Below are 57671 nucleotides of genomic sequence, written 5' to 3' on the forward strand. Positions count from 1 at the left end.
CAGGTGGCGGTGGCCGCGTGGTCGATGTCGGTCGAACTGAACTGGCCACTGACGCTGAGCGTGGTGTCTTCCTGCACCGCGCCGGCATCGTTGCCGGTGGCGAAACTGAGCACCGGCGCATCGTTGCTGCCGGTAATGGTGATGGTCACGGTCTGCATCGCCGAAGCAGCGTTAGCTGTACCGCTGTTGTCGGTGGCGATCACCTTGTACGAGAAGGTGATGGTTTCACCCGCGCCGAGGAAGTCGAGGTTCTGGTTGGTGCTGTAGTCCCAGCTGTTCTGATCGACCGAGAAACCGGCCACCAGTGCCGAAGCCACGCCCGCATTGAGTGTGCCGCCGCTCCAGGCGATGTTGCCGTTGGAGGTGTGGGACACAGTCACCACGTCGATGTTGTCCACATCGGCAAAGCTCAGTGCGCCGCTGTCGCTCAGTGTGGCCGCACCGTTGCCTTCGCTCATTGCGCCGGAGGTGTCGGCAATCGTCAGTGTTGGCCGGTCGTTGGTGCCGGTGATAGTAATGGTCACGGTCTGTACCGTGCCGTCGCCGATCGCCACGTTATAGGTCTGGGTGAGGGTCTGGCCTTCGCCCAGGAACTGCACGGCGGCGTTGTCTACCGCGAAGTGCCAGCCCAGCGAACCGCTGCCCGTGCCGGTGCTGTCGTGCAGTGGATCTGTGGTGAAGCTGCCCAGGTAGCCGGAAGCGCCCGGTGTGACGGTGACGCTGTGAGTGTCGATCAGGTCGGCGTCGGTGAAGGTGATGCTGCCGTTGGCAGCGTAGTCGCCGCTGTCTTCCTTGGCATCGCCGGTCTGCACGCCGCTGGTGATATGCACCTGGTCGTTGGTGCCGGTGATGGTGATCGTTACATTCTTCGTTGTCGACGAACCATGCCCATCATTGACGGTGACCATATAAGTTTCGGTAGCCGTCTGACCCTGGGCCAGGCACTGGGCTGCCGCATTATTCACGGTGTATGTCCAGTTAACGGTGCCGTTGGCCGCATTGGCCGCTTCAATGACAGAGGCAAGGGCGAAGTTGCCCATCGCTGTGGTATTGCCTCCCGCCGCCACGAATGAGGCGGTATGTGTGTCGCTCAGGTCGACATCGCTAAACGCAATCGTGCCCGTCGTGCTCAGCGAGTCGGTTGTGCTCGGCGTCGTGGTCGCATCTTCGGTTACGGTGCCGGCCTGTGCGCCGAGGCTCATCGTCACGCTGTCATTCACACCTGCGAATTGCACCTGCGCAGTGGCCCAGCTGAGGGTGCCATTGCCGAGACGAATCGCATACGTAAAGCTGTCTGCCAGGGACGCTCCGGCAGCAAGCGCCTGAAGTTGCGCCTTGAATTCAGTCGACAACGTAGCGGCGTCGTAACCGACTTTTCCATCCGACGTAATCCAGATTTTTGCCCCATAGAGGCTGGTGTCGGCACTCGTCGCCTCGATTCTGCTGGTGTCCTGGACCAGCAGATCGGCCGGAGCATAAACCTTGGTGGCAGTAGAAAGACTGGTCGCATTATCGAGTGACCAGAGTGTCTTTGCGTTGCCACCGAGGTCATTGGACATGACGTCCAGGTAGACGATTCCCTGCAGGTCTTCAGTGATGGTCACGCTGCTCGTGCCAACGACACCTGTAGTGAAAATATCGTCCTGCGCCTGCGGCGTATTGGAAAACGAAGTAACGGTGCCGCCGCTGGTCGTGGTGGTGGTAGCCATGTCTTTCTCCCGAGAATGCTTTTTTTTATTGGAATCGCCAGGGACTGCAAACAGGACGAAGTCCCGTGCTTGTGCCGCTCAGAGTGTTCAGGAGCGGTGCGAGGCGGCCGCCGGACATCGTCGGCCGTCCGGGCCCGACGCAACAGGCGCTGCGGGCAGAGGGACGCGGGTGTCGCGGAGGTGAAAAAGTTCGCCGCACTTGAGGAGCGAATCGCAGGAGCGGTCGGGCGAATGTGGGCCCAAGCCTGGGGCTGCGCTGCGCTTGGCGCGCAGTAATCTGAGAGCACCCATATGGCAGGGACTCCTGAAGTGATGGCTAGGTGAGGCCGTATTTTGGTACAGCACTGACTCAGGGAGACGGCCTTTCCTGATATCAGTTTGATAGGTGTTTAGTTGTGGGGTCAGGCTTTGTAAAGGTGTTAAACGAAGGTAACAGTACGATGTGCCAATATTCCGACAAGTGGATGTTTTGGTGTCAATATTACGTCGATCTGTTTTTGGCGAAGTGTCCGCAGGCGCTCAACAGTGGTGCGCCTCAAATGAGCTGAAACCCTTATGCGGCAAGGGCTGGCTGCGAAATTCCAGTGCAGGGGCACTCTAAAATTGCAGCGTCAGCGGTTAAAAAAGCCCGTCAGGGCATTCCTCTGGCGTTTTTTTTCATGCTCGAACCACCTGACGACTTACGTGGAAAGTCCGTTATTGCTGTGCCTTACTTCTGACTCCACTCAAGGAGCCAAGTAATGCGACACAGAGGTGCGCAGTTCTGGTCATCACCGATGAGTCGGTACTGGCGCTGCGGCGGATGGAAATGAGCGAACGTGAGCGTTTCAAGCTCAGCTGTGAAGACGCGTGGTCGGAATACCTGGCCGCCAAAGCGGCCATGCTTAACCTCATGCGCGCGCCCAAAGTCGATCCCTGGGTCTGGGCTGACCACAAGGAGCGACTGAAGCAGGCGATTGACCGGCGCGTCTGCGTACAACGCGCCTATTTACGCTGAGCTATTCAGAACCTGATGCCCGGGACTGTCGCAGGTTCTCGATGGTCGCGATCAGGTCATCGTAGGACACCGGTTTTCCAATGTACTGGTCAAAGCCCGATTGACAGGCTTTTTTAATATCGCTGCTGGCGCCATAACCGGTCAGGGCAATGGCCGGCACATCCTTGACGTGCGGCAACTGACGTAATGCTCGCATCAGTTCATGGCCATTCATGACCGGCATGCCCAAATCCGAAATGATCAGGTCGAAGTGGCTGCTGGTCGCCGCGTCCAGAGCATCCCCCGGACGATCGAAGGCAACGACTTCGGCGTCTTCCATTTCCAGCAGCATTTTCAGGGTTTCCAGTACCTCGGCAGAGTCGTCGACCAGCAGAATCGTCAAGCCGCTCAGCCTTCCCGATGCGTCGTCGATTTGAGTCGCTGGTTGAGTTTCACTTTTGGTCTTGGCCAGCGGCAAGTAGACACTGAAGGTACAGCCTTCCCCAACGCCCGGTGAACTCACCTCAACCGTACCATGTTGTGCCTCGGTCAATTGGCGCACCAGTGACAAACCGATGCCCAGCCCCTCGCGCTGGTGGTTGGCGTGCTGTGTTTCAGCCTGGCCAAACAGGTCGAATACGTGTTCGAGGTTCTCGGCCGCGATGCCGGTACCATTGTCCTTGACGTCCAGCCGCGCCATGTTCCCGGCCAGGCTGGCGATCAATTGCACGCGGCCGTCGGGCGGGGTGAATTTCAGTGCGTTGTTCACCAGGTTCCAGATGATCTGCTCCAGGCGCGTCGGATCGGCGCACACTATCAACGGTTCCAAAGGCACATGCAGCTCGACGGTGGTGCTGTGCTGGTCATTGAGGACGACGGTGTAAATGTCGCGCAGCACACTGGCCAGATCCACGGCGATCGGTTTGAGCTTGAGCTTGCCGGTGCGGACACGGGCGACGTCCAGCAAGTCGTCGATGATCCGTGCCTGGCTACTGACGGCATCGCAGATGGTGCTGACGGCTTTGGCGGCCGGCGCCACCGACTTGGTCACCGGCAAACGCCGCAACAGTTCGGCGTTGAGCTGGATCAGGTTCAGGGGATGCTTGAGTTCGTGGGACATGACCGCGAAGAACTCATCCTTGAGGTAATTGGTGTTCAGCGTCTCGGCCAGTTGTTGGCTCTGCTCTTCATGCTGGCGTTTGTGACCGGTCAGGTCCCGGGCGATTTTCACGTAGCCGCGAAGGTTGTCACCGTTGAGCTGGGTCACCTCGCCGCTGCAATAGAAACGGCTGCCATCCTTGCGTAGATGCCAGCGTTCATCTTCGGAACGGCCATGGGTGCGAGCCCCCAGCAGTTCGGTTTCAGGCACGCCGGTGGCGCGGTCTTCGGCGGAAAAAATGAAGTCGTAGTAAGCGCCTTCGGCCTCGGTCTTGCTGTAGCCGAAGATCAGTTCGGCGCCTTTGTTCCAGCTGGTGATCACACCCTGTTCATCGAGGGTGATGATTGCGTAGTCGCGGGTGCTTTCGGCCACCAGACGCATGCGTTCTTCGCCCAGGCGTAGTTCTTCTTCGGCCGCGCGGCGTTTGGTGATGTCGATGAACGTCAGCACGGTGCCGTCGATATGGTCTTCGCTGGAGCGGTAGGGCAGCAGGCGGGCGATGTACCAGTGCTTGTCGGTGCTGCTGACTTCACGTTCGATCATGTTCAGTGATTCGAATACCAGTGCGGCGTCACTCGCCAGGTCGTCGTAGTGCAGGCGGTGCGTGATGTCGAGCAGGGAGCGGCCGGTATCCACCGGCAACATGCTGAAAATATCGGTGGCACGCGGGGTGAACCATTTGATCCGCATGCTGCGGTCGACAAACACCGTGGCAATGTCGGTGGAGGCGATCAGGTTGGTCAGGTAGTCGTTGATCTTGTCGGTTTCTTCGACTTTGGTTTTCAGCTCGTAGTTGACCGTCAGCAGCTCTTCGTTGATCGATTGCAGCTCTTCCTTGCTGGTTTCCAGCTCTTCGGTGGCCGAGCGCAGTTCTTCATTGATCGCCTGCATTTCTTCGTTGGACGCTTTCAGTTCTTCACTGGAAATTTCCGATTGTTCGATGGTGTCCTGCAAGTGCAGCTTGGTGCGTTGCAGTTCACGCTCCAGGTTGGACAGCACCTGGCTTTCGGTTTGCAGCAGGGTCGTGGCCGTCGCTTGTGAAGGATCGACTTCGACTTCCTCGAAAATCACCAGGACGAACTCGCCGTCCGACTCGTCATCCTTGTAAGGCTGCGCCTCCAGGCTGACCTTGTAACGCCGCTCTTCGCGCTTGATCGGCACCTCGCGTGATTTCACGGCCAGGCCGCTCTGCTGGACCTGGAACAGCGTGGTGCGGATTTCCAGGCGCAGTTCCGGAAGGATCAGCGTCAGCAGGTTGCGTGACAGCTCACCGCCCACATGCCGCAGGAAACGCCCGGCACCTTCGCTCATGTGCAGGATGTCGGCGTTGGTATCGACGATCATGCTCGGCGGAGCGTAGCGTTCGAGGGCGCGCTGGTGGATGTCGGCGAACGACAGTTTGCGCTGCACGACGTTTTGCGGCGCCTGCCGGGAAATATTGGAGCGCACATAACCACCGCGCGGCACGGTCGGCGTACGTCGGCTACTGGCGGTGCCGGTTTTAGCACGGAAGATCCGGTTGCGTTTGTCCACCGGCGTGAACAGCTCATGGCAAGCGTCTGCGCTTTCGGAAGACCCCAGGAACAGGAAGCCACCGGGCCGTAATGCAAAGTGGAACATCTGCAGGATTTCGCGTTGTACTTCGCGATCCAGATAGATCAACAGGTTCCGGCACACGATCAGATCGATTTGCGAGAAGGGTGGGTCGGACAGCAGGCTGTGCTTGGCGAACAGCACCTTCTCGCGGATTTCCTTGCGAATCCGATAGTGCTCATCTTCCTTGATGAAGTAATGCCGCAGCCGCGTCGGCGGTACATCCGTCACTATGGCTTGCGGGTACAGACCGGCCCGGCCGAAGCTGATGGCGCGCTCGTCGATGTCGGTGGCGAAAATTTGCAGCGAGGCCTTGCTGTCCTCCAGCTGCAGCTGATCGTTGACCAACATCGCCAGGCTGTAGGCTTCTTCGCCGGTGGAGCAGCCAGCCGACCAGATCCGGATTTCTTCTTTCTCAGGCTGGGCCGACACCGCGGCGCCAACCAGTTGCGGCACGATATCGCGCTCCAGCGCTTCGAAGGCTTCGCGATCACGGAAGAAGTTGGTCACGCCTATCAGCATGTCTGCCAGCAACGCCTTGGTTTCTTCGGGATTGTTTTGCAGGTAGCGGTAATAAGCTACCAACTCTGGCTGGGCGGTGACTTGCATCCGGCGCTCGATCCGTCGCAATACCGTCGCGCGTTTATAGTGCTTGAAGTCATGGCCGGTGCCGGTGCGCAACAGAATCAGGATGTCGTGCAGCATTTGCTCGGCGAGTGCTGCTTCGCGCTCGGATACCGAGGCAATGGTTTGCAGATGCGGATCGTTGGCGGCGGGCAAGCTGATTTCCCGGGAGTTGTGCCACAGGTCCAGCAGCTTTTGCGGCATTTCCACCACAGGCAACACCAGATCGACCATGCCGGTCTCGATGGCCGCCCGAGGCATACCGTCGAACTCGGCGTCTTCCGGCATCTGGGCCATGGTGATACCGCCCTGTTCCTTGATGCGTGACAAACCGACCGCGCCATCGGAGCCGCTGCCGGAAAGCACCAGGCAAAAGGCGCGTTCCTGATGGACATCGGCCAAGTCACGAAAGAACAGATCGATCGAGGCGTGGCGCCCCAGGTGTGGATCGTTGTCACTGACCTCCAGGTTGCCGTCATTCATCGTCAGCCGCTGCGCCGGTGAGATGACGTACACCCGGTTTTTCTCGATCGGCACAGTTTCGGTGACCTGCAGGACCGGCATCCGGGTCGATTCCTGGATGATCTGGTCTGCGATGCTTTGGTGGTCGGGCGACAGGTGAAGAATGATCACAAATGCCATGCCGTTGTCGTGAGGCATGTTCTCGAAGAACAATTTAATGGCTTGCAGCCCGCCCGCCGAAGCGCCAATGCCCACCACGGGAAAGTCCAGGGTGCTGGGGCTCAATACCTTTCGCTCGGGCGCCGTGGCCGAGTGCTTGGGGGCTGTGGTCATTTCTTTCTGCCTGTGCTGGCGATGTAAAACGTATTGAGGGCGAGCGGATATAAAACGCGGGTTTCTTAAAACAGGATAATCCCGTTTCTCAATAACGCCTTCAATTATTTAGCGCGCATTTGTGCGGCTATATAAGTTTTTGACAAGCAAATGCGCGATTGCACTCCCGCCGCTTCAAGGGATCGCGACTACTGGCCGATAACCTTGACGGTCGTTGTGATTTTCGTTTCTGGCGGCCGGCAATCACCGGCTGATGCGAAATGACTTGATAGCCTATGGCCTCTCGCTATCATCTGCGCGCCAAAAAGGGCGCGAAGCTGAGTTTGCCCGTGTGGTTGCCTTTGGGTTGTTCTTCCTTAAATTGCCTGGAAATCTTCGATGCTGTCGTATCACCAAAAAAGCTTTTTGATCGTCGATGATTTCTCGGATTTCCGCAGTTCCGTCAGGTCCATGCTGCGGGAGTTGGGCGTCAAGGACGTCGACACCGCTGATACCGGTGAGCAGGCGCTGCGCATGTGCTCGCAGAAGTCCTACGACTTCATCCTGCAGGATTTCCACCTGGGCGATGGCAAGAAGAACGGTCAGCAGGTGCTCGAAGACCTGATGATCGAGAAGCTGATCAGCCATGAAAGTGTGTTTGTCATGGTCACCGCCGAAACCAGCCAGGCCATGGTGCTCAGCGCGCTGGAGCATGAGCCCGACGCTTACCTTACCAAACCGTTCAACCGCTCCGGTCTGGCCCAGCGCCTGGAGCGACTGGAACAGCGCAAGACCTTGCTCAAACCGATCCTGCAAGCGCTTGACCGGGGCAAACCGGTTGAAGTGCTCAATGCCTGCATCGCCCTGTGCAAACAGGACATTCGATATTCGCCGCTGTGCCTGCGTTACCGCGCCGATGCATTGCGCGACTTGAACCAGAACGAAGCGCTGGAGCGTCTGTACGACAGCATTCTGGCGGACCGTCCTTTGCCTTGGGCGTTTGCCGGGTTGGGTCAGTTGCTGTTCAAGCGCGGGCAGGTCAGCCAGGCCAAGGGCATTTACGAAAAAGCCTTGAAAGTCTTCCCGATGATGCCGGCCCTCTACGATGGCATGGCCGATGTGCTGGTCGCCGAAGGCGACACCAAAGGAGCGCAGAAAGTCTTGGAAGAGGCTATTCGCCTGTCGCCGCTGGCGGTGCGCCGACAAGCGTTGCTGGGCAAGCTGGCAATGGCCAACGAAGATTTCGACACCGCCTCCAAAGCCTATCGCCAGGCCGTGAACCAAGGGGCGCAGTCACGTTTCAAGGATGCGGAAAGCAACCTCGGCCTGGCCCATGCCTTGATCAGCAAAGGTGCGGAAAAGGGCCTGGACACTCGGACCCGCCTTGAAATCAACACGACGCTGAGTGCGGTGGCGAAGGAAAATCCTTCCGACCCGGGCTTGCAGATTCGTGCGCGTCTGATGAAGGCCACCAGCCTGCTGCTCAACGATGCCGAAACCGCCGAGAAGCTCACCGAGCAAGCGATGATGCGCCTCGATGGCATGGAACAGTTCATGAGCGCCGAAGCGGCGCTGCTGGTGGCCAAGCAGTTGCAAATGCTGGGGCAGGCGAGTGCCGGTGCTTCGATGTTGAAAAACTGTGCGGAAATCTACGGCGACGATCCGACCGTGATGAAGGGCATCGCCAAGCTGACCGACGATCCGACCATCCTCAACTCGGGCAACGCGGCCGCCGACCTCAACCGTCAGGGCGTGCGGGTGTACAAGACCGGCAACCTGGTGGAAGCCCGGGATGTATTCCGCAAAGCCCTGGCGCTGCAACCGAAGAACATCAGTATTGCCCTGAACATGGCGCAGTCGCTGCTGCATGGCACCGACACCAGCGTGCCGTCGGCCGAGCTGGAAGAGTGCCGGGCCTGCCTGAAAACGGTCGGCCTGATGCCCGATACCGACGCGCGTTATCCGCGCTACCAGAAACTGAAAATCAAGGCGTTCGGCGAATGATCGACAGCGAACCGTCACTCGACTTTTCCACGGTGATTGCCTCCACCGTGCACGACATGAAGAACTCTCTGGCCATGCTGATGCAGGCGCACAGTCAATGGCTGGCACGCTTACCCGATCCTGAGCAGCACACCCCGGAGCAGGGCGTCATCGACTTCGAGTTCGCCCACCTCAACGGCATGCTGGTGCAGTTGCTGGGGCTGTACAAGCTGGGCGTCAACCAGATGCCGTTGCAGCCGGCCTACCATGAGCTGGATGACTTCATTGAGGCGCAACTGGCGGCTCATCAAGAAGTGTTCGCCAGCCGCGGGATTATCGCGACCTATGAAGTGGACCCGTTGAGCCCGCTGGGTTTCTTCGATCGTGAGCTGATTGCCTCGGTGCTCGCCAACAGCATCAACAACGCCATCCGTTATGCCCGGCATGCCTTGTTGATCAGCGTCAGCGATGAGGCCGGGCAATTGGTGCTGACCATCAACGACGATGGCGAGGGGTATCCACCGGAGATGATCGAGCGTCAGGCCGACTATGTGCAGGGCATCAATCACAGCAGCGGCAGTACTGGCCTGGGCTTGTACTTTGCCGGGCGGATTGCCGCCTTGCATCAGCGTAATGGTGTGGGCGGACGCACCGAAATCAGTAATGGCGGCCCGTTGGGCGGTGGCGTGTTCAGCCTCTACCTCCCGTAGAACGCCGTTTTTAACCTGGAATACTCCCCCCCTACGGGACCGTGTTGTCTGGCTATTGCGCCTTTTTGTTTGACGCTGCTTGATATTCCGAACAGCTGGAGCCTATTTTGTACGGGTCGCCGTTCGCGGCTCGTACAACAACAAGGATTGCGTCATGACAACCGATGGCCATCGCTCACTCGCGCAGCGATTGACGGGCATTGATGAGATTGAATGTGTCACGCCGGACCTGAACGGCGTACCACGCGGCAAGGTAATGACCGCCGAAGGATTTCTTGAGGGGCGGCGTTTGCAGATGGCGCGGGGAGTGCTGCTGCAATGCATCATGGGTGGCTATCCACCCGCGCACTTTTACGGCAGCGATGATGGCGACCTGGCGCTGGTGCCTGATCCGGCGCAGATCCACCGCTTGCCCTGGAGTTCGCACCCTCGGGCATTGGCCATATGCGATGCGCAGGAATTGACTGGCGAGAGCTCGCATCTGTCGACTCGTGGCCAACTCAAGGCGGTGATCGCTCGCTACGCCGCCCTCGGCCTGGCGCCAGTCGTGGCGACCGAGCTGGAATTTTTCGTATTCGCGCCCAACCCTGACCCGACGCAACCCTTCCAGCCGCCAGTGGGCCTGGACGGTCGTCGCGAGGACGGTCATTCGGCATTCAGCATCAGCTCCAATAACGGCTTGCGGCCGTTCTTCACTGACGTCTACGCAGGCATGGCGGCGCTGGGCTTGCCCCGCGATACCTTCATGCACGAGATGGGCGTCAGCCAGTTCGAGATCAATCTGCTGCACGGCGATCCGCTGCTGCTGGCCGACCAGACCTTGCTGTTCAAGCATCTGCTCAAGGAAGTGGCGCTCAAGCATGGCCTGACCGTGGTCTGCATGGCCAAGCCATTGGCCCACACGCCGGGCAGTTCGATGCATATTCACCAGAGCATCGTCGAGATCGACACCGGGCGTAATGTGTTCAGTGACAAGGCCGGCGAGCCGACCGCGACCTTCCGTCATTTCATCGGTGGCCAACAGGCCGGCCTGGCGGATTTCACCGCGCTGTTTGCGCCGAACGTGAACTCCTATCAACGCCTGTGCCATCCTTTTGCATCGCCGAATAATGCCTGCTGGTCCCATGACAACCGCGCGGCCGGTCTGCGCATTCCAGCCAGTTCACCGGTCGCTCGTCGGGTCGAAAACCGCTTGCCGGGGGCCGATGCCAACCCGTATCTGGCGATCGCCGCGAGCCTGGCGTCGGGGCTGTATGGCATCGAAAACAAACTGGAACCGAGCGAAGCGGCCCGGGGCGAATTCGTGGTGCCGGATAATCTTGCGTTGCCGTGTACCTTGCATGCCGCTCTCGAACGTCTGAAACGTAGCCATTTGGCGAAGGAACTGTTCGGCAAGGAGTTCATCGAAGGCTACATCGCTTCGAAGACCATGGAGTTGACCAGCTTCCTCGATGAAATTACTCCCTGGGAACGGCGTGTTCTAGCAGCCCAGGCCTGACGACCCGTCGCCATCGGGCTATCGTTGTCGATAGCCCGATACTCACTGCAAGGAGCCGCTCGGAACGCCGATGCGCCAAATCCTGAAATCCTTTCGAGGACTTTATTTCGCCTCGCTGATGATGTTGATCGGCTCGGGCCTGTTGAGTACTTACCTTGCCCTGCGCCTGGCGGCCGATAAGGTCGACAGCCTGTGGGTCGGCGCGTTGATGGCGGCCAACTATTTCGGCCTGGTGCTGGGCGGCAAGATCGGCCATCGGCTGATTGCCCGGGTCGGGCATATTCGAGCTTATTCAGCCTGCGCCGGGATCGTCGGTGCGGCGGTGCTGGGCCATGGCCTGGTCGACTGGCTGCCCGCGTGGCTGTTCCTGCGGGTGATCGTTGGCCTGGGCATGATGTGCCAGTACATGGTGATCGAAAGCTGGCTCAATGAGCAGGCAGAAGCCAAGCAGCGTGGCGTGGTGTTCAGCGGCTACATGATCGCTTCGTACCTGGGGCTGGTGTTGGGTCAGCTGATTCTGGTCATGCACCCGGGCCTGGGCCTGGAGCTGCTGATGCTGGTCGCGTTGTGTTTCGCCCTGTGTCTGGTGCCGGTGGCCCTGACCCGGCGGATTCACCCGGCGCCATTGCACCCGGCGCCGATGGAGCCGCGCTTCTTCATCAAACGCGTGCCGCAGTCACTCAGCACAGTGTTGGGGGCGGGGCTGATCGTCGGTTCGTTCTACGGCCTGGCGCCGCTGTATGCCTCCCAGCAAGGATTGTCCACCGAGCAGGTCGGTCTGTTCATGGGTAGCTGCATTTTTGCAGGCCTGGTGGTGCAGTGGCCGTTGGGGTGGCTGTCGGACCGCTACGATCGGGCGCTGTTGATCCGCAGTTTTGCGTTTAGCCTGGCACTGGCCGCGTTGCCGCTGGCGATCATGCAGCAAGTGCCAATAGAGGTGCTGTTCATCGCCGGGTTCCTCTGCTCGTTGGTGCAGTTCTGCCTGTACCCGTTGGCGGTGGCGTTTTCCAACGACCACGTCGAGGGTGATCGCCGGGTGTCGCTGACGGCCATGTTGCTGGTGACCTACGGTGTCGGCGCGAGTGTCGGACCGCTGGTGGCCGGGGTGCTGATGAAGTTGTTCGGCAGTCACATGCTCTATGCCTTTTTCAGCTTCTTTGCGCTGGTGCTGGTGTGGCGAATCCGTCCGAAAGCGGTGACCAATCTGCATCAGGTGGACGATGCCCCGCTGCATCACGTGGCCATGCCCGACAGCATGTCGAGTTCGCCACTGGTGGCGTGCCTTGACCCACGTGTCGATGAGCAGGTGGTGCAGGATCAGATGCAGAATCCGGTCAATCCGGAGCCTGACCAGGAGCCGGATGCCGAGCCCGAATCGGAAGCTGAAATCGCTACGGAATCTGAAGACCCTGACACCGGACGCGAGCAAAGTTTTACCGAAGCGAGGCCTTGATGGCCGGACACTGATCTCCCTGTAGGAGCTGCCGCAGGCTGCGATCTTTTAAGATCAAAAGATCGCAGGCTTCGCCAGCTCCTACAAAAGCATCCAAAAAAAACGGGCAGTCACCGCTAGGGACTGCCCGTTTTTTTATTGGCGGGGTGTATCAGAAGTCGTCTTTGTCAAAGCGTCGCGCTTCACGCTGAAGCTGATAGACGAACCGCTCGACCTGCCGTTGCACCAGGCCGCTCATGTTGTGAAAACGCACGCCGGCGAAGGTGGTGTTGATCTTTTCTTCAAAGTGCAGGTAACGCAGCTCCACCGGTGCAGTCATGCTGCCGAAGGGCAGGGCGGCGATGAAGCGGTCGTAGACCTGGCCCAATTGCAGCCTGGCGGTGATGTCGCCTTCGAAGCGCAATTTGCAGCCGGTGGCGGAGATGTCCAACAGTTTGCCGCTGATGGGCGATTTGAGTTTCTCACCCCCCAGCTCGACATTGACCAGTTGTGCCAGCTTCAACGCAGCGCGGAAAGCATTGCGGCGCTGGTGGTAAACCACCTCATCGGGCAGCGTGCCACGGTAGCAGCGGCCATCGCCGGACTCGTCAATGGTCAGCGGGCCATTGCTTTCCCAGGCGATGCGCACGCCGTCGTGGAAGCCTTCGACCTTGAACGGTTCGCCGGCCAGCAGAAAGCGTTCGCCGTCGCGCGGGATCATTTCGTCCAGGGCGATCATGTTGCTGTCACGGTCGACGTCCACCAGATAACTCTGGAAGCGCTGGCTGCGCTCGTGGAACGTGATGATCAGCGGGTCATGGCTGTCTTGCAGCTGACGCAGGTTGCTGGAGATTTCCAGGGGCGTGGTGAGCACCTTGGGTGGCTGCGGAGCATCTTCCGCGCTTAAGGCATTGAACACGGGGTATCAATCTCCAGACAAATATGACTACTAGCCGGCATTCTGCCAGCATGTTGCGTGTCTTGATAGGGCGTGCTCATCGAAAGGCTCAAGCCTGACTGAGCGGGCGTGGCTTGGCGAGCTTGGAGGTTGATCCGCGGGCGTCGTAGAGCGCTGGCGGCTCGCCGCCGGTGAGGATTTTCAGCTGGTTGGCCGTGGCGGCCTGCTGCACCAGAATCGACTGGCCATTGTTGACATTGGCGGCCTGGCACTGGGCCAGGAGGTCGGTCAGCACGTCGCTCTGTTCCAGCAACCGTTCGCCAATGCTCGACTGGCTAGCGAGTTGCTCCAAGCCCTGGCGATTGGTCGGCAGGTTGAGGCTGACGAGGATTTCACTGCGCTTGCGGCCATGCTGTTCGAGCAGAATGATCAATGCCTGTTTATGCGCCAGAATTTCTTCGAGCAGTGGCATGTCGCGACCGTGCAAGGCGAGGGACTCGGTTTGCAGCAGCTCCAGCAGTTGTTGCGCCGGGGCAAAGTCGTCGATGATCAGTTGCAGTAAATGAGTGTCGTGCATGGCTGGCCTTGGGTTTTAAGCGTCCAAAAGCCTGGCGCGGGCCGTGGCCTAGCGCTGGGCTTCGAAATTTAGCAGTTTGCTGGCTACACGGTTGCTGTCGACTTTATAGCTGCCATCGGCAATCGCTGCTTTCAACTCGGCCACGCGGGCGTTGTCGACGGCAGGCTGATCGCGCAGCTTGTCAGTGACCTTCTGCAACTGTTGAGCCTCATTGCTGAGGTGTACCGATTCCCCGCTTTTGGTGGTACTGGCCTGTTCGGCCGGGGTATTCAGCGGCGCGGATTGGCCGGCTTCGGCGGTTTCCTTCGCAACGCTGGTACGTGTACTGCCCGTAAGTGACGAGGAGCTGTTTAAACGACTGAAATCGATGACCATGACAAAAAACCTCTGGATATTTGGACGCTTGCCATGTTTTCGGCGATTTCCCGAAAAACTTTAGGCCCATTTATCAAATGAGCTCGCATGCGCCAGCGCATGCCCTGCATGCGGCACAGTTTAGGCAACCGCCAGGCGGTGCGCCATCACTTCACACACCCAGAGCCCTTACATGGCCACTTCCACCTGGCCCGGCGCTGTGACTTGCGCCTTGATGACCCGCTGGGAGTTAAGGTTTTTGACGCGAATCTGTTCGCTCAGGCCGCCGTTGGACAGCGCTTCACCCGGCATGCGCACACTGAGCGTACCACTGCGGGCGGTAATCACCACCTGGTCGCCCTTGCGAACCACTTCCGCCTGTTCGAGATGTACCAGGGTGATGATCTGGTCGGCGACCATTGGTCGGGTAAGTTTTTGCCCGATCGCCTGATCGACGGAAGTCAGAAACCCCTGATTTATCAGGCTGATATCACGCTCGCGCAGGGTTACGTCCTGAGGTTCGATAATCCCTGTGCGCTTGAGCGGACGAGTGGTCGTCACGATGTCGCGAAACAGCTTCACTTGAGCGGGCACGAAGACGGTCCAGGGCGAGGCGCCATCGCAGCGAACCTTGACCGTGACCCGTCCCAGAGGCCTTGCCGGGCTCTCGAGGGTGGCTGTCAATTCCTTGTCGCACATTGGCATGCGCAGGCGCGGATCGAGCTGGTTGACCTGGATTTCGTAGCGACCTTGCGTTTGACTGGTGGCCAGATAGTCCTCTACGGTGAATTCAAGAAAGCCCTGGGTGACGCCGATAAGCATGTCAGGCAAGGTAACCGTATCAGCAAGGGCAGGGCTGCCAGCGTTGAACAGGCAAGCGGCCGACATCGCGCAGAGCAATCTGCGGCAGGTTGATGTCAGGTGTCGGAAAAATGTCGGTTCTGTGTTCATAAGAGTTAAAAAGCAAGCGCCGTGCCGTTTCGTGATGAATGTGCGTCGCAACACACTTAGCGTTGGTGTAGGAGTCTGGGCATGGCTGGTGTAATGGATTCGGTGAACCAGCGCACACAACTGGTAGGGCAGAATCGCCTTGAGCTGTTGTTGTTCCGTCTCGACGGCCAGCAGCTGTATGGGATCAACGTGTTCAAGGTTCGCGAGGTGCTGCAATGCCCCAAGCTGACCCTGATGCCCAAGTCCAGTCCTGTCGTGTGCGGTGTGGCGAATATTCGGGGGGCAACCATTCCGATTCTGGATCTGGCGATGGCGACCGGTGCCGGTCGGTTGCTGGACCAGAGCAATCCCTTCGTGATCATCACGGAGTACAACACCAAGACCCAGGGTTTCCTGGTTCGGTCGGTGGAACGCATCGTCAACATGAACTGGGAGGAGATTCATCCGCCACCCAAGGGTACGGGGCGCGATCACTACCTGACGGCTGTGACTCGGGTCGACAATCAGTTAGTCGAAATCATCGACGTCGAGAAGGTGCTGGCGGAAGTGGCGCCGACACCGGAAGCGATTTCGGTGGGCGTGGTCGATGTTGAAACCCAACACAAGGCGCTCTCTTTGCGCGTATTGACGGTCGATGACTCGTCGGTGGCGCGCAAGCAGGTGACCCGTTGCCTGCAAACGATCGGTGTCGACGTGGTGGCGTTGAACGACGGCCGGCAAGCGCTGGATTACCTGCGCAAGCTGGTCGACGAGGGCAAGAAGCCGGAAGAAGAGTTCCTGATGATGATCTCCGACATCGAGATGCCGGAGATGGACGGGTACACCCTGACGGCCGAGATCCGCGCCGACCCGCGCATGCAAAAGCTCCATATCATCCTGCATACTTCGTTGTCGGGTGTGTTCAATCAGGCGATGGTCAAGAAGGTCGGTGCCGATGACTTCCTGGCCAAGTTCCGTCCTGATGACCTGGCATCCCGGGTAGTCGACCGGATCAAAGCAGCAGATAACAGCTAGGGGCCTTTTGCCCCTGGCGGTCAACACGATTTAAGAGGCGGCATCTTTGTCTACGGGTAATTTGGATTTCGAACAGTTCCGGGTATTCCTGGAAAAAGCCTGTGGCATTTTGCTCGGTGAAAACAAGCAATATCTGGTCTCGAGCCGTCTCAACAAACTGATGGAACAGCAGGGCATCAAATCGCTGGGTGAGCTGGTTCAGCGCATCCAGACCCAGCCGCGCAGCGGTTTGCGCGAGATGGTGGTGGATGCCATGACCACCAACGAAACCCTGTGGTTTCGTGACACCTATCCGTTTGAAGTCTTGAAGAACAAGGTATTGCCTGAAGCGATCAAGGCCAGCCCCGGTCAGCGCCTGCGGATCTGGTCAGCGGCGTGTTCGTCGGGTCAGGAACCGTATTCGCTGTCGATGTCCATCGATGAGTTCGAACGGGTCAACATGGGCCAGTTGAAGATGGGCGTGCAGATCGTTGCCACCGACCTGTCCGGCACCATGCTGACCAACTGCAAGACCGGCGAGTACGACAGCCTGGCCATCGGTCGCGGTCTGTCGCCCGAGCGCCTTCAGCGTTACTTCGACCCCAAAGGGCCGGGGCGCTGGGCCGTCAAGGCACCGATCAAGAGTCGGGTGGAGTTTCGCTCGTTCAACTTGCTGGACAGCTACGCGAGCCTGGGCAAGTTCGATATCGTGTTCTGCCGCAACGTGCTGATCTACTTCTCCGCCGAGGTGAAGAAAGACATCCTGTTGCGCATTCACAGCACGCTCAAGCCGGGCGGTTATCTGTTCCTTGGCGCGTCCGAAGCGCTGAACGGTTTGCCGGACCATTACCAGATGGTCCAGTGCAGCCCGGGGATCATTTACCAGGCGAAGTGATGCAAAAAGCGCCAGGCATAAAAACGGGAGCCCCTCGGGGCTCCTTTTTTATGCCTGGCGCTTTTTGCATCACGTAGGGGGAAGGTATTGCCCATAGGAAAGCGGCAGAAAAGCGGCAGGCGGCGGAAATCGGTTGCCGCTTTTCTGGCATTGCCGCCTTGCCACTGCCGGCAAAGCCCCGGTTTACGGGCTTTTTTGAATTGGCACGCCGCTTGCTATGTTCATGTTACGAAAAATCAGGTCACCCGAAGGTTTCCCGACATGAGCATCAGCTTCGATAAAGCGCTCGGTATCCACGAACAAGCCCTGGGCTTCCGCGCTCAGCGTGCCGAAGTCCTGGCCAACAACATCGCCAACGCCGACACCCCGAACTACAAGGCTCGGGATCTGGACTTCTCGAAAGTGCTCGCCGAGCAAAACGAGAAAACCAAAAACGGCAAGTTCGCCTTGAGCATGACCAACAGCCGTCACATCGAAGCTGAAGGCCTGGGCAATGGCGATGAGTCGCTGATGTATCGCACGCCGATGCAACCGTCGATCGACCAGAACACCGTGGACGCCCAACTGGAACAGTCGAACTACGCGGAGAACGCGGTCAACTTCCAGGCCAGCTTCACCCTGCTCAACAGTAAATTCAAAGGGCTGGTGTCAGCCCTGCGCGGAGAGTAATTCATGTCCCTGTCCAGTGTTTTCAACATTGCCGGTAGCGGCATGAGTGCCCAGACCACTCGCTTGAACACCGTCGCCAGTAACATCGCCAACGCCGAGACCGTTTCGTCGAGCATCGACCAGACCTACCGCGCCCGTCACCCGGTGTTCGCCACCATGTTCCAGGGCGGTCAGAGTGGCGGCAGCGATTCGCTGTTCCAGAACCAGGACGCGGCCGGTCAAGGCGTGCAAGTGCTGGGTGTGGTCGAAGACCAGAGCAACCTTGAAGCGCGCTACGAGCCGAACCATCCGGCCGCCGATGCCAAGGGCTACGTCTACTACCCGAACGTCAACGTCGTCGAAGAAATGGCCGACATGATTTCCGCAAGCCGTTCGTTCCAGACCAACGCCGAAATGATGAACACCGCCAAAACCATGATGCAGAAGGTCCTGACCCTCGGTCAGTGATAAGGGGCGACTTTCGATGAGTGTTACCGATACCACCAGCGGCGTAAGCATCAAGGATGTCCTGGCCAACTCTTCGGTCAAAACCACGACCACCAGTGATGGTCTTTCCGCGGCGACCAGCAGTGCCACCGGCAGCAAGGCGCTGGGCAAGGATGCGTTCCTGCAACTGCTGGTTACTCAGCTGAAAAACCAGAACCCGCTCGATCCTCAGGACAACAGCGCGTTCGTAGCCCAGTTGGCGCAGTTCAGTAGTCTGGAAGGCATCACCACGCTGAACGACACGGTCAGCGGCATTGCCGGCAACTACAACTCGTCGCAAGCCTTGCAGGCTTCTTCGCTGGTGGGGCGTTCGGTCATCGCGCAGACCGACAAAGCCGTGGTCGACACCTCCAAGAGCCTCAACGGTACCGTCGTGGTGCCGACATCGGTTTCCGCGGCCACCGTCAAGATCACCAACTCGGCAGGCACGGTCATCCGCACCCTCGACCTGGGCAGCCAAAGCGCCGGCAACGCCAGCTTCATTTGGGACGGTAAGGACAGTTCGGGCGCGGTGGCACCGGCGGGTACTTACACCTTCGGCGCAACGAGCACCATCGACGGCACGAACACCTCACTGATTACTTACCTGCCGGCAACGGTCAACAGCGTGACCATCAGCCAGACCGGCGGTGAGTTGATGCTGAACCTGGCAGGCCTGGGCAGCGTTGCCCTGTCCAAAGTGCAAACCATTGGTCTATAGAGCCGACTAACACGGCACAAAGGAGTGGAATATGTCTTTCAATATCGGCCTTAGCGGTCTCTATGCAGCCAACAAACAACTGGACGTGACCGGCAACAACATCGCCAACGTCGCGACCACCGGTTTCAAATCGTCCCGTGCAGAATTCGAAGACGTGTACTCGGCCACTCGCCTGGGTACCGGCAGCAAGACCATTGGTAACGGCGTGCGCCTGGCCAACGTTTCCCAGCAGTTCAGCCAGGGCGATGTGAACAACACCGGCAACGTGCTGGACATGGGCATTCAGGGCAACGGCTTCTTCATCCTCAGCGACAACGGTTCCCTGAGCTACACCCGTGCCGGTGCGTTCAAGACCGACGCTCAAAACTATGTGGTCGATAACAACGGCAACCGTCTGCAAGGTTATGGCGTCGATGCCAACGGCAAGATCATCAACGGTGTGTTGACTGACTTGAAGATCGATACCTCGAGCCTGAAGCCGAATCCGACGACCAAGGTTGATCAGACGATGAACCTGAACTCGGCAGAAACCACGCCGACCGTGGCCCCGTTCAGCCCGACCGATACCAACAGCTATAACAAGACCATCTCCACCAAGGTCTACGACAGCCAGGGTAACGAGCACACTATGGACCAGTACTACGTGAAAACGGGTACCAATGCCTGGCGTGTCTATACCTACATGGATGGTCGCTCCCCGGCCAACCCTGCAACCACGCCTCCAGTGCCGATCACCGCTGACATCACTTTCAACTCCGATGGCAGCATCAACACGCTGACGGCGGGTGCCGGCTGGACCCAGACTGGTAACACGTTGACCATGACCGGTTGGGTGCCAGGCGCCATTACCAACGCCGCAACGACTCCTGTGACCTGGGGTCCGAACGGTTCCGTCGCTGCCACTGGCGGTATCGCGTTCAACATGGCGCTGACCACCTCTTACAACTCGCCAACCGCCCGTACCGCCCAATACCAGGACGGCTACGCCACCGGCCAGATCTCCAGCCTGACCATCGACGCCAGCGGCGTCATGACCGCCAACTTCAGCAACCAGCAAACCAAGGCCATCGGCCAGGTGGCGGTGGCGAGCTTTGCCAACGAGCAAGGCTTGCAGCCAGTCGGCGGTACACGCTGGAAAGAAACCTTCGCCTCCGGTGTGGCCGGTGTCGATGCACCGAAGACCGGTACCCTGGGCTCGATCGTTTCCAACTCCCTGGAAGAGTCCAACGTCAACCTGACCAACGAACTGGTTGACTTGATCAAGGCGCAGAGCAACTACCAGGCGAACGCCAAGACCATCTCCACCCAGAGCACCATCATGCAGACCATCATTCAGATGACCTGATGCTTGATAGTGCTGCATAAAAAACCCCTCGCAAGAGGGGTTTTTTTTGCCTTGCAGAATCAAGATTTCGACCTTAAAGGCAGGCAAAAGAAAACCCCCGACCAGCCAAAGGCTCATCGGGGGTTTCAGGTAAGCGCCCTGGAGCGCCTACCGGCTCAGCTTATTGGCAGAGTGCCTAGGTACAGTTCGTATATATTATTAGAGGCCACGTCGATAAAGGGCTTCAGCGCTTCTATGGCTATTTTTTCAGATAAAAACGTATACGTTTGAGGGGGTAACCCTGTTTTATAGGTTCGAAAGTATACGAAAATCAGCCAAGGACTCGAGGTAAGACTTTTCACATTTTCGAGTCGATTAAGCGTGACGGAAAGGGAAAATTCAGTGTTCGTCTATTATGCCTAGGCACATGGATCACAAAACCAGTTGATGGCTCATCGGTGGAATAGAGTATGAAATGGAAGACACGAACCTTGGAGCAGGTCGCGGAGCTGATCTGTGCTGTTAACACAGAATGCCATTTCCGCTCCCTCCCAGGCCCAAATCTGACTCGCTTCTTCAGAGATGCCGATACCGAGTTTACCCATGACGGTTCGACGCGACGATTCTGGGTTGCTGCCAAAGCTGGTCGCAACTGGATCGGCAACAAGCTGGATCAGTCCAAGCGAAGCCATATCCTTCTCATGGATAGAGAGGGCATCGTCAACCTATTCGTGGTGTCTCCCTTGATCGTTACGCAAGTGCCGAGAAAGCCCCCCTTTCAGTTCGACGACTCGATCCCATTCTGAGCGCGTCAAGTCTCTCTGGCGGCGTCAGGAGAAGTCCTGCAGTTGAACACAAGCTTGCGGAAATAACATGCATACGAAAACTTCGCTTGAGGTTTTTTTAGAACCTTAACTTCGCAAAAAGTACAGGGGAAAATAGATGCTAAAGCCTATTAAAAAAGAGCCAAGTGTTAACGAAAGCGAAAGGGTTCTTTCATCAATTGCTACAAACACGTTTTTCAGTTTATGGTGCTATCCGAGTCTTTTCAGGTCGGTAGGCAAGGGGAAAGAACTTGCCGATCTCACCGTCTATTTTGATAACACCCTGATTCTTTTCTCGGATAAAGGGCATGTTAAATTCCAGGCGCACAGTGAGATCAATCTCGCATGGAGTCGTTGGTATAGGGCGGCTGTAAAGGAGTCCGCCAAACAACTTCACGGCGCTGAAAGCTTTGTAAGAAACCACCCTGAAAAGATTTTTCTAAACAGCAAGCTGGAAGATACATTTCCATTCGATTTGACCAGTCCGCACTTGAAGATTCACTTGATCGCGGTCACCCGAGGAATCGGTGAGCATGCAAAACAATTCTTCGATTCTATAAAGCCGGGCAGCAGTGGCACGCTTGGATATTACTACCAGGTTCCTGAGAAGACCCTCCTTGAAAAACCATTTTTCGTAGGGGATGTAGACCAAGAAAAAACGTTTGTTCACGTGCTTGATGAAAGCGGCATAAAACTTTTGCTAGAAGAATTGGCTACTCCAGCGGATTTTATTCGCTATCTGGAAGTAAAAGAAAAGGCGATCCGGGAGCAAAAATTACTGCTCAGTGCTGGTGAAGAAGAGACGTTAGGATTTTATTTACAAGAGGATGGTGGTCACGGCTTTGGAGATATCCAAAACTTACCTGAAAATAAAGGTAATTTCTTTGCCATTCCTGAGGGAGAATGGAAGCATTACAGACAGACGATGGTCTATGCGCTTCGGCACCAGCATAAGGTTAAAGCCAGACTCTGGAATGAAATTACAGCTCGTTTTGCTGACAGCATTATAGAGGCACGTGTTGGAGAGGCCAGCGATCTTCCATTTCTGACTCATTCAAATGCTGTTCAAATCCTTGCTTCCGAGAACCTTAACTCAAGCAGCTTTTTAGCCTCTGCCTTATTCGAAAAGTTTGGTGGCGTGCCAAAAGGGATTCGCTCCTCTCGCGCAGTACAGTCTTTGAGCAACCCTGGTCGAATGTATATTTTCGTGTTTTTTCCATGGGGCGATGAGTATGCGTCTTATGAGGAGTATCGGCGGGAGCGAACAGCATGCATGCGACTGTATGCCCATGTGGCACGCTATAAATTTCAGGGAGCTAGAGAAATACTTATTTTAGGCGCTGACACTAAAGGCAGATCAGGAGGGTCAGAAACTATATTTGCAATTGATGCGTCAGTTCCTCTTTCAGGCGAAGAACGGATGGCTGCTCAGAAAATAATGAAGACATACAAAATTCTGGACAATGTTTCGGAGAAACGAGTTACATCTCCGGGGCAGCCAAAAAATATTGGTCGAAATAATCCATGCCCATGCGGTTCTACAAAAAAATACAAAAAATGCTGTTTATTAACAGGAATGAAGTGAACGATAGTTTGCTTTCGCCGGCTTCACGTAGATAGGAAGAAATGAGACTCCAAGCACTGATGCCTCGTTACTTTCTACCTCTAAGCCTTAGCTTTCTGGCTACACTCAGCGACGATGTCACCTGGTTGTTTGGCCAACCGCGAGAATGCCGAGAACTGAATCCGATGCCCATGACCCCTGAAGCTCTTTATATCCAGCTAGGCCAAATCATCACTGAGATGCCAGACCTGCGAAACCATGGTTGGAACAACCCGGTAGGACAGCAGTGGCTAGGCCGCGCCGCTGTCTTGGTGGAAGCAGCTGGCGACATGGCCGATGCGATAAATTTCAAGTCTACTGCCCAAGGGTTGTCTAGCAATGCCTATGTCCCAGGGCATGATTCTGCTGTGCAACGGATGACGGCAATTTTGTATCAGGCGCTTGCCCGCGCTGAGATGCGGGCTCCCGCTGCGTCAAGAAACGGTTTTATACCAACAGGCGAGCCATTTACGGCTCTGAGCGCAGTAGCTCGGGCTTTTGGAGATGCAAGCCAGTCCATTCTCATCATCGACCCATATGCGGACGCGAATCTTCTGGATGAGTATGTCGTTCAGGCGCGAGAAGGAGTATCGATACGAATCCTAGCTGACGCTCAGGGTGTAAAACCGGGGCTAAGGCCGGCGATGCAGCGATGGATTACACAGTTTTCGACTACCCGACCACTTGAAATTCACTTAGCACCTGCACGCACGTTGCATGATCGACTGATTATTGTAGATGGAACCACCGCGTGGAGCATCGGGCAATCATTCAATGCCCTTGCAACCAGATCCCCCACCGCCTTGGTTAAGTTTGATAGGGAAACAACTGCGCTGAAGATCGCGGCTTACGAGCAGCTATGGTCTGCCTCACCAGCACTAACTTAGCTACTAACCCGTTAGAGAACGATCCGCTGGCCTTCACGGGAGAGTCAGCGCAACGAACAATCCTGGCTGCTCGGAAGACGGTACAATCTAGGCATTCTGCCAGTATGACTACCAGCTTTCGTTACGGACAAACCATGGATTACAGACGCATTAGGGGCAAGGATTCAGGGCAACGCCTCGCTTTCGAAGAACTCGTTTGCCAGCTCGCACGGCGTGAACCACCAGCCGCTGATGCGGAATTTAGGCGAATAGAAGGGGCTGGGGGGGACGGGGGTATCGAGGCCTACTGGTTGCGTAGTGACGGAAGCAAGATTGGATACCAAGCCAAATACTATTTAAAAGCAGGCGAAATTGATTGGGCCAATATTGACGATTCTGTTCAACGAGCCCTGCAGTCACATCCATCCTTGACCAAATATGTTGTGGCCTTAGCTTGCGATCTGACTGATAAGACCGGGAAAAAAAATAGCGGGAAAAGAGGCTGGGAACATTGGGAAACTCATAAAGCGACATGGGCATCATATGTGCCATTGGGGCATACGGTCGAATTCATTCCCTGGACAGCCTCAGATCTGAGTAATCGACTGACCCTTCCGAGTGCCGAAGGACTAAAAAGGTACTGGTTTGGTGACGTTGAGTTCTCACCAAATTGGTTTTCAGAAAAAGTTGAATGGGCCGTTAAGTCTCTCGACGAGAGATATCATCCAGACGATCATGTGGAGGTCGGGATTGAAAGGTTATTCAAGGTAATCCTACATGACCAGGGGATCCTTTCCGAGCTTCAGGCCAAGATCGATAAACTTTCTTCTTTGGTCAAAATAAGCAATGTGGCGAAGCTATTGGGGAAGGCTAGTACCCACTTAATAGAAAACATCACATCCCAGGTTGGTACGCTTAGAGAGCTGAGGCAAAGATTCACCTCTGACGCCTGGCTTGCTTGGCCGCTTGAGGAGTGTCTTGGGCATGTTGAAAGTATCTCGGACGACGTCCATTCCCTCCAAAGGGTCGCTTGGGAGGCAAAGGAGGAAATTCGAAAAGAAAAAACGTCCGGCGACCATTCCTTAGACTATCTACAACATCAGCTAAGCGAGCTGAGTGACGCATGTTACGTGTTCAGATCATCACTTCAGGACAGGTATCTCTCTGCAGAACCTAGCCGCCGCTTTTTTCTCTTCGGGGAAGCTGGAATAGGAAAGTCTCACTTACTCGGCAGCATTGCTCAGCAAGCTATATCAGACGGCAGAGTAGCCATCCTGATACTGGGGCAGCACTTAAATAATGACACTGTCTGGGGGCAAGTAACTAACAGGTTGGGCCTCGGTGATATCGATTCAGACGTTTTACTTCAGGCATTGAGTGCTGCTGCAGAAGCTACGCATAAGCGTGGCTTGATTTTGATTGATGCTTTGAATGAGGGGGCGGGCATAACTCTTTGGCGTAAGGAGCTTGCAGAGTTTATCGGTAGGATCGAAAAGTATAAAAACTTGGTTGTCGTGTTCAGCTGCCGGACGGAGTATACGCAATACGTTATACCCGCTACTCTCAAGGAGACAGTGCCATCATTTTACGTTCGCGGCTTTACCACTCCTGAAGAGCAAACCCACGCCGCACGGATGTATCTTAAAAAACGAGGAATTTCACAGCCAAACACTCCTTGGTTAGTTGCCGAATTCATCAATCCGTTATTTTTGAGAAGTGCCTGCATTGCCCTCGAGAGAGAGAATCAAAAGTGGTTCCCCAGAGGGCTGACAGGTACGAAAAAGGTTTTCTCTTTTTACCTGAAAAGTATTGCTCGAAATTTAGGTGCGGGAAGGGATGGTAGTGATGACCTCGTAAAGCCAACCAATCATGCACTTTCATTAATTGCTACGGAGATGGCCGCAAAAAGGCAAGACTATGTTCTGCACTCAGATGCCATACGAATCGTTGCTGAAAGATTTCACGCCTTTCCTGCTCCATTAGGAACAACCTGGTTTGAGGTGCTTCAGCGAAATGGGTTGTTCAGGATTGATCCAGACCCAAAAAGCCGAGAGGCTGACCCATTTGACTCAGCCGAAGACATCGTTCGCTTTAACTTCCAAAGGTTACAAGATTACTTAATGGCCTCAGGGCTTTTGGATGAAGTTAAAGACCCTGCAGAAGCTTTGGAATGTGGCTCGCTGCGATTCGTTCATAATGGTAAACGTCTTCATGGAAAGTGGGCTGGATTGGTGGAGGCGCTCTCTGTACAAATTCCGGAACGCTTCCAAATAGAGCTGCTAGATGCCATGCCGGGCGATGTAGATCACTGGGCAAAAGCACACTCTGTTGGCAGTGCATTTATCGAGAGTCTCCGGTGGAGAGCCAACGAAGCATTCGGCAAACGTACGCTTGAGCTCTTCAATTCTTTTCTACTGGAAAGCGAAGAGCATTTCGACATTATCCTTCAGGTGAGCGCAAGCGTCGGTCACCCTTGGAATGCGAAATCCTTACACGACCGGCTAGCTGCTCAGAGTATGGCCAAACGGGATGCATCATGGACTGCTCAGCTAAACAGCCTGCCCATGGACGAGGAAAATACCGCTCAGCGATTGATTGAATGGAGTGCCTTTGAGCAGAGCGACCAAACTGATCCAGAGACTCAGTATCTCTGCGCAATAACCCTGACTTGGTTTTTTGCAAGCTCCAATCGGGAACTGCGAGACAAAGCCACCAAAGCACTCACGTCGCTCATGATTTGGAACCCCAGCCTGTATGGGATGCTTTGCATGGATTTTGCCCGTGTGGACGATCTCTACGTCCTTGAGCGTCTGCATACTGCGGCCTATGGCGCATGCTGCATCGATCCAGGGCCGCATCGACTAAACACCTATTCTGAGATCGCGAATACAGCGGTTTTTGACAGAGAGGTTGTACCGCTGTCGATCATACTCAGAGACAGTGCATTGGGCATTATTGAGCTCGCGTTGCTAAATGGTCACCTGCCTGAACAGGTTGATATCGTGAAAGCGATGCCTCCTTATCACTCCAAAACCGTCAGACTTTCCGTGTCCGAGGACGCCCTCGAAAAAGTTGCAAAGCGGGCTGGAGACTCCCAGATTCTGGATTCTTGCACTGGCTGGGGAGGCGATTTCGCGAGCTATCAAATCCAACCTAGGGTCAGCTCATTTTTGAACGTACCACTGGTTTCGCCTGAGCCACTCAGCGCTACCGAAATTTATGAGAAGTTCGAAGATGAGGTCATTAACCACTGCGAGCTGAGGACTCGCGTCCTAAAATTGATGCATGATTTTAGCCCTAATCCCTTCAGAGATATCAGGCTCGGTCTTTCTGAGCAAGACGTTGAAGAAAGCTCAAAAAACTTCAAGATGGCTGAAAGGCTGCTGCTGGAGCTCTTAAGCTCTGAAGAGCGGATTAGATATAAAAAAGAATATAGAAAACGCTTCAAGTCGCCTAGAAATGCTCGTGAACAGCTTCCTCAAATCGACATGAATTCGGCAAAGCGCTGGGTCGCTAAACGAGCCTATAGCTTCGGCTGGACGAAAAAGCTGTTTCCACATGATCGTAGCCTTCGGCATGACTACAGTCGTGATCGGCCATTAGTTGAGCGCATAGGGAAAAAATACCAATGGCTTGCTCTCGATGAGCTTCTCTGCAGCCTGGCCGACAACAGATGGTTATCGGAAAGGACTGAGCAGGGATCGCGTCGGTATGCCTACCCATTGGACATCGGTACTCATCGAGAAATCGATCCAACCATTTTGCTTGCTGACGAGCGCAGTCGCCCCCAAAGACAATACCCTTCGGTTGAGAAATTTGAGATATCAATTCGAGAGACTCTCGAAGCGGATGTGGGGAAATGGCCTTTTGAAGAGGAACCTTCAACCGGCATCATGAACCTAGTTAGCCGTGAGGATTTAACCGGTGGGACGTGGGTAGTCCTGCACGAACATCGCTCAGTAACCGAGCGATACGAAGAGAAGCAAGGTCGGGAGCATGGCTCCAGGCAAGCACAGTGGCGCTTCCTATTGCCAGTAGTCGTTAAACAAGAAGACGAACAGCAGCTTCTCGATTACATCCGGACGACGCAAAAGCTGGACGTTGACTCATGGACTGCACGCGATTTCACCAACGATGGTTATCTCAGAGAGGCGCCATGGCGCTCGACATGGGCTCAAGAGCAGTGGTCAATCTACTACTTTCACGACTTGGGTGAGATAGAGGTCGCTTATCCCTGCTTTCGTCACTACTGGGAACCACATCTGGATGTCTCAATGCCCGAAGGCGCTCAAGCTTTGATGCCAGCGCCTTGGCTTGCCCAGCGGCTCAACCTAAAGCCTGATCCTGAAGATGCAAATATCTATGTGGATCATGCTGGGGAAACGCGCTTCGTTTGCGGCAGAAGCCCAGGCAATGGCTCCCACGCGTTCATAGACCAACAGCTTTTCCAGACATTCCTGAAGGAGGATGGGCTCGCTTGCGTATGGATCTTTGTCACGGAACGTAGCGCTTGGCCGGGCGGTGAAAACACCAATGCATCTCGGCGACGCTCAGAAGGCGTGGTGTGGCACGAGCGCGGCAAGCCACAAATGCTTCAATGGAGCGATGACTGGGCCAGGGGGGAATCAAAACGGTATGTTCCAGTAAAGTTGTAGCTGATCCGACTTATCCACAGATGCCCGAATAGCGCTTGAATAACGATCCACTGGCGGTGCGGTAGGCAAGCTGGCATATTGCCTTTTTCTGAAACTACCCGTTGCTTGATATCGACCCGCTTGAGGCCCCCTTAGGGGCTGGCTCCCATAGTTGGTTTTAAGCACCGCTCGACTGTCGATAAGGATCATCTTTGATGCGGTTTCAAATAGAGTCAGTCTGGGCTGATGGAAAAAGAGTGCCTCTGAGCGACAGCCCAACAAGCGAATGGACGGATAACACATTTACGATGGTCGTAGGTCAAAACGCTGCTGGGAAAAGTCGGCTATTAAGAAAAATCGTTAGTACCTATGTGTTCGCAAGGCAAGACAGGCCTTATTCTGAAGCTTTGACGTCTCACTTCATCAGCGCACCTGAAGACCCGTCGAGGTATACAGGTACATTCACTGAGCACTTTAATGCACCTTATCAAGTCCGAGACCATCTGAAAATTCCGGACTCTTCAGAATCGTATAATTGGCCTCGCCAGATACCATTAAGTGAAGTCACAGAGGTTTCAAGCCTCTATTTTGTTCCACAAAAATTTGGCCAATCAATAAATACCCAAAACGACGAAGATGTACAGCTATCTATAGGGTCTGCTGTTTGCCCTACACATGTTATCGCAGTATCAACAGGGCGCCATGACCGATTTCCGAGCTCGAGCCAATCCAAGAAAAAGCCTAGTGGCATTAAGTATAGCTATATCGGATCAGATCGACCAAATGGCAGTAGCGTACCCAGCAGCCTCTCGTCACTAATAGACGGAGTTATGAAGGGACAGCAAAATGCATACAGGCTTTCTAATATATTCGAATATCTTGGATTCGCACCCTATTTAGACGTAAAGCTAGCCTTAGACATTAAGCAATTCAATAGGTTGCCGGACGAAGAGAAATCAGAAATATATTTCAACTGCACCCCGGAAATTATTGATTATCTGTCAGATGAATTCAGTTACCTTCCTTACGATGACGACCACAGATATAAATTCTATGACACATTAAAGCGCCAAAAAAAATCCCACCTAGAAATTTATCTCTGGGATTTAGATGCGGGAGCTGGAAAAAACCTACTCAGTGATCTGTCAATACTTTTAAGATTTGGGATTATAAAGATATATGATATAACACTACTCAAAAACAGCAACAAGTCCCGACTGCGACTAAGCCAAGCAAGCTCAGGCCAGCAATGTATGCTTACGATGATGCTGGGTATCGCTGGCTCTATTCAAAACGGTTCATTAATCTGTATTGACGAACCGGAAATCAGCCTTCACCCGCAATGGCAGAGCAGCTTAGTTAAGCAACTTCAAGAAGTTTTTTCTGATTATCACGGTTGCCACTTCATCATTGCAACGCACTCACCTCAATTAGTTTCAGGGCTCGTTACTGATAATGGATATGTATTAAGTCTCGAAGAGGGAAGGCTTTATAAGCCCTATGAGTATGCAAAGAGATCTGCGGACTTCCAGCTCGCAGAGATATTCCAGTCGCCAGGACAGAACAATGAATACTTATTGCGCACTGTTCTTATACTTCTCACAAAAATCGCTAAGCGAGAAGATTTTAATCAGGATGATAGGGAAACGGCAACGAGGTTATTTAAGCTCCAGAGCAAAATGAGTAACGTAGATCCGGTTTATCACCTGATCAGCCAGCTCGGGACACTATACTGATGAAGCCGATAGTCTTTAGCGTGGACGATTCCGACTACATTAAAAAGTACGATGGGACAAGCCATAGGATATGGAACGAAACCACTGGGCCGATGGTTCCTCTCAGAGCTTCAATTCGGAAACACTATCTGGAACAACAAGGCTATAAATGCGCCTATTGTCGAATGCTGAAAAGAGAAAACCACGGGCTGAGCTGGGATGTGGAGCACATTATTGCAAAATCAGCACATCCTAGATTTTTGTTTGAGCCAGAAAACCTTGCTCTCGCATGTAAGGAATGCAATTTAAGCAAGCTCGACCAAGATGTGCTGACTGGTGCGCTCAGACCAAAAGCGTTTTACCCTAGAGATAAAGAATCCTACAAAATCATACACCCTCACTACGATAAGTATGAGGATCACATGGAGATCGCAAACTTCTCAGGGAAAGTTATATACATGCCAAAGAACAAGCACAAGGGCAGAGAGACATTTATTGCGTGTAACCTGCTGAGGTTTTCGTATGAATATGGTGAATGGAAAGATTTTAGTTACGCAATAACCAAGAAAGTTAGTGATTTTCTGAACAGTTGCGCGCCCGATGCAACCCCCCAAGAAATATCAAAATTTCTCGGCACGATAAACTTCACCATTAATCCAGACTTCGCTGAAAACCATGCACCCTGAACATTTCAATCTTTTTAGGCAGCATGAGGCCGTTTCCGGAAACAAAAGACCGGCCCTATGGGCGGTCTGAGCACTCTAGCAGGAAGATCAGAAAAAATTACTTTCGGCCCATCGTGGGCCGGCGCGCTCCTGTTGCGATCATGGCCTATATCCGAGCAACTCCTCTAGGTGCATCCAGCGAAAGCAGCCTGGTGATCGCCGTTCCGAAGGCTATTGCGAAGTGGATTTTCCTGACCTATGATCAGGGCCAGGCGGTGATGGTCGCCTGGCGCCTGTTTCGCGAAGCAATAGCCCATGATTTAACACCTTCCCGCATTACATCGGCATGTCCCTAACCAGACGCTGCCCGGTGAACAGGCAATCGGACACCTAAGCGTCGTAGATTTAGGAACCATTGCCATGTCTGATTTTTCCCCGCTAAACATCTTTAAATCTCAAGCTAAACAGCTTGCTCGTGATCAGGGCCTGAAGCTTTCTGTCGCTCAAGAAACCTTGGTGCGAAAAGCAGGCTTCGCTGATTACCATGAGTTTTCTGTAGTCGCCCAACGGAACACCAAGGATCCGCGTCTGATGGTGGCTGTTTTTGGGATCAAAGACTTCTCCCAAGCGATCCATGAAGACGATGTCTACGCCGACCTGGATCTAGAACTGGAGGATCAGCTCTCCGGCGCGATTGCGGATACCAATGCGAGTGGATTCAGGGTTGATGCTCTTGAAGTTGAAACCGCTGACTATAGCGACGCAACCGGGAAGCTTACTTTAGAAGTCTCCCTGACCTACCAGGGGCAGCAAGATCAGGAGAGGATGTATCACGGTGCAGCGTTCTATCTTAAAGCCACGGTGGAATTGCTACGCCGTGATGGTACATGGTTGCTTGCCGAGGAAGGCGTGGCCATCTCCAGCAGTGAGTCTGATGCTGATCGCGACCGTAGGTCTGAGTGGGAGCACTGGGCCCAGGTCGAAGAAGCTGAACGCGGCAACGGCATAACCTTGGCCCAAGCCTTGGCGAGCGAATTGGGAATATCTGTCGAAGATGCAGAGCTTCTGTCCGACGCGGAAATCACGACAAATGAATCGGATGAGGGGCTCGTATACAACTACTGGATCAACCTTGAACCTGTAGCGGAAGGTAAAGTGAGAGCAGACCTGATTGCGCGGTTTGGCTCTTTGGAATACGAGCTAGGCCCGAACTTCTTCGACGATATTAATCACGAATTCTGAGTCTGATGAAGTGGTGGCCGGCCACAACGCCGGCCATTCAAATTCGCCCTCTGACGTATCCGACCAGTTCAAAACAGGCTGCGTATGTCGACCAGAACCATGATGCTGGTGCAAGACCGTGGCGCATGGCCACTTTCCAACTACGCTGAGGAGCCATGCCCACCGTAGACAGGGAATTCTCACCATGCACTCCTTGAGCAAAATACACATCAAGAACTTCCGCTCGTGTAAGCAAGTGATCTTGCCGCTGGGCGATTTCACCCCACTGGTCGGTCAAAATAACGCGGGGAAATCCACGATTCTCGACGCGATTAGATTGGTACTAGCACCAAAGGCATTCGCGAAAACAGACGCTAATGACCCCAATCAGCCTGTCATCATTAGCGCCTGTGTGTCAGGGATTACAGAGGAGCTGATTGCGCAAATTCCTGAACCCAAACATCAAGCCGCGATTACCCCCTACTGCATCAACGGTGACCTTTGGATAAGGATTTCTGCGTCAGGCTCGACTAAACCGACCACGGAAGTCTGGGAAAATGCGGAGCTAGATGAGCAAGGTCTGCCAACTTCTTGGCGCTCCTATCCGACGGGCCTGCCTCAAGCCATTTCGGCATTGTTACCCGAAGCGTTGCATATCCGCGCCATGGACGATGTCCAGGAAGACTTAGGCAAAGGCAAAGCTGGCAGCACAATTCGTGGGCTGCTGGATGAAATTATGGCGCCCATCCTCACCGCCCACCAAGAGGTTCAGGATGCACTCACAGCGGTCAGGAATATCCTGGGAGCTGACGGTGAGAATCGATCCCCTCTACTGACTGAGTTCGACACCAATGCCACCAATGCCCTCTCAAGCTTCTTCCCTGGTTTGCTGTTAAACCTGGACGTACCATCAATCGACGTTAAGGAGTTTTTCAAGAGCGGTGATCTAAACGTGACCGATGAGATATCCGGTCAAACCAGACGTTTCGACACCTTGGGCAGCGGTGCGCAGCGTGCGATACAAATGGCGTTGATCCGGCTTTTGGCCGACATCCGAAAAACCCGCGATCATGACCTTGCCCGTCGCCTCCTGCTCATCGACGAGCCCGAGATTTTCCTCCACCCACAAGGTGTCAGAGGCCTTAGGGAGGCACTGCATGTGCTTTCAAAATCCGGCTACCAAGTCGTGTTCACCACCCATTCGCCATTGATGGTGAGCAGGGATAACGCGCCTGAAACGGTGATCGTGCGCAGATCAAGAGAGAATGGTTCCGAGGTTCGCATTCCGATGGGAGCGGCGGTTGCGCAAGCTATGGCAGAGGCACAAGCCCAATCTCGAACCATTTTTGAGCTCGGAAATATTGCTGAGATCTATTTCGCTGAAAAGGTAATTCTCTGCGAAGGGAAAACCGATCAGAGGCTGCTACCACTCATCTACGAAAAGCTCTATGGCGTCAGGCCTGAGCTCGAACGGATCTGCTTTGTTGCTCTCGGTAGCTGTACTTCCATTCCCAAGGGTTTTTCCGTCCTGACGGCAATGGGGATCAAATGCGGTGTGATCGCTGACTTAGATTTTGCATTCACTCATGCCAGAGGGCCCTGGCTACCGAAAGAATGCGAAGAGATGGATAACGTCAGATCTGTGCTTCAGGTCGTCGGCCAAACCGAAGGTTTCCAGATCGGAGGTAACGGAATGCCTCAGAACTCCAGAAGCGGCTCAGCAGCTGAATGTTGGGCTGCTTTTGCGAGAAATGCTGACGGCCAAGCTCTCGCGAATGCTGCTCATGAAGCAATGAAAGGTTTTGCAACTTGGGTCTGGCCAATGGGGTGCATTGAGGATGCTTTGAACATTGGGGAGAAGGGAGAGGCAGCCATAATCGCTCAAGAAGACAATATCCGGAGCTGGCAGCCGGAGATAATTGATCAAGAATATCCCGTTTTCCGAAGCACCCTCGATTGGATGCGAGCTATCTAACAGCACGTTTCACCGTAATGCTTCCATCTGGGAGCATTACTGCAGCTTGACCGCCGCGCCTGCTACTTGGCATTCAAATCAATCCTGTGCGCTTCGATATCAGCGGCCAGGAGCACTTTCTCCAAGGCCGTGCGTCGGTAGTCCTGCAAAGCCTACTAAGCGACGCCTTCGGCGACCTCCCTGCCTCGTAGTTTAATCGCGACTCACGGTATACCCGCTTTGGTCTTCCCCCTTTCGGGGAACGGCTGTCGTGAACCAAACCCCTGCTGCGCCGGGTTATGGCCTACAGGCGTTCTTCCTCAGGTCTTTGGCCCATCGTGGGCCGGCGCGCTCAGCTTGCACTCGAGGTGCACTTCACAAATGGGTAGAGATCAGGGGCACTGGCCAGGCTCGGTAGAAATCACCACGCTTTCTAGACACCTCTCCATACCCAAAAAATTAAATTGTTCGTAGTATCCGACTCCATCATGGAGTCGACCTACAGTGAGTCAGCGGAGTACAAGGATGGTGTTACAGGCAATCGTAGATGCGGAAGTAGCGTTACTCTTGGACTGCCGCAGCGTATCGACTGATTTTTTTTGAGCACGCACTTCGAGTCGTGGCGCAAACCGGACGCATACATCACTCAAAGATGCATTGCCCAGATCCGCGTGAAACCTTAAGGAATAGCAAATGAATGATTCATCAGAACCGAGTGTCCTGTCTTTGATAGAAACCGTTGCGAGTGGGATACCAGAGCCGGTAAGGAAGTCATTTTTCAAAGCTGTATCGGATCTACTCGGTGGGTTAATAGCAGTTCCGATTGCAAAGTTGGAACAATATACCCAGGCAATCAATGACACTACCCAGGCGAGATCCATGGTAGGGGCCGTCTTGGCAAAAGCTGCGGTGGATGAGGCGAGCAAAGACGTAGATCTGATGAAGGTGGCGGCTGAGATTTACCTACCAACTACGATTCGAAAGGCAAAAAACCGCCTGAGCGTAGCGCACAGCGCAGCTGAGCATTTGGAAACTGACGCCGCCAGTGATAGTGGGTCGGCATCCGAACCCCCGAATGACGACTGGATGAACAGCTTCATGCGGTTCGCTGAGGATGCATCTTCAGAGCGCCTGCAAGATCTGTTTGGTCGAATACTTGCTGGTCAAATCCTACATCCAGGGTCGTTCGGTTTAGCAACGCTCCGTGCTTTAAGCGAGTTAGATCAAGAGATCGCCAACGACTTTAGTCACGCTTGGGCCAAAAGCGTCGGGAGCGCTGTTGATTACAGCGCGGAATGGAAACGAGGCGACGACTTTTCGAGATGGCAACGACTTAGTGAGTTCGGTTTGATGGCGCCTACGAGTGCTGTGCAGTACCTCCCTCCATTCAAACCGTTTTCAAATGATTCAGCTTTATGGTCACCTTTCTCCGTGGATGGGACGACAACGCTCGTATATTTTCAAACGGGATCGACGTCACAATGGGCCTACATTGACTTCACACGTGTCGGTAGAGAGCTTGGACGATTACTTCCGAAGCCTGATTACCAAGAAAATATACGGCGGGCGGCGCTTCGCCTGCCCCGGATCGGGGTTACACGTTTAGAGCTACTCTGCGATGGAAAACCCGCCGAGGTGCTCTGGCGGTCTCCATCGTAGAAATCCCTACAAAACTTTGCTGATACCTTGAGGGCATAGCGCGTGAACCCATAGATCATTAAGAAATGCAGTGCTGGTTTGGACTGCGACCATCATGAGGTCGTATTAACGGGCCATCGCGCAACTGTCATTCACATCAATCCTAAGTGCGTCGACATCAGCAACCGAGAGCACTTTCTCCAAGGCCCTGCGTCGGTAGTCCTGCAAAGCCTACTAAGCAAGGCCTTCGTCGACTTTACTACCTCTTAAATCGATGACGATTCGCCTGATATTCGGTTTGTGCTTGCCCCCAGTCGGGGTACGGCTGTCGTGAACAAACTCCTGCTGCGCCGGGTTATGGCCCTACGGGCGTTCATCCTCAAGTCTTTGGCCCATCGTGGGTCTGCGCGCTCCGCTTGCGCTCGATGTACATGTCACAAATGGATAGGTCAGTAAGCCTTCTAGCCAGCTCAGCAGCGTCGCCTACATCGACTTGACCGATACCACTTCCACATATTTGTACTTCTTCCTGGCAGCCTTCACAGCCTCTTGCTCGGCAAGCAACGAGCTCAACGTGTCGGCCTCGTGAGTCAACTCCTGCATCTTCCCCTCAAATTCGTTCCCAACCCGGAGCGTGACCCTAAGCCTGGGCGTAAACGCTTTCGCCGCTTTCTTCTTTGCTACGGGAGCAGCTACCGGCTTCGTAAAGACAACCTCTGGCACAGGCTCCTCTACTACAGGAGCAGACATCTGCTCTTCGGGCTGAGGCGTACCGAACAGGGCACGACGCATTTCTTCTTCAGTTAATTCAGAGTTCATACAACATCTCAAAGGGCGGAGCTTAGCTCGACAATTTCTAATAGGATTGAAGCACACCCTCTGAGCCCAGATGCTCGAGAGCCATCTCTCATGGGTGACCTTCCTGCGCCATATGTAGGCGAGCCCTAGTCATCACGGAGTTCTAACAGCATGAGGCTCTTTCTCGATTGCGAGTTTACCCAGCTCTCAGCGTCAGCGAAGCTTATATCGCTGGCATTGGTGGCCGAGGATGGGCGCGAATTCTACGTGGAATTACTCGACACATGGCGAGAAGCAGAATGCAGCGACTTCGTCGTAGAGATCGTACTTTCGCAGCTCTGGGGCGGAAGCTATGCACTATCGATCATTGGAGCAAGGTCAGCGTTGCTCGAGTTTCTCGCGTCGTTCGACGAAGCCTTGGAGATTGTCACAGACGCTCCACAGTACGACTGGGAGCTTTTCTGTGAGCTCGCATATGCCGAAGGGAAATGGCCAAGGAATGTCCGAAATCACCCCACTGACGCTACCACTCTAGATGCCATAAGCGACGGGATTCCACTTCCACATCACGCTCTCTTGGATGCCCGTATCATCGCTAGCATGTTCGCCCCAGGGAGTCCAAAGAAAGGGCTACCCTGATAAGGCGCATGGATTAGAAGTCTGTATTGGCCAATCGAGTGGAGCGAAGTATGAAATGGAAGGCACGTACGTCGGAGCAAGTCGCGGAATTGATCTGCGGTGACAACACGAAAGGCTATTTCCGTTACCTCACAGGCCCAAACCTTACTCGATTCTTCAGGGATGCCGATACTGAGTTCGTCCATGACGGTTCAACGCGGCGATTCTGGGTCGCGGATGTTCTGCAGAAAATCCTAGACTTCCCAAACTCTAATCCATTGATGCCACCGGATGCCATGCTCCGTGTGATTCGCCTTCTCATGGATAGTGAGGATGCCTTCAACGAAAAGCCACCCCGTTTGGAGGCGCTCAAGGCTCTGAATGGCGCGATTAAACGGGAGGGCTTCGAAGCTTTCTACGGAGATGACGACCAGTGCTATCTGCGTCACTGCGGCACCGGCGCAGTTGGGAATGAATCCGCGAGTCCCCACCGTCCTCTTTCTGCCGCAGAAATTGAGAAGAAAAACCAGCTGATCTCGTACCTTGCTCAGTGCTCTGAGGACGATCTGATCGAGCATGTTTTGCTTCCACTATTCCGGCAGCTGGGTTTCGCTCGGATCACGTCTGCTGGCCACAAGGACAAAGCCTTGGAGTATGGGAAGGACATCTGGATGAAGTTCACGCTTCCTACCCAGCACGTCATCTACTTTGGCATTCAGGTGAAAAAGGGAAAGCTTGATTCCTCCGGCGTAACGAAGGCAGGACAAGCCAACGTCGCCGAGATCCATAACCAGGTGCTGATGATGCTGGGTCACGAGATCTTTGACTCAGAGCTCAACAGACGCGTTTTGGTTGACCACGCTTTCATCGTCGCGGGTGGAGAAATCACCAAGGCTGCTAGAAATTGGATCGGTGGCAAGCTTGACCAATCCAAACGAAGTCAGATCCTCTTCATGGACAGGGAGGACATCGTTAACCTCTTCGTGGTATCGCCTTTGACTGCGCCGCAGGTGCCGAGAAAAACAGCCATACAGTTCGACGACCCAATCCCCTTCTAGCTGCATGTAGGCACTTCGAATGGGAGAGCACATCCCAAGCTCCATGGATCTAACCGACTACAAAAGATGCCTCTACGACCAAGGATGACAGGCAATGCCTTCTATGCGCCCCTCCCAATACGCCATGCAGCAGCGCACCGACGGTGGCCCTTTTCTACGTTTCGATCTTGAAGACGCGAGAGGTCTAACCGAAGAAGAACTTGAAACCCTTGAGTCAGACGAAGAGTACGAATCGTTAAGTGACGAGATCTATGGGACGTCTCGTGTCTACTACAGCGATGTCGCTCTGTCAGATGATGCGCCTGGTTGGCATCTAATTCTGGAGGTGGCTCCGGAGTATCTGACGCTTTACCCCATCAACGCCCGGTCAGAACATCCTGAGTACGCTAAGCCCAGATACGACACCGTCACGTCGATCATCATAACTAGGCCCGTCTACCAGCCTTATGCACATCCGACCGACCAGTACGAAGTCGATGAACTTCTCAGTGGGGTGCCCGCAGGACTATCGAAGGACTGGCGCTACGGCCTAGGGTTTCACTACGAATACCGATACCTTGTTCACGCGCTGAGCAATTTGGAGGGAGTGGACACGCTTATCCTGCACGGCGGAGCCGGTAGCGACGATGCGAAGATTAAGGGCAACGAGTTCTATCTAGGAATTGATCGACTTGAGCAGTTGAAGAAGAGCTTGGATCGACTCACCCAACGTCATCAACGAGAGACAGCAGCGGACAAGAAACTCGTCTGTTACACAAGCTTGCTTCACCAGGCAGCGCCAGAGCTCTATCCACCCCAAGCACGAAAGCTCTCCCCAGACTTGCTTGCAAGCTTGGTGTCACTGGGCTCGGTGACGCCTAGTCTTTCTCCGAAAGATCAGCAGCAGGCGGTCAAGCTTGCGCAACAGAACGTCCCGGCCCTCGCAAAATCCGCACCTCGCACTCTCTACAACCTAAAGGCAGAGATTGAGCTGGTCACTCTCGGCGAGCTCATCGAGGTGTATAAGACAATGATGGCAAGCAAGGTCGGGGAGCCGAAATGGCAGGCCTTCCTGAGCGAACATCCATTTGTACTGGACATGGCTTTTGGTTATCCCGTGAAGAAAATCGCTGACCAGCCCTATGTGGGCGGAAAAGGCTTCGGCGGACGCGGCGGCCAATATTCCGACTTTCTGATGGCGGCTAGAGCTACAGGTAATCTTGCCCTCATTGAGATCAAACATCCTCAGCATGACCTGCTCGGGAGGCAGTACCGGCAAACCTATACCCCGTCCTTCGAGCTCAGCGGTTCAGTCGGCCAGATCATCAGTCAGCGTGGCAATGTTCAGCGCGAGATCTTTGGCTTGGCGCGTGGCTTCAAAGAACGTGTTCACGCCCATGCAGTTGCGGCCATTGTCATTATTGGCCGTACGCCGGAGGATGAGGATAAGCAGGAAGCTTTCGAGCAATATAGAAATGGACTGAAGGATGTACTGGTGGTCACGTTCGATGAGCTGCTGGTGCGTCTTGAGAGCATTCGTCAGGCGCTGACTCCACGACCACCAGCGAAGCCTGAGCCGATCAGTGATGAAGACCTGCCATTCTGAGGGGCGCATACCGTCGCTCAGCATAAGGTGCCCGAATGGGCGCATTAAGCCTAAAATTATGGTTAATGTCCCATACGGGGATCATTACGCCTGCCAGATACTCGCGAGGTATCCCTTGCGCACCGCTCAACGGCTGCCCAGAATTCTACGAGTCGCCGGGCTGATGGCGGCCCCAGCACAGCGTCCTTTTTGCAGGATGTAGTAGGAGGCTAAGTTTGTAGCCGCTTCGTATTCGGCCACCTCGCCAGTAATCCCAAGCGGTTTGCCGGTCAGCCGATAGAATCTCAGTGCGAGCACCTTGGCCTCACTCAACATCTCCAGAACTTCTTTTTGGATCATTTCAGCGTCCGGCAACGCGTTGGTACGGCTGCATAGCTCACTCATCCGCAAACGCTTCTAGGGCAGCGAGCAGCTTGGCCAGTTCAGTAAGGTTGGCTGCCGTTACGATGTCATATTCTCCTCGACTACTCAGCCGATAAACCTCGCGGGCCTTTTTAACGCGCTCGAGAAGAGGGACGACGATGCCCGATGCTCGCTGTAGGAAGTCGTTAATGTCCGCACGCGTTTGGGGAATTTTGTAACCCTTGACCGCGCTAGAGATGATTACCCCTGCATCGCGAAGCTTGGCAATGCCGCTGGAGCGAATTCTCTGACCGTCAACCACTCCGAACCCACTGTCTTTTAGATGGGCGATGATTTCGGTAGTCAGCACGTAGTCCTTGGTGACGAATTCGCTTTGAAATCTCAAGAATCGCAAGATGCCTAGCTGCAGGCGCTCATCCTCATCAGAGTGCTTACCAACCCGCTCGCTAAAACTGTCAGCCTGGCGAAGAGCTTCCTGGTATATTTGGTAGTCTGCATAGCCAGACTCATTCGTCGGCGGCGGCAGAAGAGACTGGTACTTGGATGGCCACTCCAGCATGCCGAGAGTTTGGCTGCGAAGGATCTTCTTGTAGGCGAGAACTGCTTCTTCCGATGCTTTCTCTTCGTAGATCTGAGCCACCGAGCCGGCGAAAAAATCTGCAACCTGAACCAAAACGTTGTCCTTACTGGACTTCGTCTGAAAGGCATCCTCATCGCCAAACAGGTCGTCAACGAACCGTTCTACAACGTAGCTTTTGAGGCTCTCCTGAAATTCCTGTCCACCATGCTCGTCTACGATCATCCGGAGATCAGGGTGTGCTCTAAATAGACGTTCATAGAGCAAGCCGTTCACGTATTTAACGAACGAGGTCTTGATACGAAGGCCGCCATCTTTGTGAATTCGGGACTTATCAACGACGGTGAAATAGAGCTTGAATGGGAGCTCGGCCAGCTCGCTCAAGATCCGAGCACGGCGATCTGAATCCTTAGGCTTCAGGTTGCTGGATTTGATCTCACCTTTTTGAAAATGAAGTTTCCGGATTGCTTCAGCTTGGGCATAGGCAGCATCCAGATCTTTCTCTGCCACCAGAATGGAGCACACGATGAAGAAGCCCGAGCTTCCACTCTTTGACGTATCAAGGTCGGAATTCCCAGATTCATCCACGAAGGCATACGTTCTATCCATGGGCATGCTCCATCAGCATCTGAATGAGCGCGATAAATCGCCCAGTGACAAGGGGGTGATTTTAGTTCGTAGCAGTGGTTGTGCCGGGCGCTGGGCCTTCACTGAATGTGTAGTTGATGACCACATCATTGCGGATCAGGACGTCGAGCGTTTTCTGAGTACCAGTAGTCGTTACGTTCATAGTGACGATATAGCTTTGGGCGTGGGCTGAGCCGTTGGTGTATGTGTAGATCCACTTCTCGTCAGTCTCGGTGACGGCGCTTTTGGCGTAGGGCTCACCGAACAGAGACCTCAACTCAATAGTCGTGGTTTTACCTTTGGTGATGCTCGCTACATTGGCCGAAGGAAAGTCTCGACCTGCGGTGAAGTGCGAAGTTGCGCAACCGCCCAGTGCGACACACATCCCCATAACTGCGATGAGCTTTTTCATATCCGTCCTTGATCGTAGAAAGCACCAAATCTAGCTGGCATCGAGGCCAAAAGCCATCAGCATGTTGATCACCTGCGCTCGTGCACGCCGGCAGGAGATACCACGCCTGACTAACCGTAGCTCGAACCCAAGGTTGCCTAGGGAAAACTCAGGACTTCCAACTCAAAATTGCGGGACTAAATCAGCTTTCAGGCAATGGAAGTCTTTGCCTCCACCGTGGACGAATGAGCGAACACCAGCCCATTGGCTACTCTGTTCAGAAATTACGGCTTTGACAGCAATGCATAGGAATAAAAATGCGCTTTAAGGATGATCTTCTCTATTCGGTGGTGCTAGTTGCTCTCGTCCTCGTTTACGCATCCACAGCCGGCAACACGCTTTATTTAGGCTATTGGTATCTAGTGGGAGTGTCAGCGTTAGCGTTGCTTCCAGGCTTGATTTTACGTGCGCAGGCAATGTTTTTAACCGGAACCACAGCCGCCGTGTCCCTCTCTCTTCTGATCTACATGTCAGTCGTATCGAGCTTAGGGCGTGATGGAGGCCTCATGGGGCTAGGGCATTTGTTTTCCCTTCCGGGCATGTTCCTGGGCTCGAGTATTTCGGCTTGGTTGTTGAGATTTCGTTTGAATGCGAGCCTTGCGTGGGTCATTGCAGGCGTTGCGTTTATCGGCGCTGGCCTCGGTTTCATGCTTGCCCAAGTTATCGTTTGCAACACCGTTCTGTACTGCGACGCACTGTCGTATGGGTTTTACAGATAGTGGGCGTAATCCCCCAAGGTTTTCACGGAAAAATCAGTTCGACTGGAGCGTGAGAGGAGGTATAGGCGCTTCGCGAAGGAGCAATTCTTTCGGTTAGCAGCCGACTGGTTGTTGTTCTTGGGGAAGCTGCAATGGGTGCTTACGCCCAATTCCTGACCTTCGCGAGAGGCTGTAATCCGCCAGAAGCCGCCGGTCGTGCCAGGTGGCTTCTGACCAGCTTACGCCACTCAGCGCTGGGATTAATTGGCAAAAGCCAGGACGTAGACTCGCCTAGGAATCAGTGGCGATATCGACTTTTCTTCGTTCCGGTGCGAAAGTAGCGTCTTCAATCTAAACGGGTTAGGAAAATGCCGTTAGTTGCTCTAAATGTATTTGTTGAGGCGGAATATTTCGCAAAGGAAAACGCTTATATTTTGATTGAGCTCGACAAACAAGTACCTTCACTCAGAACAGAGTACGTCAGTGGAAACTAAAGTAGGCAGGCATTGGCTAGATTCCCGATAGGTAATTCACACAAAATAAAGGAGTGTCGAGTGGACGTAATTTACCAGGCAGGACGGAATTGGAAGCAAAGTCCACAGGCGATTTCCGGAAACCCAAATTCTATAATTCTCTCAAATAACAACTGGGATGACTTCGGTTTTCAGACTACATTTAATGCGGCGATTTTTAAGAGTGGCAGTATATTATACGAGTTCGCGTTAAAAATTTATTTTCCAGGCGTAAAGTATAGTGCCGAGTATTTGGATGGATTAGTTAAAAGCGGGTGGAACGGCTTTTTTCCTCTTTTAGATTTAAGTTATGCATCGTTACCAAGTGATATAGCCTTTTATGAGATTCTGATAAGCGCGGCGGGGATCGAAGAGGCGAAAAGTGTATTAACTGTCCTCCGTGATGCAGGGTATACCGAGAGATATGGTAGCCATGAAGATAAATTAAAAATAAATGAAATTGTTTCGACTGATGCATGGAGCTCATCATTGATAAGGGAGGCGGGAGCTAAAAAAGCATTTTACGATGGTTGGAGAGTCTTTGAAAATTCCTCCCCACCAAAAATCAATGATTTTAGGCTCAACTTGCCACGCAGGAATGGTTCAATTCAACCCATAGATTTTGTATTTAATTCTAGTCTGCTGCCATATGATGTCAACGTGTTGATTGGCCCAAACGGAGTGGGTAAGTCATATTGCTTAAAGACATTAGTGGAATATTGGTTGGGTGTGGGCTCTGGAGAACCAAGCATACTGAATGGCCATGAGCCGTTTAGCAGTCATCCAAATATATCTAAGTTGATTTTAGTTTCATATAGCCCTTTTGAAGAGTTTACTTTGGATCTTGAAGGCACGCAACTTCAAGAAAAGGATGCCTATCGTTATTTCGGGTTTAGATATCAGGTTGAGGAAGACGGGCAAACCAGAATAGGCATCAATAGAAACCTACCATCAAAAGACTCTGTTGCGTCTTTAATGAAGGCTCTCGAGGATGATGAAGCATTCGGCTTTTTAGAGCTTTGGATTGGTAAGGTAGAGGTAATCAAAGAGATTCTTTCCTCTGCGATACCATTCGATACGTTAGCCCTGGAGATCGATGGCGCTTTTGTTCCTGGGCCGTTCGAGAGCTTTGAAATATACGCAGAGGGTAATCGTAGATACGTAGTGCCTAACGATTACTCGCAAATCAAACGCGTAGATGCGCATGTGATTAGAAATGAAGGTGTGATTTTTCTTAAAGATGGAATGCGTGTATTTTTAAGCTCTGGACAAAGATTGTTTTGCTATATAGTCATAAATGTCGTGGGGGAGATTAAGCGGGATTCTTTAGTTATTATTGATGAACCTGAGCTTTTTCTTCATCCGAAATTAGAAGTCGAGTTTATTGGGCTTCTAAAAAAAGTTAATAAGGCTTTCAATTCTTGTGCGATATTGGCTACTCACTCTTTGTCCATTGCGCGTGAAACCCCAGCAAAATGTGTCCACGTCTTTCGAGATTTAGAAGATGGATTAGATGTGGTACACCCTCCATTTGAAACTTTTGGGGGGGATATGCAGCGGATATCAACCTATGTATTCGGCGACGATTCTTTTTCAAAGCCATTCGAGAGTTGGTTGAAGAACAAAATGGATGGGCTTCAAAACCCTAGAGAGCTGATAGCTTCTCTAGGAGCTGAGGTTAATGAAGAGCTCGTCGTTAAGATTTTGAATTATGAGAACGTTCATGGTCGCCAAGATTCCATTTCCTGAATATGATTCATTACAAGTAATTTCCAGGCTCGCAGACGAGCGTGTGAGATATAGAGGATTCTATGAGAGGATTAGACCTACATGGATAACTAGCGCGCAGGCTTATGTAGCAAGCGGGGGGTGCCCGACGACAATTACGCCTATTAACTTAAGAGACTATACAGATAGCGAAGAAGAAGCGACAGCACGAAAGGACTCCCTGATAAATCTTTACAGTCCAACGGAAGCGCAATTTCAATATGAGATACTTTCATCGTTAAGGCGTGATCATCAACTGATTTTTTGTCCGTCATGTGGAGGACACACCGTCCCTGGCACCCTTGATCATTACCTTCCGAAGACGGTTTTTCCTGAATTTTCTGTTTTAATCGCCAACCTAACGCCGATGTGTAATGCATGCCAAGAAGCAAAGGGCGCAGATTATCTTACTGAAGGGAATCAAAAAAAATTCATACATGGATACTATGATGAAATAGACTTTCCGATCTACAAAGTTAAAATTGAAGGCGACTATAGAAAGCCAGAGTTTGAGTTTGAATTTGAGGATGGCATTCCTCCTGAGCTTGAAAGTTTAGTCAAGGAGCACGTACTAGGTGTTAACGTTAGATCTCGCTTTTTAAGTTATTGTGAGACGAAGCACGTGCATCTATTAAAAACGGCACGCTCTCTTCGGGTCGGCGGCAAAGAGGATCAGCTAGAATTTACCATTTCTATGTTCTTAGTCGCGGCGGAATGTAACTCCTTAAATTGTTGGGAGGCGATTTTCTACAGAGCAGTATTACGCTCAACTGATTTGCTCGCCTATCTTCGATATGGTGAGTTGCCCTCTAGTTTTTGATGTCGAGTAATTGAATCGCACCAAGACATGTAGAGCGACCAAGTTTGACGGATCAACCTCTAATCGAGGGGCTGCTTCTCGCCGATGGCTGCCCTCGGTGACGGGCAGAAATCGGCCAATTGCTATGTGTCGCCACACCGCTATGGGTCGTAAGCAGGAGGTCACGGCGTCCCGCTTACGTAGAGTGCCGTCGGCTTACGCCGGCCTGCTACCTCGCCTTGACTGTCCACAACTGGTCTACCTTCGTCGTGTAACTCTGGCTCATCAATTCTCGGCGCATCGCCCAACCAGGCGCCGCTGGCACGCTGGCTACCCGCAGAACACCCTTCCCCCAGCGGCCATTGATCTCATCCAAAACACTCATCACCTTGTCAGCAATCTCTGGCTGCGAATGCGCAAACAGGTCATCGGTAAATTCACCAGGCTGTCGCAGATCCATCAGCAGAACTTCCGCCTTGCTGTACTTGAAGCCCGGTCGGAACAGACGATTGACGGCTTCGGTCGCAGCCTTAGTCATAAGCCGCACATCGTTTGTTGGGCAAGGTACTCAACGGTCGAGCGAGATGGTGAGGTGGCGTTGACCCATAAGTCGACGACCGTTTGATATAGACGTACGGGGCCAAGGAATTCCAGAGCGGCTTTCCATAGAAGTCCCTCCTCACACATATTTAGTCGCGCACTGGTCATTTCAAATCACGGCTGGTCGGGTGGCTGTTTTTTCGAATATCTGCGAACAGTCGCTTCAGACAGCCCCAGTCTTGCAGCGATTTCTACAACACGCAGTCCCTCCTTCTTCAATCGAATGGCCTCAAGCGCATTAGCCGCCGCCTCAGATCGGGCTGGTCGACCAGGAGGTAGCTTCCCAGCCCGAACAAGTGACTCAATTTCTAGATCGATCCCAGCCTTCTTGATTCTGTTCAGCTGTTTCGAGAGACGTTTAAGACCGTCGTTGAATGACTCGTGAGCTTGCAGCGAGCTTGCCATCAGAATCAGCGCAGCCGGTTCGAGATCTAGGATCCCGGCGAGCCGTACCAGGACGTCAAGCGTGATGCTTAATTCCCCCCGCTCGATCCGACTGAGGTGAGAGCGCCCGATGCTATTGACGTCCTCTTGAGACAGGCCTTGTCCTCTGCGAATCCCACGAACCACGACAGCCAGCGCTTCTGCCGCATCCATCGGTATTTTCCCCAAGCAAATTTGAGGATAAGGCCACACACCAATCAGTCATAACACGCCTTAAAAGGTTCATTATGATTGCCTATAGGCTTTCGTAACGGTTTAATGGTCTCACCCAGGATGCCAAGACATCGTTGGCGTGGGTCAGCCCGGCCACCGTCAACGGCGGCCAGAAGGGTCATATTGTCAATTTGATGAAAAATACTGAAAGGAAACCCTATGGCAAGCGTCGAAGAACCCGACGTTGTAGGTGGGCCACGTACTCCCCGTGTTGGTCTGTCTAGCAGTTCAGAAGCTCGAGCTCTCGTATCCGAAAACTTTCCTGGCAAGCCGTACTGCCTTGTCGAAGAGTGGACAGTTTTTCACATCGACGTCACGCCCGATGAGCTCGCCAAAGTTCATGCAGTCGGCCAGCTCCCAATGATCGTATTTGCTCACAATGTGATCGAGGACAGTCAGGGACGTTTTCGGCAAGGCGACTGGGTTCGTTCAAGCATGTGCACCAGCTTCAATGACGGCGTCGTGTTCGAAACCAGAAATACGGTTTACGCCTTGCTTGGCCCAGGTCATGAACAACCTGCGAGCCTGAAGACCATTTTTTCCTTCTTCTAACCTGCGCTCTGTAACGGAGCCCCTTGAGACCCAAGAACATACGATGTTTAGAACACACGACGACGACATGCTCGGCCTGCCGGGCATGTTTGGGGAAGGTCAATGCCAATGGCATCAGGTATCCAGAGTGCTTCGCACTCACTGGTATCACGTCACAGTCCAGGCCAAGCACCAAGGCCGAATCACCGAGGCGGCTCTGATGGTCGACAGCGAGCCTCGGCTCCAACAGATGCTAATAGCGCAGGACGCAGAGACCATCATCACAGACGTGCAAGTAGTCACCCCCGGTTACATGAATGGCACAGAAGGCTGGCGTATGGAGACACTGACCAAAGTGACGCTTGGTGAAGACGAGAACGAGTGCTTCGTCTGCCTACTGGAAGTAGCGACAGGCTCCACGTACCACAGCTCTCACCAAACTGGATTCAGAAGTGACTTTCTGACCAATTTAAACCCGATTTTCCATGCGGACATGATTCGCAACGCCTGAAATTTATGAAGACGTCTGCACGGCATCAGCGAGGATGATTCCGTGTCGGACTCCTGGTCGCGCCATACAGGCCGCCAAAGGAGCGCAATTATGCTGAACACTGTAGATGCAAGCTTTCACGGAAAACGTCATACAGACTTCGATCTCACACGAATCATAAAGGCCCAGGCGCAACGCTTTGAGGAACCGGTCACCGCCTATCTCTGTGGAGCATTCATCAGGGCTCGCGCTGGCATAGGCGTAGTTTTTGGTCACAACCGAAAAGACCAGTACGGTCGGTTCGGCGATGGCCATCTGATCCGGACTTCAGACGTGATTAAAGCGGAACGCGAGGGACGATTTTGGGTGCTGACCACAGTGAACTCTCGGTACGTTCTCGCTACGTTCCAGCGCGACAATGGACGTGCGAGCCTGCGTGAGTTTCTGCGGCTTTCACAGGGGATGCACCATTTCACCCCGCGAGTGTTGCAGTAATGGTCGTGTTCATCTTTGCCATGAAGCCCCATGAACAATCATAAGGTGGCGTTATGATCGTGAAGGCCGGAGAAGTCATCTGCATAGCCTCAGGCATTTTCGAAGGGTACGCCCGCGCAGGGCCATTTGTCGCAACGCAGGACTTCGACCTAGATTCATTCGTTGCAGAGACAATGAAGCCGCTCACCGAGAAATGGGAGGTGTCGAGCTTATTTGGGGATATCCCCAGGATGCTTTTCGAAAGCGGATTCATCACCGAGCTGCCCTGTCGGAAGATCTATTTGGGGGCTATGGGCGAGGTCGACATCCGGGAAGAGAAGGAAGACTTCTGAAGTCTGGGTGGATTCGGGGGTGCTCACCCCCGGTGGCATCGCGGCGGGCACTAAAGCAGTGAGAGCCTGCCGAGCCCAGGGCCACTGAATTTAAGTGGCCCAGGTGCTGTCGATGCTTCAGCCAATCATTACGCCGTCAAGTTAAGTAAATCAAAAACCACCTTCGCAAATTTACTGGCTTTAGCTGGATCAGATAACAGTTGCATCATCTGATTCTGGTGAGCATCGCCACTGTCCATAATTGCGTCATCTACCGCGTTGGCAAAGTTACCCAGCAGCGCTTGCTCAGCGGTATTGTTGGCCAGTTGCTGCATAACCAATTGGTTTTCACTGACCTTGTCACGGATGGTATAGGCGTAATTCACCATGTCTTTCTCAGTCAGCTGATCCGTCACAAATAGCTCGTTGAGCCGTTCTAATATCTGCGAAAGCAGCTCTTCCTTGATATCCTTTGCCGTTCCTGAGCCAAGCCCCTCACCTGGCACCAGTTTATAGTCGGGCGAGTCTTCTATTAGCTTCAGGTCTTGCTGGCGTATTTTCGAAACGCGGTAATGGCTGAGCACGATACTGTTGAGGTCAATGTCATCCTCATCCACAAGGGTTTCGCGCAGCATTGGGCTTAGATTCCGCGCATATAGACTGAGCTTTTCCAGCTGTTTGTCATCGTAATCGACGATCTGCGACATGAACTCATAGAAGCGCACGAAGGTGCCCAGATCCTTTTTGAAGATGTCGAGGGCGTCCTTGGCTTGCTTGCATTCCTTCAGGTCGTTTTCCGCGTTGGCGATCAACACCGCATCTTGGGTTTTTTTTATCCGCTCGAATATTTCTTTCGAGTGCGCGTAGGCTTCAACCGCCTGCTTGTAGCTTTTCGTCCAGCGCTCGACCGCAGGTTTGCAGATGTTGGCAATCGCGGCATTGCTTTTGTTTTTTACGAAAAAGGCCGCGCAGAACTGCTCAACCTCAGTCGATTTATAAATACCAGCGGCGTTGAGCTTCTCAAACAAATCGAAGATCAGGTCTGGATTGGAAACATCCGCCAGCTCTGCCGTCTGAAAATACGGCTGGAACGAGTCGAGGATTTCCTGCGGCTCGTTGAAGAAATCCAGGATGAAGGTGCCGACTTCCGCCTTGCCCGGATAAGTACGATTCAAGCGCGACAAGGTCTGTACGCACTCCACGCCGCCAAGCTTTTTGTCCACGTACATGGCGCAGAGCTTGGGCTGGTCAAAGCCGGTCTGAAATTTGTTGGCAACAATCATCACCTGATAATCATCGCTATCAAAGGCTTTACGCATGTCGCGGCCCTTGAGGTTAGGGTTCATGTTGCTCTCGGTATATTTTGTGCCGAGTAGCGCGACAGCGTTCGGGTCTTTCTCGGTAAATTCCACCTCACCCGAGAACGCCACCATGGCATGGATTTTTTGATAGCCCTTGTCGACGAGGTATTTGTCAAAACACAGCTTGTAGCGCACAGCTTCTTTGCGCGAGCTGGTGACTACCATGGCCTTGGCTTGGCCACCCAGCAGGCCCATGACGTTGCTGCGGAAGTGCTCAACGATCACCTGCACCTTTTGGGCGATGTTGTACTCGTGCAGGCGCACCCACTGGTTGAGCTTGACCTTGGCTTTTTTGCTCTCAACTTCCTGATCGGCCTTATCGATTTTTTGCGCCAGGTTGTAGGCCACTTTGTAGTTGGTGTAGTTCTTCAGCACATCCAGAATAAAGCCCTCTTCAATGGCCTGACGCATGCTGTACACATGGTAGGCCTCGGGCTTATTGGTTTTAGAGGGTTGTTCAGCGGGCTTGGGCAAACGGCCAAACAGTTCCAGCGTCTTGGTTTTCGGCGTGGCGGTGAAGGCAAAATAACTTAGGTTTTTTGACGCCCGGCGTGACGCCACGGCGGCATCGAGAATGTCGTCAGAGCTGAGTTCGTCCTCACCATCAGCCTTAGCCTCAATCATCAATACCTCTTTCAACTGCCGCGCTGTAGAGCCGGTTTGCGAGGAGTGGGCTTCGTCGGCAATGATTGCGTAGCAGCGTTCTTTCAAGCTGACGCTGTTCTCGATGGCGCGCAGCACGTAGGGAAAAGTTTGAATGGTGACGATAATAATCGGCTGTGAGTTTTCCAGCGCGGCTGCCAGCTTCTCTGATTTCGAGCCGTCGCCTTCCTGATTATTGATACGGCCAACCGCACCATCGACGTGTTCAAACTGGTTGATGGTGTCTTGCAGCTGATCATCCAGCACGGTGCGATCCGTCACCACAATCACTGAGTTGAACTGCTTGCAGCCCTCCGCGCCATAAAGCGCCGACAGCTGATGCGCTATCCAGGCAATCGAGTTGGACTTACCGGAACCGGCGCTGTGTTGGATCAGGTACTTTTGGCCGGGGCCTTCGGTGCGGGCCGCCGTGACCAGTTTATTCACCACATCCCACTGGTGATAACGCGGGAAAATCAGGCTTTCTTTTTTGTATTTACGGCCTTCCCAATCTTCTCTCTCTTCAATTTGCAGATGCACAAAGCGCCCGAGAATCGACAGCAGATTGCTGGGTAGCAACACCTCGTTCCACAGGTAATCGGTGGCGTACTTGTTAATGTCTGCCGGTACATCGTTACCGGCACCGCCGACCGTGGTGCCCTTGTTGAATGGCAGGAAGAAGGTCTCCGCGCCTTCCAGCCGCGTGGCCATATAGACCTCGTACTGGCTCACGGCAAAATGCACCAGCGCGCCACGCTTGAAGGTCAGCAGCGGTTCCGGCTTTTTGGTGACAGGGTCTGTGGCAAAGCGCGTGGTTTTGTATTGCTTAATGGCGCTGTGCACAGCCTGCTTGAATTCGGATTTCAGCTCTAGCGTGGCGACCGGCAAGCCATTTACAAACAGCACCAAGTCAATTCGCCAGGCTTTGGCCTTGCTGCCGGACTGTTCGAGATGTTCTTTGCTTGCCCAGGGCGAATAAGCCACCTCAGGCACGACACGGCAGCGGTTCTTAGCATAGCGAGCCAAGGTATCGGGGTTTAGATCGTGTTCAGGTTTGAACTGGCACAGACTGAACCGGGTGCCACGGTGACGCAATTCATGGCGCAACACGCCCAGCGTGCCGAAGGTGCGCATGTCTTTGCTGGCGGCATTGGGGTCGGTTTTATTCAGTTGGCTAGCGACCCGCTCAAGAAAAATTTGCTCGGGGTGGCTTGGGTAGAGCACGCAGAATTTTTGCCACTGCTCAGGCTGGGTGTCTTGAACAAAACCGAGCAGATCTTCCGGGTACAAGGCCAGTTCACGGTTGTAGTTTTCCGCTTTACCCTGCAGCCAACCGTTACTAACCAGATGTTTGAGCATATCGTTCTGGAATGTCAACTCGTTGGCCTTACCGCCACCCAATGCACTCATGCGGCTACTTCCTTGTTGGGTTGACTGACTTTCGGCGCTACCCAGTCTCGCACATCGATCTTGCCAGTAACGGCGGCGGAGATTAGGGCGGTGCGACGCTCTTGCATTAAATCAATAGCCTTCTTAGCTTTGTCGATCAAGCGATTAAAGAAAGTAAGGTATTGCTCAAGCTTCCTCACAATCATCCATTGATCTTCTTCGGGCGGCACAACGAGACAAAGGTTAGAGAACACATCGTTTGATAATTGTTGCTGGGCAGTGCCATAGGCACCAACAGCTAATTGCTCTGTCCAATACAGGCTTTGTGAAACAAGTCGAAGGTAATTAGCCAGCAATCCATTTTTAGTTCGGATAATCATCATTTGCGCATTGATAAATGCCGTATGATATCCGTGCTCCGAAGTGTCAAATTTGGCCAGCTCTCCAATCCGACCAATGCTACCCCTAACCTTTACAATCAAGTCGCCATCCAAAGCTTTGCCGCGACTTAGCGCGTTAAACTTCTCGTGAGAGATAAATTTAACTTCTGTCAAGTCCAGGCGCTCTTCAATTATATTTTTTGAAGATAAAAACACTACTCCTTCATTTGTAAAATCTTTTTCATTGGGGTATTCACTCCCCCTATCCCCATCAACAAAATTTGCATATCGCCTTAAAGTACAAGAAATCCAATGTTCAGGTACTTTCCCCAGCCACTCAACACCCGAGTCGCGCATCTTGGCATTGGGGTTCAATCCTTTGGTAACGGCATGGCTAACTACGGCCTGACGTTTTTCTTTTAGTAGCTGGATGAGCTGTTGTTGTTTTTCGATCAGTGTGTCGATTTTGGCAGTTTCGTGATCGAGAAAGTTAGAGATTTTTTCCGACCCGCTGTCAGGAATAGGGACAGGCATCAATCCAATAAAATCCCAGCTCGCCCTCGGCATTTTTGACCCATATGTCGACGCATCAACTTGATTGATAAACTCGTCAGTCAGGGTGTAGTAGTGCAAAAATCTAGGAGAAACATTTTTGCTTCGTAAAACAAGAAACTCAGAGGAGCAAATGCCTGAAAATTCAGCCAGCCAAGATTTGGCAAGGTATGGTCTAAGCTTTCCAAAAAGAACATCTCCTTTTAAAAAAGATGTAGACAGCCCTTCGGGGGTGACATCTTCTTTAACGAGATACCTGCCATTTCCAGACTCTATGTTTTCCATGCCAACATATCTCTGCACAGATCTCGCTTCAATTTTATTGCAATACAGGTCGGCACTATATTTAAGCCGAACACACTTCCAGTTCAGAGGGATATCCCCCAGCCACTCAAATCCTGAACTCTTATACTCCGGATACGGCTTATATAGCCTCGCCATTACGAATGCACCTCTTGCAGCAACTGCATGATCTCAGCTGATACTGCATCCAGATCCGCATCAATTTCTAGCAAATCCCTCGGTGGTTGATATTGGTAGAAATGCCGGTTAAACGGGATTTCATAACCGACGATGCCGACTTGTTGATCTTTAGTATCTTTCTTGCCGGCATCTATCCAGGCATCGGGCACATGCGGCTGCACTTCTTTAAGGAAGTAAGCTTCGTTAATGGCGTTAACGGTTTGGCTTGGATCCAGCGCTACGTTTTCGTTGTCACGGAGATCGCTATCGGTTTGATATTCCAGCACCTCACCGTTGACGGCAAACAAACCGTACAGGGGATTGGCTTTGGTTTTGTGAACCTTTCTGATGACCGCTGCCGCTTCTGGATTTTTCCAGCTCACGGCATCGATGATCTGTTTTTTGTCTTTGGCGTCTAGGGCAATATCCTGTTGCTTGCAGGTCGCTTTGACGGCCTCGTCAAAAGTGTTGAAGTCGTCATGCTGGGCGGTGCCAATGCTGGCCTGAAGACTTTGAGCCTTGAGTAACAGCCGCTTCTGATCCATCCAGGTTGTTCTGTTGAGCAGATCCTTGATGTGTTTCTCTTTTAGATCGGGGAAGTGCAGCTTGCAGTAACGTCGAATAGCGTCTTCATGGGTGCTTAGGTCGCCGTAATGCTTGCAGTTGTCGCCGTCGCTCCAGCTTTCGCCCTCTACTGCGCTGAACTCTTGGTAGACCCAACGCATGGCGTTGTTGAGGGCGCCGGGGGCAAAGCGACAGGTAGCCACTCGCTCGTCACTGAACTGGTAAGACAGTCGCAGCGGTCGCTCAATGCTTATGCGGCGATAGCCGAACTCATGGCTGTTGAAGATCTTGCTGGCGAAGGTCTTGGCAGCCTCAACTTTCGGGTTGGTAGCCTGGCGGCCTCGACTGCTTTTTTGTGCGGCTTGTTTGTCCAGTTCGTAAGCATCGACTGCGGCAAAGCTGCCGAAGGCGCGGATCACCGTGGCGATATCGCCCTCGTCCATTTCATTGCGCTTGGAGCCGAGGGATTTACGCATTTTTCCGCAAAGGTTCACGCCATTGATCAGCTGTACCTTGCCCTTACGCTCCTGGGCTTTTTTGTTCGACAGCACCCAGACATAGGTCGAAATACCGGTGTTGTAGAACATGTCGGTAGGCAGCGCGACGATAGCTTCGAGCAAGTCGGCTTCGAGAATGTAGCGGCGGATCTCCGATTCCCCAGAGCCGGCACCACCGGTAAACAAAGGCGAGCCATTGAGAATGATGCCAATCCGCCCACCACCTTGTGAACCGTCGCGGAGCTTGCTGAGCAGGTGCATTAGGAACAACAAGGAGCCATCGCTGACTCGTGGCAAACCTGCACCAAATCGGCCACTGAATCCTTTTTGCGTGTGCTCGTCATTGATCTCTTGCTCGATCCTTTTCCAATCCACGCCAAAGGGTGGGTTAGAGAGCATGTAATCAAATTCAGTGGCGTAAAGCTGGTCGTTCGAGAGGGTGTTACCTAGTTTGATGTTGCTGACGTCTTGCCCTTTGATCAGCATGTCCGCTTTGCAGATGGCGTAACTCTCGGGGTTTAGCTCCTGACCATAAGCTCGCATCAGGGCCTGCGGGTTCAGCTCATGCACGTATTCCATGCCGGATGAGAGAAAGCCGCCCGTACCTGCCGTAGGGTCGTAGATGGTGCGGATGATGCCGGGCTTGGTCAGCGCATCATCGTCTTCCATAAACACCAGGGAGGTGGTGAGGCGCACTATGTCGCGAGGGGTAAAGTGCTCCCCGGCGGTTTCATTCGACCCTTCGGCAAAGCGGCGGATCAGCTCTTCAAACACCAGCCCCATGTCGTGGTTGGAAACAGCTGCGGGGCTTAAATCAGTCTGCCGAACCCGCTGCACGACCTTGTAAAGCAGATTGGCGTCGTTGAGCTGGCCGAGGAATTCGGTGAATTTGAAGTGCTCAAAAATCTCCCGAGCATCCTTGGAAAAGCCTTGCAGATAGGACTCCAGGTTGGCCTTGATGCCAGCCTCACCAAGCTTGGATAGATCCATTTTTGAGGTATTGAAAAATGACAGCCCGCCGCTGGCGCGCAGGAGCAGTTTTTCCTGCGCTTCTTCAGAAATGTTGAGTTGCTGGACGCGCGCATGCTCCGCCAGCACCGCCGTCTTGCTTGCTTCCAGCACGCATTCAAGACGCCGCAACAGGGTGAACGGCAGAATGATCCGGCCATATTGGCTTTGCTTAAAATCGCCACGGAGTAAATCAGCCAAAGACCAGATGTAGGCGGCCAGGTTATTGGAGGCTTGCGACATTTTTTGAAATTCCCTGTAGTGCTTGGCGGTTGCTGAAACGGTGCGCAGCACGATTATGAATAGAACTGGGCGATATTATGCTGTAACGGCAGCACGCGGTTATGCCTGAAATTGGATATTCAACTCCATTGATTTGCGCAAGCGGATGTTCCCCCCAGTGGTGGGGTGAAGTCTAGATCGTAGAGCTTGCTCGGCAGCGGCACCGTTTCATCGGCGAGCCGTTGTCCTGCAAAATTTCTGATCAGGTTTACGGCTCATCGCGACTGCCAGGCGTTTACCATCTTTAAGAGTTAGGAGCCGCAGTCCAGCATTCACTACGACTATGCTTTTGAGGTCAGCCGGGGGAGTTAGCTAATCCTTTCCACAGGCTGGCCGTTTCTGATGGAGGTCGCTATGCCTCGTACAGCCCAGAAAAAATCTAACATTCGGCGAGGCCGGCCCCGGCTCGAAACGCAACGTACCCTCTATCAAATCAAGCTGTCCGGGTGGGATTTTACGTGGTCGTTCAGCCTAGCGCTGCCCAATAAGCTGAGGGCTAACGAAGGTCATTATGATGAACATATGATCTTGACGCTGAAGGGCGAAGTGCTCTACCCGGAGAGTTTCAAATACCCAGAGGTCGAATGCCAACTCTACGCAGATCCTCGATTGTCACAAGACCTAGAGCCCCCAAAAGGAATAGGGTCTATGACAGCAAACGGGAAACGTTTGGTTGCTTATATAGCAGTACCTCGCGAGCGGATTGATACCTTGGTAGGTGCAGCCGACCGACTTCTATCCCTAGAGTTGAACGCCACCCCTTTGCATTACCGCCGTGCGCTGGTTATGTCGATGCATTTGGGTACAGAGCCAGAGCCCGATTGGTAATCCTATTGCGAGCTTACCTGGATGTCGGGCAGCGCCTCCTGTGAATCTTATCCACAGGAGCTATCCGGCTCATTCCATGGCGTTCTTTTATTCTGACCACCAGCTTTTTTTCTGTGCGCATCATTCCATAATGGCTTATCTCTACGCTTGACCAAGAGACGATGGGAGAACCTGTGAGCAACCGCTTGCGCCTTCATGACAACTGATTGCACTTAGGGATATCAAGATCCCATTTCAATGGAGGGGAGAGGATGGTGGATTTGCGGGAAGATGAGCAACTGAAAGGGGCGTGTGCCAGGTTAGGAAGCACCATAGGCTTGGCGGGCAACCAGAGATGGATTGCGGAGTTGCTCAAGTGGATGGAGAAGGTCAGGGACGTATCCCGCTCTGAGTTTTTGAGCGAGCAGTTCCAGGTGGCGCTTTGGAACTCAGAAGCCGTCAGTGCTACAGGTATGGGTAGCGTAGACATCTCCAATGTCGCCAAGAGTCAGGTAATCCCCCAGCATCTCTGGGATTTGAAGGTTAGCTACAGTGCCACTGACGACCCACTCGAGCGAGAGGCCCTGATATCGGACGCATGGAAGACCCTTCAGCCAGAGGTGGCCAGCCTGGCGAAGCGCACACCGAAGCTAAAAATGTATCGGCTATTCGCTTTGCTATGCCCGGGCGCGTTCACGACTATCGCCCATTATCGAAAACTTCGCGAATTAGCCACCGTTATGGGCATTCGTAGCCGTGGAGAAGCGGGACACCGCCTGCATATGCTTGTGCTGAACCGCCTAGACGCGGTTATCGGCAAGGTCGATACGACTGTGTCTAAAGAAGGTGCCACTCGCCTTACCGTTCCGTGGCTGCTGTATGTAAATCATGTCCAGACGCCCGAGGCAGAGGCCACGGAGATTTCCGATCCTGTAACCGGCCAAGAGATGTTGAACCCCCTGCCGCCTGAGCGCAGGCGCCGTGGGATGTTGGCGATTAAAGGCGGTGCCTCCACAATTCAGGCAATGATCGAATTTGCTGCGGAGGGATGTACCCGTGAGGATTTCCTGCAGCATCTTCAATCTGTAAGCCCCCTTGCCAAAAAGTCTACGTTGGCGACGCAACTGAACGCGCTTATGGCCGAATGGGGAGCATTGAAGGCTGTCGGCAATGAGCTGCATTTGACACCACGTGGAGAGGCGCTTCTAGAATCTGGGGATCTTGACGAGGTTCTCGATTGGATGGTCACCAAAATCCTTGGTTTCGATAACCTTCTTTATGCACTTATCGATGCCCCAATGGCTAACCGCGATGCGATCCTGCTGCTTCGAAAGGTCAATCCAGGGTGGACAAAAGATTTTGCGC

The 57671-nt window shown here is 53.4% G+C and carries 45 protein-coding genes and 2 pseudogenes (1 of these 47 running past the window's edge); 32 read left to right on the plus strand and 15 right to left on the minus strand.

Annotated elements, in window-relative coordinates; genetic code table 11:
• Nucleotides 1–1709, minus strand: a 1709-nt coding sequence (locus tag AC1RO5_RS21295) for a VCBS domain-containing protein (RefSeq protein WP_493177461.1), incomplete at its 3' end; no start/stop codon positions are given.
• A gap of 766 nt (nucleotides 1710–2475) precedes the next feature.
• On the opposite strand from AC1RO5_RS21295, the pseudogene AC1RO5_RS21300 reads away from it, so the two are divergent.
• A pseudogene (locus AC1RO5_RS21300) lies at nucleotides 2476–2706 on the plus strand (hypothetical protein); the annotation flags it as partial.
• A 1-nt stretch (nucleotide 2707) separates the two neighbouring features.
• Here the strand turns inward: AC1RO5_RS21300 and AC1RO5_RS21305 are convergent.
• On the minus strand, nucleotides 2708–6856 hold the full coding sequence (locus tag AC1RO5_RS21305; protein ID WP_493177462.1) for a CheR family methyltransferase: 4149 nt from the start codon (nucleotides 6854–6856) through the stop codon (nucleotides 2708–2710).
• A gap of 378 nt (nucleotides 6857–7234) precedes the next feature.
• On the opposite strand from AC1RO5_RS21305, the gene AC1RO5_RS21310 reads away from it, so the two are divergent.
• The 4 genes from AC1RO5_RS21310 to AC1RO5_RS21325 all read left to right on the plus strand — a co-directional run bounded on the left by AC1RO5_RS21310 (nucleotide 7235) and on the right by AC1RO5_RS21325 (nucleotide 12479).
• Nucleotides 7235–8839, plus strand: a complete 1605-nt coding sequence (locus tag AC1RO5_RS21310) for a response regulator (RefSeq protein ID WP_493177464.1) — start codon at nucleotides 7235–7237, stop codon at nucleotides 8837–8839.
• A complete protein-coding gene (locus AC1RO5_RS21315) occupies nucleotides 8836–9528 on the plus strand; it encodes a sensor histidine kinase (protein ID WP_305422798.1) in 693 nt (230 codons plus the stop codon). The genes AC1RO5_RS21310 and AC1RO5_RS21315 overlap by 4 nt, the downstream gene beginning before the upstream one ends.
• A 256-nt stretch (nucleotides 9529–9784) precedes the next feature.
• A complete protein-coding gene (locus AC1RO5_RS21320; protein ID WP_493177586.1) occupies nucleotides 9785–11026 on the plus strand; it encodes a glutamine synthetase family protein in 1242 nt (413 codons plus the stop codon).
• Nucleotides 11027–11096: 70 nt separating this feature from the next.
• Nucleotides 11097–12479, plus strand: a complete 1383-nt coding sequence (locus AC1RO5_RS21325) for an MFS transporter (RefSeq protein WP_493177466.1) — start codon at nucleotides 11097–11099, stop codon at nucleotides 12477–12479.
• Nucleotides 12480–12630: 151 nt separating this feature from the next.
• Here AC1RO5_RS21325 and AC1RO5_RS21330 read toward each other — a convergent pair whose 3' ends face one another.
• The 4 genes from AC1RO5_RS21330 to flgA all read right to left on the minus strand — a co-directional run bounded on the left by AC1RO5_RS21330 (nucleotide 12631) and on the right by flgA (nucleotide 15238).
• Nucleotides 12631–13377 carry a flagellar brake protein gene (locus AC1RO5_RS21330; RefSeq protein ID WP_493177468.1) on the minus strand — a complete coding sequence of 249 codons (747 nt, stop codon included), beginning with the start codon at nucleotides 13375–13377 and terminating at the stop codon, nucleotides 12631–12633.
• Nucleotides 13378–13465: 88 nt separating this feature from the next.
• The gene (locus tag AC1RO5_RS21335) at nucleotides 13466–13933 is read right to left on the minus strand and encodes a flagella synthesis protein FlgN (RefSeq protein WP_493177469.1); all 468 of its coding nucleotides are present in this window, start codon (nucleotides 13931–13933) and stop codon (nucleotides 13466–13468) included.
• Between the two features lie 48 nt (nucleotides 13934–13981).
• Nucleotides 13982–14308, minus strand: coding sequence for a flagellar biosynthesis anti-sigma factor FlgM (gene flgM / locus AC1RO5_RS21340; RefSeq protein WP_493177471.1), 327 nt, complete (start codon nucleotides 14306–14308; stop codon nucleotides 13982–13984).
• A 168-nt stretch (nucleotides 14309–14476) separates the two neighbouring features.
• Nucleotides 14477–15238, minus strand: coding sequence for a flagellar basal body P-ring formation chaperone FlgA (gene flgA, locus AC1RO5_RS21345; protein WP_019582904.1), 762 nt, complete (start codon nucleotides 15236–15238; stop codon nucleotides 14477–14479).
• Nucleotides 15239–15319: 81 nt separating this feature from the next.
• Between flgA and AC1RO5_RS21350 the strand changes: the two genes are divergently transcribed.
• The 16 genes from AC1RO5_RS21350 (at nucleotide 15320) to AC1RO5_RS21425 (ending at nucleotide 35446) form a co-directional block, all read left to right on the plus strand.
• Nucleotides 15320–16252 carry a chemotaxis protein CheV gene (locus tag AC1RO5_RS21350; protein WP_493177473.1) on the plus strand — a complete coding sequence of 311 codons (933 nt, stop codon included), beginning with the start codon at nucleotides 15320–15322 and terminating at the stop codon, nucleotides 16250–16252.
• A gap of 46 nt (nucleotides 16253–16298) precedes the next feature.
• A complete protein-coding gene (gene cheR, locus AC1RO5_RS21355; RefSeq protein WP_007937505.1) occupies nucleotides 16299–17126 on the plus strand; it encodes a protein-glutamate O-methyltransferase CheR in 828 nt (275 codons plus the stop codon).
• Between the two features lie 261 nt (nucleotides 17127–17387).
• Nucleotides 17388–17795 carry a flagellar basal body rod protein FlgB gene (gene flgB, locus AC1RO5_RS21360; RefSeq protein ID WP_007937506.1) on the plus strand — a complete coding sequence of 136 codons (408 nt, stop codon included), beginning with the start codon at nucleotides 17388–17390 and terminating at the stop codon, nucleotides 17793–17795.
• Nucleotides 17796–17798: 3 nt separating this feature from the next.
• Entirely contained in the window at nucleotides 17799–18242 is a 444-nt protein-coding gene (gene flgC, locus AC1RO5_RS21365) for a flagellar basal body rod protein FlgC (protein WP_007937507.1), read from the plus strand.
• A 16-nt stretch (nucleotides 18243–18258) separates the two neighbouring features.
• On the plus strand, nucleotides 18259–18981 hold the full coding sequence (gene flgD, locus AC1RO5_RS21370; protein ID WP_305409910.1) for a flagellar hook assembly protein FlgD: 723 nt from the start codon (nucleotides 18259–18261) through the stop codon (nucleotides 18979–18981).
• Between the two features lie 31 nt (nucleotides 18982–19012).
• Nucleotides 19013–20326 carry a flagellar hook protein FlgE gene (gene flgE / locus AC1RO5_RS21375; RefSeq protein ID WP_493177474.1) on the plus strand — a complete coding sequence of 438 codons (1314 nt, stop codon included), beginning with the start codon at nucleotides 19013–19015 and terminating at the stop codon, nucleotides 20324–20326.
• Between the two features lie 449 nt (nucleotides 20327–20775).
• Complete coding sequence (locus tag AC1RO5_RS21380) at nucleotides 20776–21111, plus strand: hypothetical protein (RefSeq protein ID WP_493177476.1); 336 nt, start codon at nucleotides 20776–20778, stop codon at nucleotides 21109–21111.
• A 136-nt stretch (nucleotides 21112–21247) separates the two neighbouring features.
• A complete protein-coding gene (locus tag AC1RO5_RS21385) occupies nucleotides 21248–22714 on the plus strand; it encodes an SEC-C metal-binding domain-containing protein (RefSeq protein ID WP_493177478.1) in 1467 nt (488 codons plus the stop codon).
• Between the two features lie 170 nt (nucleotides 22715–22884).
• Nucleotides 22885–23619, plus strand: a complete 735-nt coding sequence (locus AC1RO5_RS21390; protein ID WP_493177479.1) for a phospholipase D-like domain-containing protein — start codon at nucleotides 22885–22887, stop codon at nucleotides 23617–23619.
• Nucleotides 23620–23753: 134 nt separating this feature from the next.
• The gene (locus AC1RO5_RS21395; RefSeq protein WP_493177481.1) at nucleotides 23754–28253 is read left to right on the plus strand and encodes an NACHT domain-containing protein; all 4500 of its coding nucleotides are present in this window, start codon (nucleotides 23754–23756) and stop codon (nucleotides 28251–28253) included.
• Nucleotides 28254–28447: 194 nt separating this feature from the next.
• Nucleotides 28448–29968: an AAA family ATPase gene (locus AC1RO5_RS21400; protein WP_493177483.1), complete on the plus strand. Its 1521-nt coding sequence runs from the start codon at nucleotides 28448–28450 to the stop codon at nucleotides 29966–29968.
• A complete protein-coding gene (locus AC1RO5_RS21405; protein ID WP_493177484.1) occupies nucleotides 29968–30633 on the plus strand; it encodes an HNH endonuclease in 666 nt (221 codons plus the stop codon). Before AC1RO5_RS21400 ends, AC1RO5_RS21405 begins: the two co-directional genes overlap by 1 nt.
• A gap of 140 nt (nucleotides 30634–30773) precedes the next feature.
• A complete protein-coding gene (locus AC1RO5_RS21410) occupies nucleotides 30774–30968 on the plus strand; it encodes a hypothetical protein (protein ID WP_493177486.1) in 195 nt (64 codons plus the stop codon).
• A gap of 64 nt (nucleotides 30969–31032) precedes the next feature.
• Nucleotides 31033–31854, plus strand: coding sequence for a hypothetical protein (locus AC1RO5_RS21415; RefSeq protein WP_493177488.1), 822 nt, complete (start codon nucleotides 31033–31035; stop codon nucleotides 31852–31854).
• A gap of 184 nt (nucleotides 31855–32038) precedes the next feature.
• Nucleotides 32039–33808, plus strand: a complete 1770-nt coding sequence (locus AC1RO5_RS21420; RefSeq protein ID WP_493177489.1) for an ATP-dependent nuclease — start codon at nucleotides 32039–32041, stop codon at nucleotides 33806–33808.
• 672 nt (nucleotides 33809–34480) lie between these two features.
• Nucleotides 34481–35446: a DUF2806 domain-containing protein gene (locus AC1RO5_RS21425; RefSeq protein ID WP_493177491.1), complete on the plus strand. Its 966-nt coding sequence runs from the start codon at nucleotides 34481–34483 to the stop codon at nucleotides 35444–35446.
• A 462-nt stretch (nucleotides 35447–35908) separates the two neighbouring features.
• Here the strand turns inward: AC1RO5_RS21425 and AC1RO5_RS21430 are convergent, their stop codons facing one another.
• Nucleotides 35909–36244 (minus strand): hypothetical protein, encoded by a 336-nt coding sequence (locus tag AC1RO5_RS21430; protein ID WP_493177493.1) that lies wholly within the window; start codon nucleotides 36242–36244, stop codon nucleotides 35909–35911.
• Nucleotides 36245–36394: 150 nt separating this feature from the next.
• Between AC1RO5_RS21430 and AC1RO5_RS21435 the strand changes: the two genes are divergently transcribed.
• From AC1RO5_RS21435 to AC1RO5_RS21445, 3 genes are all read left to right on the plus strand, one after another.
• Complete coding sequence (locus tag AC1RO5_RS21435) at nucleotides 36395–36862, plus strand: hypothetical protein (RefSeq protein WP_493177494.1); 468 nt, start codon at nucleotides 36395–36397, stop codon at nucleotides 36860–36862.
• A 50-nt stretch (nucleotides 36863–36912) separates the two neighbouring features.
• The gene (locus tag AC1RO5_RS21440; protein WP_493177495.1) at nucleotides 36913–37899 is read left to right on the plus strand and encodes a hypothetical protein; all 987 of its coding nucleotides are present in this window, start codon (nucleotides 36913–36915) and stop codon (nucleotides 37897–37899) included.
• A gap of 94 nt (nucleotides 37900–37993) precedes the next feature.
• The gene (locus AC1RO5_RS21445; protein ID WP_493177497.1) at nucleotides 37994–39484 is read left to right on the plus strand and encodes a Shedu immune nuclease family protein; all 1491 of its coding nucleotides are present in this window, start codon (nucleotides 37994–37996) and stop codon (nucleotides 39482–39484) included.
• 126 nt (nucleotides 39485–39610) lie between these two features.
• Here the strand turns inward: AC1RO5_RS21445 and AC1RO5_RS21450 are convergent, their stop codons facing one another.
• The 3 genes from AC1RO5_RS21450 to AC1RO5_RS21460 form a co-directional block, all read right to left on the minus strand.
• Complete coding sequence (locus AC1RO5_RS21450; RefSeq protein WP_493177499.1) at nucleotides 39611–39823, minus strand: hypothetical protein; 213 nt, start codon at nucleotides 39821–39823, stop codon at nucleotides 39611–39613.
• Between the two features lie 37 nt (nucleotides 39824–39860).
• Nucleotides 39861–41033, minus strand: coding sequence for a DUF3800 domain-containing protein (locus AC1RO5_RS21455; protein ID WP_493177501.1), 1173 nt, complete (start codon nucleotides 41031–41033; stop codon nucleotides 39861–39863).
• Between the two features lie 61 nt (nucleotides 41034–41094).
• Entirely contained in the window at nucleotides 41095–41463 is a 369-nt protein-coding gene (locus tag AC1RO5_RS21460; RefSeq protein ID WP_493177502.1) for a hypothetical protein, read from the minus strand.
• Nucleotides 41464–41759: 296 nt separating this feature from the next.
• On the opposite strand from AC1RO5_RS21460, the gene AC1RO5_RS21465 reads away from it, so the two are divergent.
• The 3 genes from AC1RO5_RS21465 (at nucleotide 41760) to AC1RO5_RS21475 (ending at nucleotide 45299) form a co-directional block, all read left to right on the plus strand.
• On the plus strand, nucleotides 41760–42221 hold the full coding sequence (locus AC1RO5_RS21465; protein ID WP_493177504.1) for a hypothetical protein: 462 nt from the start codon (nucleotides 41760–41762) through the stop codon (nucleotides 42219–42221).
• A gap of 533 nt (nucleotides 42222–42754) precedes the next feature.
• Nucleotides 42755–44461 carry an ATP-binding protein gene (locus AC1RO5_RS21470; RefSeq protein WP_493177505.1) on the plus strand — a complete coding sequence of 569 codons (1707 nt, stop codon included), beginning with the start codon at nucleotides 42755–42757 and terminating at the stop codon, nucleotides 44459–44461.
• Nucleotides 44436–45299, plus strand: coding sequence for a hypothetical protein (locus AC1RO5_RS21475; protein WP_493177506.1), 864 nt, complete (start codon nucleotides 44436–44438; stop codon nucleotides 45297–45299). Before AC1RO5_RS21470 ends, AC1RO5_RS21475 begins: the two co-directional genes overlap by 26 nt.
• 208 nt (nucleotides 45300–45507) lie before the next feature.
• Here AC1RO5_RS21475 and AC1RO5_RS21480 read toward each other — a convergent pair.
• Together AC1RO5_RS21480 and AC1RO5_RS21485 are read right to left on the minus strand one after the other, a co-directional pair.
• Nucleotides 45508–45846 (minus strand): annotated as a pseudogene (locus AC1RO5_RS21480) (DUF4113 domain-containing protein); the annotation flags it as partial.
• 146 nt (nucleotides 45847–45992) lie between these two features.
• The gene (locus AC1RO5_RS21485) at nucleotides 45993–46475 is read right to left on the minus strand and encodes a helix-turn-helix domain-containing protein (protein WP_493177508.1); all 483 of its coding nucleotides are present in this window, start codon (nucleotides 46473–46475) and stop codon (nucleotides 45993–45995) included.
• A gap of 219 nt (nucleotides 46476–46694) precedes the next feature.
• Here AC1RO5_RS21485 and AC1RO5_RS21490 point away from each other — a divergent pair, with 219 nt between their 5' ends.
• The 4 genes from AC1RO5_RS21490 (at nucleotide 46695) to AC1RO5_RS21505 (ending at nucleotide 48383) form a co-directional block, all read left to right on the plus strand.
• Complete coding sequence (locus AC1RO5_RS21490) at nucleotides 46695–47087, plus strand: DUF6957 family protein (RefSeq protein WP_493177509.1); 393 nt, start codon at nucleotides 46695–46697, stop codon at nucleotides 47085–47087.
• 43 nt (nucleotides 47088–47130) lie between these two features.
• Nucleotides 47131–47577 carry a hypothetical protein gene (locus AC1RO5_RS21495; RefSeq protein ID WP_493177511.1) on the plus strand — a complete coding sequence of 149 codons (447 nt, stop codon included), beginning with the start codon at nucleotides 47131–47133 and terminating at the stop codon, nucleotides 47575–47577.
• A 90-nt stretch (nucleotides 47578–47667) separates the two neighbouring features.
• The gene (locus AC1RO5_RS21500) at nucleotides 47668–48051 is read left to right on the plus strand and encodes a hypothetical protein (RefSeq protein ID WP_493177512.1); all 384 of its coding nucleotides are present in this window, start codon (nucleotides 47668–47670) and stop codon (nucleotides 48049–48051) included.
• A gap of 53 nt (nucleotides 48052–48104) precedes the next feature.
• Nucleotides 48105–48383 carry a hypothetical protein gene (locus tag AC1RO5_RS21505; protein ID WP_493177513.1) on the plus strand — a complete coding sequence of 93 codons (279 nt, stop codon included), beginning with the start codon at nucleotides 48105–48107 and terminating at the stop codon, nucleotides 48381–48383.
• Nucleotides 48384–48511: 128 nt separating this feature from the next.
• On the opposite strand, the gene AC1RO5_RS21510 is transcribed toward AC1RO5_RS21505, so the two are convergent.
• From AC1RO5_RS21510 to AC1RO5_RS21520, 3 genes are all read right to left on the minus strand, one after another.
• Nucleotides 48512–51775: a type I restriction endonuclease subunit R gene (locus tag AC1RO5_RS21510; protein ID WP_493177515.1), complete on the minus strand. Its 3264-nt coding sequence runs from the start codon at nucleotides 51773–51775 to the stop codon at nucleotides 48512–48514.
• Nucleotides 51772–52971 (minus strand): restriction endonuclease subunit S, encoded by a 1200-nt coding sequence (locus AC1RO5_RS21515; RefSeq protein WP_493177517.1) that lies wholly within the window; start codon nucleotides 52969–52971, stop codon nucleotides 51772–51774. The genes AC1RO5_RS21510 and AC1RO5_RS21515 overlap by 4 nt, the downstream gene beginning before the upstream one ends.
• A 155-nt stretch (nucleotides 52972–53126) precedes the next feature.
• Entirely contained in the window at nucleotides 53127–55460 is a 2334-nt protein-coding gene (locus tag AC1RO5_RS21520; RefSeq protein WP_493177519.1) for a type I restriction-modification system subunit M, read from the minus strand.
• Between the two features lie 1118 nt (nucleotides 55461–56578).
• Between AC1RO5_RS21520 and AC1RO5_RS21525 the strand changes: the two genes are divergently transcribed.
• A protein-coding gene (locus AC1RO5_RS21525) for an McrB family protein (protein WP_493177520.1) crosses the window boundary here: on the plus strand, nucleotides 56579–57671 show its start. It continues 1172 nt past the right edge of the window; only the first 1093 of its 2265 coding nucleotides appear in the window; its start codon is at nucleotides 56579–56581; its stop codon lies off the right edge, out of view.

The organism is Pseudomonas sp. GW822-FHT02G04 (assembly GCF_058802085.1).

What these genes read in the sequence shown, in the direction of transcription:
- AC1RO5_RS21380 (WP_493177476.1), top strand. Translation starts at nt 20,776, where the DNA reads ATGAAATGGAAGACACGAACCTTGGAGCAGGTCGCGGAGCTGATCTGT.
- AC1RO5_RS21305 (WP_493177462.1), bottom strand. Translation starts at nt 6,856, where the DNA reads ATGACCACAGCCCCCAAGCACTCGGCCACGGCGCCCGAGCGAAAGGTA.
- flgD (WP_305409910.1), top strand. Translation starts at nt 18,259, where the DNA reads ATGAGTGTTACCGATACCACCAGCGGCGTAAGCATCAAGGATGTCCTG.
- AC1RO5_RS21460 (WP_493177502.1), bottom strand. Translation starts at nt 41,463, where the DNA reads ATGAAAAAGCTCATCGCAGTTATGGGGATGTGTGTCGCACTGGGCGGT.
- AC1RO5_RS21515 (WP_493177517.1), bottom strand. Translation starts at nt 52,971, where the DNA reads ATGGAAAACATAGAGTCTGGAAATGGCAGGTATCTCGTTAAAGAAGAT.
- AC1RO5_RS21430 (WP_493177493.1), bottom strand. Translation starts at nt 36,244, where the DNA reads ATGAACTCTGAATTAACTGAAGAAGAAATGCGTCGTGCCCTGTTCGGT.
- flgC (WP_007937507.1), top strand. Translation starts at nt 17,799, where the DNA reads ATGTCCCTGTCCAGTGTTTTCAACATTGCCGGTAGCGGCATGAGTGCC.
- AC1RO5_RS21410 (WP_493177486.1), top strand. Translation starts at nt 30,774, where the DNA reads ATGGCCTATATCCGAGCAACTCCTCTAGGTGCATCCAGCGAAAGCAGC.
- AC1RO5_RS21425 (WP_493177491.1), top strand. Translation starts at nt 34,481, where the DNA reads ATGAATGATTCATCAGAACCGAGTGTCCTGTCTTTGATAGAAACCGTT.
- AC1RO5_RS21320 (WP_493177586.1), top strand. Translation starts at nt 9,785, where the DNA reads ATGACCGCCGAAGGATTTCTTGAGGGGCGGCGTTTGCAGATGGCGCGG.
- AC1RO5_RS21505 (WP_493177513.1), top strand. Translation starts at nt 48,105, where the DNA reads ATGATCGTGAAGGCCGGAGAAGTCATCTGCATAGCCTCAGGCATTTTC.
- AC1RO5_RS21390 (WP_493177479.1), top strand. Translation starts at nt 22,885, where the DNA reads ATGACCCCTGAAGCTCTTTATATCCAGCTAGGCCAAATCATCACTGAG.
- AC1RO5_RS21455 (WP_493177501.1), bottom strand. Translation starts at nt 41,033, where the DNA reads ATGGATAGAACGTATGCCTTCGTGGATGAATCTGGGAATTCCGACCTT.
- AC1RO5_RS21395 (WP_493177481.1), top strand. Translation starts at nt 23,754, where the DNA reads ATGGATTACAGACGCATTAGGGGCAAGGATTCAGGGCAACGCCTCGCT.
- flgE (WP_493177474.1), top strand. Translation starts at nt 19,013, where the DNA reads ATGTCTTTCAATATCGGCCTTAGCGGTCTCTATGCAGCCAACAAACAA.
- flgM (WP_493177471.1), bottom strand. Translation starts at nt 14,308, where the DNA reads ATGGTCATCGATTTCAGTCGTTTAAACAGCTCCTCGTCACTTACGGGC.
- AC1RO5_RS21490 (WP_493177509.1), top strand. Translation starts at nt 46,695, where the DNA reads ATGGCAAGCGTCGAAGAACCCGACGTTGTAGGTGGGCCACGTACTCCC.
- AC1RO5_RS21385 (WP_493177478.1), top strand. Translation starts at nt 21,248, where the DNA reads ATGCTAAAGCCTATTAAAAAAGAGCCAAGTGTTAACGAAAGCGAAAGG.
- AC1RO5_RS21445 (WP_493177497.1), top strand. Translation starts at nt 37,994, where the DNA reads ATGCCTTCTATGCGCCCCTCCCAATACGCCATGCAGCAGCGCACCGAC.
- AC1RO5_RS21435 (WP_493177494.1), top strand. Translation starts at nt 36,395, where the DNA reads ATGAGGCTCTTTCTCGATTGCGAGTTTACCCAGCTCTCAGCGTCAGCG.
- AC1RO5_RS21440 (WP_493177495.1), top strand. Translation starts at nt 36,913, where the DNA reads ATGAAATGGAAGGCACGTACGTCGGAGCAAGTCGCGGAATTGATCTGC.
- AC1RO5_RS21510 (WP_493177515.1), bottom strand. Translation starts at nt 51,775, where the DNA reads ATGAGTGCATTGGGTGGCGGTAAGGCCAACGAGTTGACATTCCAGAAC.
- AC1RO5_RS21400 (WP_493177483.1), top strand. Translation starts at nt 28,448, where the DNA reads ATGCGGTTTCAAATAGAGTCAGTCTGGGCTGATGGAAAAAGAGTGCCT.
- AC1RO5_RS21350 (WP_493177473.1), top strand. Translation starts at nt 15,320, where the DNA reads ATGGCTGGTGTAATGGATTCGGTGAACCAGCGCACACAACTGGTAGGG.
- AC1RO5_RS21520 (WP_493177519.1), bottom strand. Translation starts at nt 55,460, where the DNA reads ATGTCGCAAGCCTCCAATAACCTGGCCGCCTACATCTGGTCTTTGGCT.
- AC1RO5_RS21465 (WP_493177504.1), top strand. Translation starts at nt 41,760, where the DNA reads ATGCGCTTTAAGGATGATCTTCTCTATTCGGTGGTGCTAGTTGCTCTC.
- AC1RO5_RS21415 (WP_493177488.1), top strand. Translation starts at nt 31,033, where the DNA reads ATGTCTGATTTTTCCCCGCTAAACATCTTTAAATCTCAAGCTAAACAG.
- AC1RO5_RS21405 (WP_493177484.1), top strand. Translation starts at nt 29,968, where the DNA reads ATGAAGCCGATAGTCTTTAGCGTGGACGATTCCGACTACATTAAAAAG.
- flgB (WP_007937506.1), top strand. Translation starts at nt 17,388, where the DNA reads ATGAGCATCAGCTTCGATAAAGCGCTCGGTATCCACGAACAAGCCCTG.
- AC1RO5_RS21450 (WP_493177499.1), bottom strand. Translation starts at nt 39,823, where the DNA reads ATGATCCAAAAAGAAGTTCTGGAGATGTTGAGTGAGGCCAAGGTGCTC.
- AC1RO5_RS21485 (WP_493177508.1), bottom strand. Translation starts at nt 46,475, where the DNA reads ATGGATGCGGCAGAAGCGCTGGCTGTCGTGGTTCGTGGGATTCGCAGA.
- AC1RO5_RS21310 (WP_493177464.1), top strand. Translation starts at nt 7,235, where the DNA reads ATGCTGTCGTATCACCAAAAAAGCTTTTTGATCGTCGATGATTTCTCG.
- AC1RO5_RS21475 (WP_493177506.1), top strand. Translation starts at nt 44,436, where the DNA reads ATGGTCGCCAAGATTCCATTTCCTGAATATGATTCATTACAAGTAATT.
- AC1RO5_RS21500 (WP_493177512.1), top strand. Translation starts at nt 47,668, where the DNA reads ATGCTGAACACTGTAGATGCAAGCTTTCACGGAAAACGTCATACAGAC.
- AC1RO5_RS21325 (WP_493177466.1), top strand. Translation starts at nt 11,097, where the DNA reads ATGCGCCAAATCCTGAAATCCTTTCGAGGACTTTATTTCGCCTCGCTG.
- flgA (WP_019582904.1), bottom strand. Translation starts at nt 15,238, where the DNA reads ATGAACACAGAACCGACATTTTTCCGACACCTGACATCAACCTGCCGC.
- AC1RO5_RS21335 (WP_493177469.1), bottom strand. Translation starts at nt 13,933, where the DNA reads ATGCACGACACTCATTTACTGCAACTGATCATCGACGACTTTGCCCCG.
- AC1RO5_RS21420 (WP_493177489.1), top strand. Translation starts at nt 32,039, where the DNA reads ATGCACTCCTTGAGCAAAATACACATCAAGAACTTCCGCTCGTGTAAG.
- AC1RO5_RS21315 (WP_305422798.1), top strand. Translation starts at nt 8,836, where the DNA reads ATGATCGACAGCGAACCGTCACTCGACTTTTCCACGGTGATTGCCTCC.
- AC1RO5_RS21495 (WP_493177511.1), top strand. Translation starts at nt 47,131, where the DNA reads ATGTTTAGAACACACGACGACGACATGCTCGGCCTGCCGGGCATGTTT.